At 57.2% G+C, this 57,671-nt stretch carries 45 protein-coding genes and 1 pseudogene (2 of these 46 only partly in view); 17 read left to right on the top strand and 29 right to left on the bottom strand.

Annotated elements, in window-relative coordinates; genetic code table 11:
* The 3 genes from ACN1C3_RS05985 to ACN1C3_RS05975 all read right to left on the bottom strand — a co-directional run.
* On the bottom strand, positions 1 to 38 hold the beginning of the coding sequence (locus tag ACN1C3_RS05985; RefSeq protein ID WP_419114873.1) for an AraC family transcriptional regulator. Its footprint begins 868 nt before the window's first position; only the first 38 of its 906 coding nucleotides appear in the window; the start codon lies at positions 36 to 38; the stop codon falls past the left edge of the window.
* 72 nt (positions 39 to 110) lie between these two features.
* Positions 111 to 1,403, bottom strand: coding sequence for a glycosyltransferase (locus ACN1C3_RS05980; protein WP_419114872.1), 1,293 nt, complete (start codon positions 1,401 to 1,403; stop codon positions 111 to 113).
* 132 nt (positions 1,404 to 1,535) lie between these two features.
* Positions 1,536 to 1,907 carry a response regulator gene (locus ACN1C3_RS05975; RefSeq protein ID WP_419114871.1) on the bottom strand — a complete coding sequence of 124 codons (372 nt, stop codon included), beginning with the start codon at positions 1,905 to 1,907 and terminating at the stop codon, positions 1,536 to 1,538.
* 263 nt (positions 1,908 to 2,170) lie between these two features.
* Here ACN1C3_RS05975 and ACN1C3_RS05970 point away from each other — a divergent pair, with 263 nt between their 5' ends.
* The 4 genes from ACN1C3_RS05970 (at position 2,171) to ACN1C3_RS05955 (ending at position 8,220) form a co-directional block, all read left to right on the top strand.
* Positions 2,171 to 5,662, top strand: coding sequence for a response regulator (locus ACN1C3_RS05970; protein WP_419114870.1), 3,492 nt, complete (start codon positions 2,171 to 2,173; stop codon positions 5,660 to 5,662).
* A complete protein-coding gene (locus ACN1C3_RS05965) occupies positions 5,663 to 6,478 on the top strand; it encodes a CheR family methyltransferase (RefSeq protein WP_419114869.1) in 816 nt (271 codons plus the stop codon). It abuts the gene before it with no gap.
* Between the two features lie 103 nt (positions 6,479 to 6,581).
* Positions 6,582 to 7,763, top strand: a complete 1,182-nt coding sequence (locus ACN1C3_RS05960; RefSeq protein ID WP_419114868.1) for a hybrid sensor histidine kinase/response regulator — start codon at positions 6,582 to 6,584, stop codon at positions 7,761 to 7,763.
* Between the two features lie 79 nt (positions 7,764 to 7,842).
* Positions 7,843 to 8,220: a response regulator gene (locus ACN1C3_RS05955; RefSeq protein ID WP_419114867.1), complete on the top strand. Its 378-nt coding sequence runs from the start codon at positions 7,843 to 7,845 to the stop codon at positions 8,218 to 8,220.
* A 36-nt stretch (positions 8,221 to 8,256) separates the two neighbouring features.
* Here the strand turns inward: ACN1C3_RS05955 and ACN1C3_RS05950 are convergent, their stop codons facing one another.
* From ACN1C3_RS05950 to ACN1C3_RS05935, 4 genes are all read right to left on the bottom strand, one after another.
* Positions 8,257 to 9,927: an ATP-binding protein gene (locus ACN1C3_RS05950; RefSeq protein WP_419114866.1), complete on the bottom strand. Its 1,671-nt coding sequence runs from the start codon at positions 9,925 to 9,927 to the stop codon at positions 8,257 to 8,259.
* Positions 9,924 to 11,426, bottom strand: a complete 1,503-nt coding sequence (locus ACN1C3_RS05945; RefSeq protein ID WP_419114865.1) for an ATPase domain-containing protein — start codon at positions 11,424 to 11,426, stop codon at positions 9,924 to 9,926. The genes ACN1C3_RS05950 and ACN1C3_RS05945 overlap by 4 nt, the downstream gene beginning before the upstream one ends.
* Before the next feature lie 885 nt (positions 11,427 to 12,311).
* Positions 12,312 to 13,367 (bottom strand): tetratricopeptide repeat protein, encoded by a 1,056-nt coding sequence (locus ACN1C3_RS05940; protein WP_419114864.1) that lies wholly within the window; start codon positions 13,365 to 13,367, stop codon positions 12,312 to 12,314.
* 75 nt (positions 13,368 to 13,442) lie between these two features.
* Entirely contained in the window at positions 13,443 to 14,342 is a 900-nt protein-coding gene (locus tag ACN1C3_RS05935) for a bestrophin family protein (protein WP_419114863.1), read from the bottom strand.
* A gap of 206 nt (positions 14,343 to 14,548) precedes the next feature.
* Here ACN1C3_RS05935 and ACN1C3_RS05930 point away from each other — a divergent pair, with 206 nt between their 5' ends.
* From ACN1C3_RS05930 to ACN1C3_RS05920, 3 genes are read left to right on the top strand one after another with little or no spacing between them, the layout of a single operon-like run.
* Entirely contained in the window at positions 14,549 to 16,696 is a 2,148-nt protein-coding gene (locus ACN1C3_RS05930; RefSeq protein WP_419114862.1) for an FUSC family protein, read from the top strand.
* Entirely contained in the window at positions 16,686 to 16,886 is a 201-nt protein-coding gene (locus ACN1C3_RS05925; protein ID WP_419114860.1) for a DUF1656 domain-containing protein, read from the top strand. Before ACN1C3_RS05930 ends, ACN1C3_RS05925 begins: the two co-directional genes overlap by 11 nt.
* Positions 16,887 to 16,890: 4 nt before the next feature.
* A complete protein-coding gene (locus tag ACN1C3_RS05920; protein ID WP_419114859.1) occupies positions 16,891 to 17,856 on the top strand; it encodes a biotin/lipoyl-binding protein in 966 nt (321 codons plus the stop codon).
* 206 nt (positions 17,857 to 18,062) lie between these two features.
* Here the strand turns inward: ACN1C3_RS05920 and ACN1C3_RS05915 are convergent, their stop codons facing one another.
* The 9 genes from ACN1C3_RS05915 to ACN1C3_RS05875 all read right to left on the bottom strand — a co-directional run bounded on the left by ACN1C3_RS05915 (position 18,063) and on the right by ACN1C3_RS05875 (position 30,757).
* Complete coding sequence (locus ACN1C3_RS05915) at positions 18,063 to 19,487, bottom strand: efflux transporter outer membrane subunit (protein ID WP_419114858.1); 1,425 nt, start codon at positions 19,485 to 19,487, stop codon at positions 18,063 to 18,065.
* Complete coding sequence (locus ACN1C3_RS05910) at positions 19,484 to 22,663, bottom strand: efflux RND transporter permease subunit (protein WP_419114857.1); 3,180 nt, start codon at positions 22,661 to 22,663, stop codon at positions 19,484 to 19,486. The genes ACN1C3_RS05915 and ACN1C3_RS05910 overlap by 4 nt, the downstream gene beginning before the upstream one ends.
* 15 nt (positions 22,664 to 22,678) lie before the next feature.
* Complete coding sequence (gene mexE, locus ACN1C3_RS05905; RefSeq protein WP_419114856.1) at positions 22,679 to 23,935, bottom strand: multidrug efflux RND transporter periplasmic adaptor subunit MexE; 1,257 nt, start codon at positions 23,933 to 23,935, stop codon at positions 22,679 to 22,681.
* 413 nt (positions 23,936 to 24,348) lie between these two features.
* On the bottom strand, positions 24,349 to 25,572 hold the full coding sequence (locus ACN1C3_RS05900) for a GTP-binding protein (RefSeq protein ID WP_419114855.1): 1,224 nt from the start codon (positions 25,570 to 25,572) through the stop codon (positions 24,349 to 24,351).
* Positions 25,569 to 26,231, bottom strand: a complete 663-nt coding sequence (gene nthB, locus ACN1C3_RS05895) for a nitrile hydratase subunit beta (RefSeq protein ID WP_419114854.1) — start codon at positions 26,229 to 26,231, stop codon at positions 25,569 to 25,571. The genes ACN1C3_RS05900 and nthB overlap by 4 nt, the downstream gene beginning before the upstream one ends.
* Before the next feature lie 42 nt (positions 26,232 to 26,273).
* A complete protein-coding gene (nthA, locus tag ACN1C3_RS05890; protein ID WP_419114853.1) occupies positions 26,274 to 26,873 on the bottom strand; it encodes a nitrile hydratase subunit alpha in 600 nt (199 codons plus the stop codon).
* 94 nt (positions 26,874 to 26,967) lie between these two features.
* Positions 26,968 to 28,482, bottom strand: a complete 1,515-nt coding sequence (locus tag ACN1C3_RS05885) for an amidase (RefSeq protein WP_419114852.1) — start codon at positions 28,480 to 28,482, stop codon at positions 26,968 to 26,970.
* 238 nt (positions 28,483 to 28,720) lie between these two features.
* The gene (locus tag ACN1C3_RS05880; protein WP_419114851.1) at positions 28,721 to 29,563 is read right to left on the bottom strand and encodes a transporter; all 843 of its coding nucleotides are present in this window, start codon (positions 29,561 to 29,563) and stop codon (positions 28,721 to 28,723) included.
* Between the two features lie 135 nt (positions 29,564 to 29,698).
* The gene (locus ACN1C3_RS05875; RefSeq protein WP_419114850.1) at positions 29,699 to 30,757 is read right to left on the bottom strand and encodes a phenylacetaldoxime dehydratase family protein; all 1,059 of its coding nucleotides are present in this window, start codon (positions 30,755 to 30,757) and stop codon (positions 29,699 to 29,701) included.
* A gap of 562 nt (positions 30,758 to 31,319) precedes the next feature.
* Here ACN1C3_RS05875 and ACN1C3_RS05870 point away from each other — a divergent pair.
* Positions 31,320 to 32,255, top strand: coding sequence for a helix-turn-helix domain-containing protein (locus ACN1C3_RS05870; RefSeq protein ID WP_419114849.1), 936 nt, complete (start codon positions 31,320 to 31,322; stop codon positions 32,253 to 32,255).
* A gap of 164 nt (positions 32,256 to 32,419) precedes the next feature.
* Here ACN1C3_RS05870 and phnX read toward each other — a convergent pair whose 3' ends face one another.
* From phnX to phnD, 7 genes and pseudogenes are all read right to left on the bottom strand, one after another.
* A complete protein-coding gene (gene phnX / locus ACN1C3_RS05865; protein ID WP_419114848.1) occupies positions 32,420 to 33,247 on the bottom strand; it encodes a phosphonoacetaldehyde hydrolase in 828 nt (275 codons plus the stop codon).
* Between the two features lie 87 nt (positions 33,248 to 33,334).
* Positions 33,335 to 34,207 carry a LysR substrate-binding domain-containing protein gene (locus ACN1C3_RS05860; RefSeq protein WP_419114847.1) on the bottom strand — a complete coding sequence of 291 codons (873 nt, stop codon included), beginning with the start codon at positions 34,205 to 34,207 and terminating at the stop codon, positions 33,335 to 33,337.
* Positions 34,208 to 34,261: 54 nt separating this feature from the next.
* On the bottom strand, positions 34,262 to 35,557 hold the full coding sequence (locus ACN1C3_RS05855) for an MFS transporter (RefSeq protein ID WP_419114846.1): 1,296 nt from the start codon (positions 35,555 to 35,557) through the stop codon (positions 34,262 to 34,264).
* A gap of 125 nt (positions 35,558 to 35,682) precedes the next feature.
* Positions 35,683 to 36,774: an iron-containing alcohol dehydrogenase PsrA gene (gene psrA / locus ACN1C3_RS05850; RefSeq protein WP_419114845.1), complete on the bottom strand. Its 1,092-nt coding sequence runs from the start codon at positions 36,772 to 36,774 to the stop codon at positions 35,683 to 35,685.
* 136 nt (positions 36,775 to 36,910) lie between these two features.
* A complete protein-coding gene (gene phnE / locus ACN1C3_RS05845; protein WP_419114844.1) occupies positions 36,911 to 37,729 on the bottom strand; it encodes a phosphonate ABC transporter, permease protein PhnE in 819 nt (272 codons plus the stop codon).
* A gap of 2 nt (positions 37,730 to 37,731) precedes the next feature.
* Positions 37,732 to 38,529 carry a phosphonate ABC transporter ATP-binding protein gene (gene phnC / locus ACN1C3_RS05840; protein ID WP_419114843.1) on the bottom strand — a complete coding sequence of 266 codons (798 nt, stop codon included), beginning with the start codon at positions 38,527 to 38,529 and terminating at the stop codon, positions 37,732 to 37,734.
* A pseudogene (gene phnD / locus ACN1C3_RS05835) lies at positions 38,526 to 39,395 on the bottom strand (phosphonate ABC transporter substrate-binding protein). The gene phnC and the pseudogene phnD overlap by 4 nt, the downstream one beginning before the upstream one ends.
* A 109-nt stretch (positions 39,396 to 39,504) precedes the next feature.
* Here phnD and ACN1C3_RS05830 point away from each other — a divergent pair.
* Complete coding sequence (locus ACN1C3_RS05830; RefSeq protein WP_419114842.1) at positions 39,505 to 40,425, top strand: LysR substrate-binding domain-containing protein; 921 nt, start codon at positions 39,505 to 39,507, stop codon at positions 40,423 to 40,425.
* 116 nt (positions 40,426 to 40,541) lie between these two features.
* Here the strand turns inward: ACN1C3_RS05830 and ACN1C3_RS05825 are convergent, their stop codons facing one another.
* The 5 genes from ACN1C3_RS05825 to ACN1C3_RS05805 all read right to left on the bottom strand — a co-directional run bounded on the left by ACN1C3_RS05825 (position 40,542) and on the right by ACN1C3_RS05805 (position 45,967).
* On the bottom strand, positions 40,542 to 41,480 hold the full coding sequence (locus ACN1C3_RS05825; RefSeq protein WP_419114841.1) for a carbohydrate kinase family protein: 939 nt from the start codon (positions 41,478 to 41,480) through the stop codon (positions 40,542 to 40,544).
* A 131-nt stretch (positions 41,481 to 41,611) separates the two neighbouring features.
* Positions 41,612 to 42,250, bottom strand: a complete 639-nt coding sequence (locus ACN1C3_RS05820; protein WP_419114840.1) for a nucleoside/nucleotide kinase family protein — start codon at positions 42,248 to 42,250, stop codon at positions 41,612 to 41,614.
* Positions 42,251 to 42,411: 161 nt separating this feature from the next.
* Positions 42,412 to 43,338, bottom strand: a complete 927-nt coding sequence (locus ACN1C3_RS05815; RefSeq protein WP_419114839.1) for an ABC transporter substrate-binding protein — start codon at positions 43,336 to 43,338, stop codon at positions 42,412 to 42,414.
* 50 nt (positions 43,339 to 43,388) lie between these two features.
* Positions 43,389 to 44,411, bottom strand: a complete 1,023-nt coding sequence (locus ACN1C3_RS05810) for an ABC transporter permease subunit (protein WP_419114838.1) — start codon at positions 44,409 to 44,411, stop codon at positions 43,389 to 43,391.
* Complete coding sequence (locus ACN1C3_RS05805; protein WP_419114918.1) at positions 44,408 to 45,967, bottom strand: sugar ABC transporter ATP-binding protein; 1,560 nt, start codon at positions 45,965 to 45,967, stop codon at positions 44,408 to 44,410. Before ACN1C3_RS05805 ends, ACN1C3_RS05810 begins: the two co-directional genes overlap by 4 nt.
* A gap of 145 nt (positions 45,968 to 46,112) precedes the next feature.
* Between ACN1C3_RS05805 and ACN1C3_RS05800 the strand changes: the two genes are divergently transcribed.
* The 4 genes from ACN1C3_RS05800 (at position 46,113) to ACN1C3_RS05785 (ending at position 50,989) form a co-directional block, all read left to right on the top strand.
* Entirely contained in the window at positions 46,113 to 46,448 is a 336-nt protein-coding gene (locus ACN1C3_RS05800) for a hypothetical protein (protein WP_419114837.1), read from the top strand.
* Complete coding sequence (locus ACN1C3_RS05795) at positions 46,429 to 47,439, top strand: LacI family DNA-binding transcriptional regulator (RefSeq protein WP_419114836.1); 1,011 nt, start codon at positions 46,429 to 46,431, stop codon at positions 47,437 to 47,439. The genes ACN1C3_RS05800 and ACN1C3_RS05795 overlap by 20 nt, the downstream gene beginning before the upstream one ends.
* A 413-nt stretch (positions 47,440 to 47,852) precedes the next feature.
* Complete coding sequence (gene pgi, locus ACN1C3_RS05790) at positions 47,853 to 49,517, top strand: glucose-6-phosphate isomerase (RefSeq protein WP_419114835.1); 1,665 nt, start codon at positions 47,853 to 47,855, stop codon at positions 49,515 to 49,517.
* 245 nt (positions 49,518 to 49,762) lie between these two features.
* Positions 49,763 to 50,989 carry a maltoporin gene (locus ACN1C3_RS05785; RefSeq protein ID WP_419114834.1) on the top strand — a complete coding sequence of 409 codons (1,227 nt, stop codon included), beginning with the start codon at positions 49,763 to 49,765 and terminating at the stop codon, positions 50,987 to 50,989.
* A gap of 209 nt (positions 50,990 to 51,198) precedes the next feature.
* On the opposite strand, the gene ACN1C3_RS05780 is transcribed toward ACN1C3_RS05785, so the two are convergent.
* Positions 51,199 to 52,113, bottom strand: a complete 915-nt coding sequence (locus ACN1C3_RS05780; RefSeq protein WP_419114833.1) for a LysR substrate-binding domain-containing protein — start codon at positions 52,111 to 52,113, stop codon at positions 51,199 to 51,201.
* Positions 52,114 to 52,394: 281 nt separating this feature from the next.
* On the opposite strand from ACN1C3_RS05780, the gene ACN1C3_RS05775 reads away from it, so the two are divergent.
* From ACN1C3_RS05775 to pgm, 4 genes are all read left to right on the top strand, one after another.
* The gene (locus tag ACN1C3_RS05775) at positions 52,395 to 53,417 is read left to right on the top strand and encodes a zinc-dependent alcohol dehydrogenase family protein (protein ID WP_419114832.1); all 1,023 of its coding nucleotides are present in this window, start codon (positions 52,395 to 52,397) and stop codon (positions 53,415 to 53,417) included.
* 691 nt (positions 53,418 to 54,108) lie between these two features.
* A complete protein-coding gene (locus ACN1C3_RS05770; protein WP_419114831.1) occupies positions 54,109 to 55,590 on the top strand; it encodes a hypothetical protein in 1,482 nt (493 codons plus the stop codon).
* Positions 55,591 to 55,708: 118 nt separating this feature from the next.
* Complete coding sequence (locus tag ACN1C3_RS05765; protein WP_419114830.1) at positions 55,709 to 57,112, top strand: PLP-dependent aminotransferase family protein; 1,404 nt, start codon at positions 55,709 to 55,711, stop codon at positions 57,110 to 57,112.
* 137 nt (positions 57,113 to 57,249) lie between these two features.
* A protein-coding gene (gene pgm, locus ACN1C3_RS05760; RefSeq protein WP_419114829.1) for a phosphoglucomutase (alpha-D-glucose-1,6-bisphosphate-dependent) crosses the window boundary here: on the top strand, positions 57,250 to 57,671 show its beginning. The gene runs 1,225 nt beyond the window's last position; 422 of the gene's 1,647 nt are visible here — the first part of the coding sequence; it begins with the start codon at positions 57,250 to 57,252; its stop codon lies beyond the right edge, outside the window.

The raw sequence follows: 57,671 nt of genomic DNA, 5'->3' as shown, positions 1-57,671 counted from the left end.
TCGTAGGAAGGGTCGGTGATTCTGGCTGCTCGGGTCATGCTGGGGCCGTTTTATTGTTATCGCTGAAACGATAATGCCTCCTTGCAGCGAACCTCGCCAGCTCAGGGCTTTCAACTGCTGCGGTTTTTCGCCTCAATCCACTGCGCCATGTATTGGGTGCTTTTGTGGTGATGGTGACGCAACATGCTGCCGGTGAAGTTGTTTCGCCGCGCTTGCGCAAGATTCGTCCGGCATAGCGTGATGCGCTCGATCAGCGCAGGGCCGTGGACCTGTTGCTGGTATCGGGCGGCCAACAGTTCACGTCCGCGATCCTGGGCTTGAGTCCATAGCGCCTGGTCCTTGTACAACTGCACTGCGGCATCGGCGAATGTACTTGCGGTTTCGGCAATTGCTCCGGGCCAAGGCATGTCACCGTTCATTCCTTCAGCGCCAATCGGCGTGGTGACATTGGGCGTGCCACAGAGCATGGCATCGACAATCTTGCCTTTGATCCCGGCACCGAAGCGCAGCGGAGCGAGACAGATCCGCGCGCTGGACATGACTTGCAAAGCGTCTTCGGCCCAGTTCATGACATGGAAGCCTTGCGCCGCGTTGTGTAAAGCGGTGGCCTTGGGTGGTGTGTAAGCACCATAGATGTGCAACTGCGCGCCGGGCAGTTGCTGACGGATCAGCGGCCAGAGGGTGGTTTTCATCCAGAGCACCGCGTCCCAGTTCGGCGCATGGCGGAAGTTGCCGATACTCAGAAAGTGCGCGCGGTCTTCGAAGGGGGAAAACTCCGGTAGCGGGTTGTCGAGCATTAACGGGCACCAATGCAGCAAAGCGCGCGGAACCTCGAACTGCTCGACCAGCAGATCGATTTCGACTTCGGAGATCATCAAGCTCAGATCGCAGCGGTAGAGCGCGGCAATTTCCCGTTTGGCCAGATCCGTGTCGGCCATGTGCTCGAACTCTTCACGTAAGGCAGGGGCAAACAGTGCACTGAAGTCGTTCTGGTCATCGCTGGTTTTGAGACGTTCCTTGAGTCGCTGGTGACGAGCATGGCGCAGACTCTGCAGGTCGGATGTCTCCAGTACGCGCAGGGCGTCAGGGCATTGTTTTTCTACACGCCAGCCAAATTGCTCTTCCATCATGAACTGATCGAACAGCACGATATTCGGGGCAAGCTCGGCGACAAAGGTGTCGAAACTGCTGTTGTTCAATTCGATCGGGCATTCACGAATACCCAGCGCGAGCAGATCAGCCTTGTGCTCGCCAATGCCCGCAGGACTGCTGAAGGTGACGTCCCAGCCTTGCTGCAAAAAAGTCTCGAGGATCTGCATCACGTGGCCACTGGCGGCGGAGGAACGCGGCTCGGGCCAGACGTAACCAATGACCAGGACTTTGGTTGCGACAGTCTGACTCATGAGCGGGAATTCCTTGAAGCGGGCAGGGGGAGGAGGGGGTCGCGAGGGGCGCAATTAAATCACAGGTGAAGCGAATACTCGCGGCCGATATGGCTCCGTAGCCCTGCCAAGCATCAAAAAATGTGTGGATACCTATGCCTGAGGGGTAGGGAGCATGCCGCGAACCTTGTCCCGCAGTTGATCGATAGAGAAGGGCTTGCCGATGACCGACATGCCGACAGGGACTTCGATGCTTTCGGCGTAGCCACTGGCAAACAGGATGGGCAACGCGGGTCGAAGATCACGAGCGCGCGAGGCCAATTCTTTACCGTCCATGCCAGGTAGCCCGACATCGGTCATCAACAGGTCGATGGTCTGCACGCTGTCTTCAAGAAAACTCAAGGCCGCCTCGCTGCCATCGGCTTCGAGCACCTTAAACTCCAGCTCTTCGAGCACGTCAACGATCAGCATGCGCACGATGGCGTCGTCTTCGACTACTAGGATGGTGGAGGCGGTGGCGGACATGAGGGTCTCTCAAGAATATGAAGTCATGGATGCCGGGCGGTGAAACTGCCGACCTTTAGCATCAGTAAATGGCAGACCCCGACAAGTTCCCGAAGCTGTACAAAAAAGCATAGCTGTACAACGGCCTTCAAGAATAACCGGTCTGTTGGACCCTGGGCAGGTACGACATAGGAAATTGCGCACTAAGCTGTCAGAAAAATAGTTCTTTCTCCCGACTTTGGGGGCAAACTCCGTGGTTTTTAACACCTCACCAAGGCCTTCAAATGACCCCTCCGTCTTCGGTTGATGAGCAGAGTTTTCGCAAGCTCCTGAGCCGCAACGTCAGTCTGCCGTTGGGTGTGGGGGTGCTCAGTGCAGTCTTTTTTGTTTCATTGATCACCTATTTGTTGTCGGTGATCCAGTGGGTCGAGCACACCGGCCGGGTGATCAATAACGCCAACGAAGCCGTGAAGCTGACCATCGATCTGGAAACCGGGATGCGCGGTTTTCTGATCACCGGCGACGAGCATTTCCTTGACCCCTATGAAACGGCCAAGCCGCGGATCATTTCCGAGCTGCGCGGCTTGCAGGACCTGGTGGCCGATAATCCCCAACAGGTCGATCGCCTCAAGCGTCTGGAATCCTTGCAAAGTGAATGGAACAACTATGCGCAGATGATGATTGATCTGCGTCGACAAAACGGTGATTACCGCGGCGTTGTTCAAGCGGGACGGGGCAAGCGACTGACAGACGAGGCGCGTAAGGAATATGACGAGTTCATCGCCACGGAACAGCAATTACGGGTCAATCGTAATGAGGACGTCAGCCGTACCACGGTCCTGAGCATCACTCTGTATCTGCTGTTCGTATTCGGTATAAGCGCCTTGCTGGCCTACATCGGTCGGCGAGATTTACTAGGTATTTCAAATAGTTATAAATACAACCTCGAGTCACAACGCAAGAGTGCGCGACGTCTTGAGCAACAAGCCTGGCTGCGCAATGGTCAGACCGAGCTGGCCGAACAGGTACTGGGTCAACTGACGTTGAATGTGCTGGGACGCAATATTCTGCAGTTTTGCGCGCAATACCTGGGAACCGTCGTCGCCGCTATGTATGTGCGTGAAGAACACGGTGGCCTACGACGCATAGCGTCGTATGGTTTCTCCCGTGAACAGGAAGAGCGCGATCAGACCATTTTTAGCGGTGAAGGCATTGTCGGCCAGGTGGCGCAGCAAGATCGTTTGATTCGCCTGGATGATGTGCCTGCCGATTACTTCAAAGTCAGCTCTGGATTGGGTGAAGGCGTGCCGCGCAGTGTGTTGGTGGTGCCAATCAATAACGACGACCATGTCAACGGTGTCATTGAACTGGGTTTCCTGCGCGCGTTGACCGACCGCGATGTCGAGTTGCTGGAGTTGATTGCCGACAATATCGGCACCTCCATCGAAGCCGCACGCTATCGTCAGCGTTTGCAGGAAGTGCTCGCCCAATCGCAACAACTCAATGAAGAGCTGCAAGTGCAGCAGGAAGAACTCAAGACGGCCAACGAGGAGCTTGAAGAACAGTCGCGGATCCTTAAGCAATCCCAGACTCATCTGGAGATCCAACAGGCTGAGCTGGAACAGACCAACGAGCAGTTGGCCGAACAGGCCCTGGCTTTGGCTGAGCAGCGCGACGCGATGGACCACAAAAATGGTGAGTTGAGTGAGGCGCAAGTACAGCTGGAGGAGCGTGCGCTAGAGCTGCAGCGCTCAAGCAAATACAAGTCTGAATTCCTGGCCAACATGTCCCACGAGCTGCGTACACCGCTGAACAGCACGTTGATTCTGGCCAGGTTGCTGGCTGAAAACCCACAAGAAAACCTCAGCGCTGAACAGGTCAAGTTCGCCGAGTCGATCTACTCGTCCGGCAACGACTTGTTGAACCTGATCAATGACATTCTCGATATTTCCAAGGTCGAGGCCGGCAAGCTGGAAGTGCGTCCGGAAAACACCCATGTGGAGCGTCTGGTGGAGGCCTTGCGCGGGATGTTCCAGCCATTGGCTGCGCAAAAACACCTGGAATTCGGAATCGAATTGCAGGCCGGCGCGCCCCAGATGATTTTTACTGACCGTCAGCGTCTGGAGCAGATTCTCAAGAACCTGCTGTCCAACGCGTTAAAGTTTACCGAGAGGGGCAACGTCAGCCTGACCGTTTCTCGCCATCCGGGCGAAGGCATTGCCTTTACCGTGCGTGACTCGGGGATTGGCATTGCCTTGGACCACCAGGAAAGTATCTTCGAAGCCTTCCGCCAGGCAGACGGGACTATCAACCGCCGTTACGGCGGCACCGGGTTGGGCTTGTCGATCTCCCGCGACCTGGCGGCGCTGCTCGGTGGTTCCATCAGCGTCACCAGTGAGCCGGGTCAGGGCAGCATTTTTACCTTGGTGCTGCCTGAGCAGTATGTCGAGCCTGGCGAAGTGCCGACTGTGCCCATGCGGGCTGCCTGGGTGGTCGCTGCACCCGCAGCGTTCAAGGTTTCTCCCTTGCCTGCGGTGAGCGAAGTCGAGATTCCGCGTTTTGCCGATGACCGCGACAAGGGGCCGTTTACCACCCGCTGTATCCTGGTGGTGGAAGATGAGCCTAACTTTGCGCACATTCTCTTCGATCTGGCCCATGAGCTGGGCTATCAGTGCCTCGTGGCCCATGGTGCCGACGAGGGCTACAGCCTCGCCACGCAGTTTATTCCGGATGCGATCCTGCTGGACATGCGCCTGCCGGATCACTCCGGGCTGACGGTGCTGCAACGCCTCAAGGAACATGCCGAAACCCGGCACATCCCGGTGCACGTGATTTCGGTCGAGGATCGCGTCGAAGCCGCCATGCACATGGGCGCCATTGGCTACGCGGTCAAACCCACCACTCGCAAAGAGCTCAAGGACGTGTTCGCACGCCTGGAAGCCAAGCTGACCCAGAAGGTCCAGCGGGTGCTGCTGGTAGAAGACGATGACGTGCAACGCGACAGCATTGCCCGGCTGATCGGCGATGATGACATCGAGATCACTGCGGTCGGCCTGGCTCAGGAGGCGCTGGACCTGCTGCGCACCAACATCTTCGACTGCATGATCATCGATCTGAAGCTGCCGGACATGCTGGGCAATGACCTGCTCAAGCGTATGTCCACCGAAGACATCTGTTCATTCCCACCCGTCATTGTCTACACCGGGCGTAATCTGACCCGCGATGAAGAGGCTGATCTGCGCAAGTATTCGCGCTCGATCATCATCAAAGGTGCGCGCTCGCCAGAGCGTCTGCTGGATGAAGTGACGCTGTTTCTGCACAAAGTCGAATCCCGGTTGTCCCATGAGCGGCAAACAATGCTCAAGACCGCCCGCAGCCGCGACAGGGTCTTCGAGGGTCGCAAGGTGCTGCTGGTGGACGACGATGTACGCAATATCTTCGCCCTCACCAGCGCCCTTGAGCAAAAGGGTGCAATCGTCGTCATTGGTCGAAACGGCCACGAGGCGATTGAGAGACTGAATGAGGTTGATGATATCGATCTGGTGCTGATGGACGTGATGATGCCGGAGATGGACGGTTTTGAAGCCACGATCGAGATTCGTAAGGATCCGCGCTGGCGCAAACTGCCGATCATTGCGGTGACGGCCAAGGCTATGAAGGACGATCAAGAGCGCTGCTTGCAGGCGGGGTCAAACGATTACCTGGCCAAGCCCATCGATCTGGATCGATTGTTCTCGCTCATTCGTGTGTGGTTACCGAAGATGGAACGAATCTAAGTGGAGCGAAATACCGAGATCGAACTGCGTCTGCTGATCGAGGCGATCTACCTCAAGTACAGCTACGACTTTCGCGATTACTCCGGCGCCTCGATCAAGCGCCGGGTCAACCACGCGCTGCATCAGTTCGAGTGCAAAACCATTTCTGCGCTTCAGGAACGGGTGCTGCACGACCCGACGGCGTTCATGCAGTTGCTGCAACTGCTGACCATTCCGGTCAGCGAGATGTTTCGTGATCCCTCGCACTTCCTGGCCATTCGTCAGGAAGTGGTGCCGCTGCTCAAGACCTATCCCTCGATCAAGATCTGGATCGCCGGTTGCAGCACCGGAGAGGAGGTCTACTCCATGGCCATTCTGTTACGTGAAGAAGGACTTTTGGAGCGCACCATCATCTACGCGACTGACATCAACCCGCACTCGCTGGAAAAGGCCAGGCAGGGCATCTTCTCGCTGGAAAATATTCGTGCCTATACCCACAACTATCAGCAGGCCGGCGGCCAGTGTTCGTTCGCCGACTACTACACTGCTGCGTATGACTATGCGATGTTCGACAAGACCTTGCGCGACAATGTGACCTTCGCCGATCACAGCCTGGCGACCGACAGCGTCTTTTCAGAAACTCAATTAATTTCATGCCGTAACGTACTGATTTACTTCAATAAAAACTTGCAGGATCGTGCCTTCGGCTTGTTTCACGAGTCGCTCTGCCATCGTGGTTTCCTGGTGTTGGGCAGTAAGGAAACCCTGGATTTTTCCACGTATGGCAAGCAATTCGAGCCTTTGGTCAAACAAGAACGGATCTACCGCAAATTATGAACAGTGGCCTCGCCAAGCGAACACACCTGCCTCGGGTCGAGACTCACTACATGCTCCCTTTGCGCGGCATCAGCCGTTTGCTTGTCGAGCTGGAACGAATCGCATGTTAAGTAATATCCAGGCCAAGCTGCTGATCGTCGATGATCTGCCGGAGAATCTGTTGGCCCTCGAAGCGCTGATCAAGCGTGAAGACCGCACGGTGTACAAAGCGCTGTCCGCTGACGAAGCCTTGTCTTTGCTTCTTCAACACGAATTCGCCATGGCCATTCTCGATGTGCAGATGCCGGGTATGAATGGGTTCGAACTGGCCGAGCTGATGCGTGGCACGGAGAAAACCAGGAATATTCCGATTGTTTTTGTCAGCGCCGCCGGCCGTGAATTGAATTACGCCTTCAAGGGGTATGAAAGCGGGGCCGTGGACTTCTTGCACAAACCGTTGGATATCCATGCAGTGAAAAGCAAGGTCAATGTGTTTGTCGATCTTTACCGGCAAAGCAAGGCCATGAAGCAACAGGTCGAAGCCCTGGAGCAAAGCCGCCGCGAACAGGAAGCACTGCTCGAGCAGTTGCAGAACACGCGAAGCGAACTCGAACAAGCGGTGCGCATGCGCGACGACTTTATGTCGATCGTCGCCCATGAAGTGCGCACGCCGCTGAACGGACTGATTCTGGAAACCCAGCTGCGCAAAATGCATCTGGCCCGAGACAATGCAGCGGCCTTTACGCTGGACAAGATGCACGCCATGGTCGATCGCGACGAGCGACAGATCAAAAGCCTGATTCGGCTGATTGAAGACATGCTCGATGTCTCGCGGATTCGCACTGGAAAGTTGTCGATCCGCCCCAGCCGCTTTGATTTGGCGCAATTGGTGCGCAATCTTCTGCAAAACTTCGCCCCGCAGGTCGATGCGGCAGAATCCTTGGTGAGCTTTGTCGCCGATCATCCGGTCGAGGGCAGCTGGGACGAGTTCCGCATTGAGCAGGTGGTGTCCAATCTACTGACCAACGCTTTACGTTATGGCGCCAAGGGCTCGATCGACGTGCGCGTGTATGCCGAAGAGGGCCAGGCACGGGTCGAAGTACGTGACCATGGTATTGGTATCAGCGAAGAGAACCAGGCGCGAATTTTTCAGCAGTTCGAGCGAGTGTCGGCGAAAACCGCAGTGGCCGGGTTGGGCCTCGGACTGTTCATTTCCGAGCAGATTGTCGCCGCCCATGGTGGCTCCATCGCTGTTGAAAGCAAGATTAACGAAGGCTCTTTATTTCGCGTTTGTCTGCCGCTTTAGAAAACAGCCGCACACAACGCAACCTCTGCCTGACCGAATGGTCGTATCTGGCAGCTATTGACCGAACATAGGCTTGCCCATGAGTGAAGATGCACAAGACGTCGTATTGATCGTCGAAGATGAACCGGTAATCCTGATGCTCCTCGCCGACTACCTCTCGGGTCTGGGCTATCGGGTGTTGCAAGCTGAAAACGGCGAGCAAGCCTTTGAGATTCTGGCCAGTAAACCGCATCTGGACATGATGATTACCGACTATCGACTGCCGGGTGGCATCACGGGTGTGATGATTGCCGAACCCGCAGTCAAGTTGCGCCCGGACCTTAAAGTGATCTTTATCAGCGGCTATGCGGCTGAAATTCGCGAGTCCGGCAGTCCCATCACATTGACTGCACCGATCCTGGAAAAACCCTTCGACCTGAATACCTTGCAAGAGAAAATTCAGGAAATGCTTTCATAAAACCAGGGGGCAAACTCGTACTGCCTACCAAACCCTTCACGCACTGATCATCTCGCGCACTTTCGCCGTCAGTAGATCGAAGGTGAAGGGTTTGGTGATCATCTGCATCCCGGGATCAAGGAATCCACCGCGCACCGCGGCGTGCTCGGCATAGCCGGTGATGAACAGTACTTTGAGCCCTGGCCTGAACTGTCGGCCAATTTCCGCCAACTGACGGCCGTTCATGCCGGGTAACCCCACATCGCTGATCAGCAGGTCAATACGCTGGTCAGAGTCGAGAATCGGCATCGCGCTGCTGGCATCACCCGCTTCGACGAAGGCATACCCCAACTCGCTCAGTACCTCACTGACCAGCACGCGTACGGCGGGGTCATCCTCGACGATCAGCACGGTTTCACCTTCTCTGGCATAAGGCGCCTGCTGTTGATCAATCCGCGCGTTTTGCCCCAGGTTGCCGGTGAAACGCGGCAGGAACAGGCTCACCGTGGTGCCTTCACCGACTTCGCTCTCGATCGTGACATGGCCGTGGGACTGCTTGCTGAACCCATAGATCATCGACAATCCCAGCCCGGTACCCTGGCCGATTGGCTTGGTGGTGAAGAATGGATCGAAGGCGCGGTTGATAATGTGTTCCGGCATACCGCAACCGGAGTCCCTGACACTCAAGACCACATAGTCGCCCGGTTCGAGGTTGCTCTGGGCTTCGGTGAAACGGGCGTCCAGATGTCGGTTGGCGGTTGTTACCACCAGTTTCCCGCCGTCGGGCATGGCATCCCGGGCATTGAGTACCAGGTTGAGCAGGGCGCTTTCCAGTTGGTTGGGATCCGCTTCAGCCACCCACAGTTGCTCGTCCAGCTGCATGTCCAAATGGATGCTTTCGTTGAGACTGCGCTGCAGCAGCTCGCCCATGGAGGTGACCAGCGTGTTCATCTCCACCGGTTTGGAGTCCAGCGATTGCCGCCGGGAGAAGGCCAGCAGCCGGTGAGTCAGCCCGGCGGCGCGGTTGGCCGAGGTCACGCCGAGATCGATCAAACTGTCCAGATCCTCGGTACGGCCTCGGGACAGGCGCCTGCGCAGCAACTCCAGGCTACCGATGATTCCGGTCAGCATATTGTTGAAATCGTGCGCAATCCCCCCCGTGAGCTGCCCGACCGCTTCCATTTTTTGCGCTTGGCGCAGCGCTTCTTCGTTGTGACGCAATTGGGCGGTACGCTCCTCGACCTGTTGTTCGAGGGTTTCCAGGGTGTTCTGCAAACGCAGCTCACTTTCACTGAGGTCGATCAAGCGGTCCCGGGCTTCATACTGCCGACGTCGACCACGAAGCGCTGTCGTCACCACACTGATCAACGTCATCGGGTGAAAAGGTCGCTCCAGGAACGTGACGTTACCCAATAGCGCGCCCAGCTGTGAGGAGGGGTTTTGCTCCGGGCCGCCATGGTGCGTGAGCAACACGAGGGGCAAGTCCGACCAGGCCGGTTGTTGTTCAAGGTAGTGCATCAGCGGTTCAAGATTCGCGCCGCGCAAGGCTTCGGCGGCGATGATCAGCAAGCCGGCCCCCTGATCCAGCTCAGTACACAATTGGTTCAGATCCTGGACGGCGACGCCGCTGAAACCGCCCTCGTTGAGCATCATCAGCGCAAGCTGGCCGTCACGTCCCAGCGGCGCGAGAATGATCGCGCGCTCGTAAATCGCTCGATGTTGAGTCACTGGCCTTCATCCTTGAGCAGCGGGTTACTGGCGCCCAGGTAAGTCGGAACGCCGCGCAAGACACCCTGGAACGCTTCAAGCGGTTCGCCGATGGTCATGCCCTGGCCGCTGATGCGGTATTCACGAATGGTTGACTCGTGGTTGCCGGTACGTTTTTTGATGATCGAAATCGCCCGTCGGACCTTGCCCAGCGCTTCGAAGTAACGCAACAGAATCACCGTGTCAGCCAGGTAGGTGATATCGACGGGGGCCTTCATGTCCCCCACAAGACCATGCTGCGCAACGGTCATGAAGGTCGCAGCGCCTTGGCGATTGAGGTACAGCAGCAGCTCGTGCATGTGCAACACCAGGGCATTCTCTTCCGGCATGGCGGCCTGATAGCCATTGATACTGTCGATGATCACGGTTTTGATGTCGCTTTCATCAACACAGCGGCGCACGCGATAGGAGAACTCGCCGGGGGACAACTCGGCAGCATCCACTTGTTCGATCATCAGATTGCCAGTGGCTCGTAGCGCTTGCAGATCAATGCCCAGGTTCTTCATCCGCTCGAACAGCAAGCCGAGCTCTTCATCGAAGATGAACAACGCAGCTTTTTCCCCACGAGCCACCGCTGCGGCAGCGAAAATCATCGAGATCAACGATTTGCCGGTACCGGCCGGACCGAGGATCAAGGTGCTGGAGCCAGTTTCGATACCGCCACCCAACAGGGCATCCATTGCCACAATACCGCTGGTGAGCTGCTGACGGGCGTAGCCCCCGCGATGTTCGGCGGCCACCAGTCTGGGGAACACGTGCACGCCATCGCCCATGATGGTGAAGTCGTGGAAACCACCGCGGTATTTCTGTCCGCGATATTTCACCACCCGAACCCGCCGACGTTCCGCACCATAGTTGGGGGTCAGTTCTTCGAGCCGGATCACTCCGTGGGCAACACTGTGCACGGTTTTATCGAGGGATTCGGTGGTCAGGTCGTCCAGCAGCAGAACAGTGGCGTCATAGCGGACGAAATAGTGTTTGATCGCCAGAATCTGCCGTCGATAACGCAATGAGCTCTGCGCGAGCAGGCGGATCTCGGACAAGCTGTCGAGTACCACGCGGGTCGGTTTTACCCGCTCGACGATGTCGAAAATCTGCTTGGTGGCTTCGCCCAGTTCAAGGTCAGAGGAGTAAAGCAGGCTTTGCTGATGTTCGGGGTTGAGCAGGCTTTCGGGCGGCGTCAGCTCGAAAATATGGATGTTTTCGTCCAGTTCCCAACCGTGGGACAGCGCCCCCTGACGCAGTTCACGCTCGGTTTCCGACAGCGTGATATATAACGAGCGTTCGCCCGCCTGGGCGCCTGCCAACAAAAAATGCAAGGCCACGGTGGTCTTGCCGGTCCCGGGCTCACCTTCGAGCAAAAACACATGGCCGCGCGCCAATCCGCCAGAAAGAATGTCGTCCAGCCCTTCAATGCCGATGGCGGCTTTTGCAGTGCTCAACTCGTTAGATATAGACAATAAATGCCCTCTCATGACCAAGGGTAAGCGGCAGCAGGCTGGATAGCCGAAAACCACTGCCTTCTCACTTGACCTTAGCGCACGGTGGCGGTTCAACCTTTTATTCTGCGTCTGAGAAATCTGTGGATTATCAGGTGGACGCATACCCCGCAGGAGGGGTCGCCCCGTCTTCGACGCAGCGCTGTCGCGCGGAGAACACTTGTAGGAGCCGAGCTTGCTCGCGATGGCGGCCTGACAGCCGGCCTGTCTTTTGCAGATGTACATATCCATTTCTGCGGTAACGGCCGCTTATGGTTCCGCTCTTACAGCGTGTCACTTTTTCAGACGCCAAAAAGTAACCAAAAGTCTTCGCCCCGAGCGTACGGCGCGTCGCTAAGGCTCCGCGTCCCCTCGCTCCGGCGTCCATCATGGGGCGCCGCAATGCGGCGGAGTCAGCTTCGCTGACGGCGCTTCGCGCCAACCCCCTGATGAACACCTCCACTCGGCCTGCCGAAGGGGCGGGTAGATCAAGACCAAAAGCAAATCAAAAGCCAATTCACCCTTGAGATAACAGGTGTACGCAAAACCGTAGGAGGAGGGGTCGCCCCGTCTTCGACGCCGCGCTGTCGCGCATAGAACACTTGTAGGAGCACGGCTTGCCGGCGATGGCGTCCTTGAGATCGCCATCGTCGGAACGCCGCCCGGACCAATCGAGCGTCGACCGACTGCTCCTACAAAAAGCTATCTATTTCAATGAGCTATTTTTTGTTTGATAAGAGCTGCCGCAGGCTGCGATCTTTTGATCTTTACGTCAGCCAACGACACCCGATTGACCGCTGAAAAGATCGCAGGCTTCGCCAGCTCCTACGGGGATTTACATATACCCATCACACCTTGGGGTTGGGCCTACAACCCCTGCTGCAACGCCGGATCATCCGGGTTCTGTTGCTCCAGCTGTGCGAGCAGGATTTGCACGTTTTGCAGCTGTCCGGTTTCTTTCCAGTAGTTGATCAGCAGCACCCGCGCCTTGCGATTGGCTGGCTGGCGTTGAACGATCTCTTCGAGCTGCTTTTGTGCGGCCTGGAGTTCTTCTTGAGCGTGCAGCGTGGTGGCCAGGTCGTAGCGGTAATCGGTGTTGTCCGGCTCAAGCTCTACGGCTTTGGACAGGCCCAGCAGCGCGAACTCGCTTTGCCCGTGGTGCAACAGCCAGATGCCCAAGGCATGTTGCAGGTAAGCCGAGCCGGATTGGTCCTGCAGCTGTTTGGCGAGCAACTGCCGGGCGGCGTCACTCTGACCTTGTTTGTCCAACACTTCGACTTGCATCACCACGGCGCGCAGATTGCCAGGTTCCAGGCGCAACACCTGTTCAAGTGCCTGTTGCGTCTCTTTCAATTGGCCGTTGTGCAGGTGCAGGCGGGCCAGTTGGTACTGCGCCTCGACGTTCTCAGGCTGGGTGTTGAGGACTGACTCATATTCATCGAGCACCTGCTCCAGAGGGCCGAAATACAATCCCAGATCGTCCGGCGAAAGTCCCAGCAGCGCTGTCGCCGTGGCGAATCGCACGCTTTGCTCACTGTCGTCGAGCAACGGGCCGAGCAACAGGCTTCTTTGCCCGCTGGGCACCAGTGCGAGAATGCTTTGAATCGCCGCCTGACGAACCACCACCGAGGGGCTTTGCAGATCGGTGCCGGCCAGTTTCAGCGCCTGTGGGCTAGGGTAGTTGGGCAGTTCGGCAAGCAGTCTGACTCGCTGATCGTCCGAGAGATCCGGGCGGGCCAGTTGCTGATAGAGCACCCGTGCAGCTCCCGGCAGACCATTTCGTGCCTGTTCCAGTGCTTTGCTGTAACCGTGCTTCACCGCAGGCGGAACCACTGGCGCAGTGCTGCGCAGAGAAATCCAGGCGATGCCGAAGGCAAACACGATAAGCAGACTGATGAGTAGATGGCGGCGGGGCTTGGACATGCAGGAATCCGGGGCTGGCAGGCTTTTGCAGAGGCGTCAGCTTCGGTCAGGAGGGGCCGCGAGTCAAACCCTGAGTCAGGTCAGCACGTACTCGATCGGTTCCAGCATTGGCGGCAAGTCGGTTTGCCCCAAGGCCGCCAGTACTTCGCGCTCAATGGTGCGCAAAATCGCATTACACGGCAGATCGTTCTCATCAAAGCCGAACGGATCCTCGAGGTCGTCACTGATTTCGTCCAGGCCGAAAAAGGTGTAGCTGACAATCGCGGTGAAGATCGGAGCCAACCACCCCAGCGGTTGCGCCATAGCGAAGGGCAGCAGGATGCAGAACAGATAAATCGTGCGGTGCAGCAGCAAGGTGTAAGGGAAGGGCAACGGCGTGCTTTTGATGCGCTCGCAGCTGGCCTGAACCTGGCTCAGGCTGACCAGCCGGGTTTCCAGTTGGGTGTAGCGCCATTCGCTGATCTGACCGTGTTCAACAAGTTGCGAACAGCGCGCGCCAATCCGTTGCAGGAGGCTATCAGTGATGTTCGGATGATTGGCCTCAACGACGTCGCGCACCCATGGCTTGATCGCCGCCGCCTCATCTTCGAATCGTAATCGTGCAATCAGTCCATGAGCGAAACCACAGAGCTCGCGCAACAGACATTCGCGTTCTTCAACGTCTTTGAGCACTTGGGTTTCGCGAGTCAGCGAGCGCACCTCGATGATCAGCTGACCCAGCTGCTTGCGACCTTCCCACCAACGGTCATAACAGGCGTTGTTGCGAAAGCTCATGAAAATCGACAGCGACAGCCCGAGCAAGGTGAACGGCGTGGCATTGACCTTGGAGAACCAGGCGGGATGCCAGGTTTCCACCAGCACAATCACCGAGGCCAACAAGGTGACAAGCAGGCTGCGCAAGGCGATGCGCCGGGCAATCGAGCCTTTGAGGGAAAACAGGATGCCGATCAGGTTCGGCTTGGGACGCACAATCATGGGGTTGGGCTTTATCGAGTGACGCTTTCGCAGCGGTTCCAGCCTAGAAGCGCGGCTCGTTTCTGTCCAATCGCTTTGGCTGACAGGGTGATCGAGCGTATCTATCATAAGCGTCTTACCCATCGACGAGTTTGTCTGCAGCTTGTGTCGACACTCAAAGCTGTCGACGCACCGAAGCAGTGACTACGCTTGCTGGAGATGACTCGATGAGTGTTTCCATGCAACCGCTACTTCAGTACTTCAAGGCGATACTCAACCCCGGGCGAGGGGTGCTGTTGTTTGCTTTGAGAACCATCGCGGCCGGGCTATTGACGCTGTATCTGGCCTTCTTGTTCGACCTCGACCAGCCCAAGTGGTCGATCATGGCGGTGGTCATCGTCAGCCAGCCACTGGGCGGCATGGCCCTGGCCCGCAGTTTCGGCCAAGTCATCGGCACCACCTTGGGTGCGGTCGTGGCGGTGTTGATCATGGCGATCTTTCCCCAGGCGCCCCTACCTTTCATCATCACCCTGGCCCTATGGTTGGCGCTGTGTACCGCCGGTGGCACCTTGCTGCGCTACACCAGTTCCCAGGCGTTTGTTTTGAGCGGATACACGGCAGTGGTTGTTGCTCTGCTGGCGGTGCCTGACCAGGACGGCACGTTCCTGCTGGCCGTCACCCGCGTGACCGAGACGCTCTTGGCGGTTGCCTGCGTGTGCGTTGTCAGCCTTCTTACGGCGCGACCGGAAACCGTGGCCCGGGATTACTTCGCCAAGATCGATCAAGTGATAAAGCTGCTTGCAACCCACGCTGCTGCCGTGATTCGAACCGAAGAAAGCGAAGCCGATTTCCACCGGCGCCAGATGCAGCTGCTAGGCGCGATCAGCGCGCTGGAAGGCGTACGTCGACATTTGTATTTCGATGCGCCACGTTTGCGCAGCGCCAATGGGCTGGTGCAGTTGCTGGGTAATCAGCTGGTGCTGCTGACCTCGCGGCTGACGGCTTTACGCCACCAGCGGGAGCTGCTTGCCGAGCGCTGGGAGGGAGCGTTGCCGGAAGAGATACAGCGTTTGCGCGCCGAAGAACTGGTCTTTCTTGATGAATTGGCCCAGCAGGGACGCTCGTTGTCAGCCGAGGCTCGCCATCATTTCTCGGCGCTGCAACAGCGTTTCGATGACCAGGCCTACAAGGCCGAACAACTTACCGAGACGATGCCTGCCACGCTGCGTTCACTGGCCTGGGCACTGCGCTGGGAGCAGGCGCGGATGTTGGAGCAACTGGGGCAGATTCTGGAACTGAGCGACGCAATCCAGGAAGGACGTGAAGCCAGTTGCGTGTTTCGCGGCCAGGACAATCCGCTGCATCTGGACTTCACCCTGGCGGCGATGAACGCGATCCGGGCATTTACCGCGTTGCTGGTGGCCGGCTTGATCTGGATCGAGACCGCTTGGGACGGGGCTCGGGGCGGGATGATCGTGGTGGGGATTCTCTGTTCGCTGATGGCGACTTTTCCGCGGCCGTTGCTGGCCAGCCAAAGTTTTGCCAGGGGGCTGGGTCTGGCGTTGGTGGCGTCGGCGCTCTATCTGTTCCTGCTGATACCGATGATCAGTGACTTCGAGTTACTCGCTTTGTTGCTCGCTCCCTTGCTGTATGCGGTCGCGGTGGGGCTGTCCAGTCCGCCAACCACCGGCACAGGTATTGGGCTTGGACTGACGACGATGCTGTTGCTGGGCCCGCAAAACGTAGGCGTGGGCCAAAACACGGCCATTCTGTGGTTCGAGTTTGCCGCTTCGTATATCTGCGCCGCCACGCTGGCGCTCAGTGTCTACGCCTTGATCTTCCCGTTCCGGCCCGTTTTGCGGATACGCCGACTGTTCAATGAGAACTGCGAGCAGGTCTACGCTTTACTGAAGACGCCGGCCACCGATGAGCAGCAATTTACGTTTGAAAGCCGCATGGTCGATCGCCTGACCATGATGTTGGGATTATTGCCGGCTACCCACGACAAGCGTTCCAGCGAGTTGTTCGAAGTCAGTCTTGGGTGCGTGGCTCTGGGCGTGGCGTTAAACCAGCTCAGGCAACAGGGGCAAAGCAACACGTTACTCAGTACAGAACAACAAAACCGTTTGCTGGCTACGGTCCGTGAGACTGGACGATTGGTCGCCGGGCGGCCCGGGATTGACCTTGAGCAACTGCTCGGAAACCTGCGTGTGTTGGGCGATGAAATGGACGACTTGCATCTGGACGTTCATGAACACCTGTGGTCGGTCTTCAGGATGCGTGTGGCGCTGCTGATCGTGGTGTCGTTTCTGGAGCGACATCGCAAACACTTTCAACCCGTAGATGTGGAAGGAGTACCGGCCCTTGCCCATTGATTTGGAAGTAGGCGGCGTCTACTTGCCGCCAATCGCCCAGGCGCTGCTGTTGGCCTTTCCGGTGTTCCTGCTGCTGGACTGGATCTTGCGCCGCTTGGGCGTGCTGCGGTTCGTCTGGCATGAAGCCTTGTTCGAAGGCGCGTTGTACGCCTGCGTTTGCGCGACGCTGATTCTGGTGATGGGAGCTTGATGCGTTGAAGAAGATCCTTTCCCGACTCGTGACCGTGGCGGTGGTATTGCTGGCCTTTGTGCTTGGCTGGTTCGCCTGGGAGCATTACACCCGCGCGCCCTGGACGCGGGATGCCCGGGTGCGTGCCGATGTGGTGACCTTGTCGGCCGATGTCTCGGGGCGCATTGTCGGCCTGGGCGTCCAGGACAACCAGCATGTGCAGAAAGGCCAGTTGCTGCTGGAGATCGATCCGGCGCGCTACGTCCTGGCGGTGGAGCATGCCAAGCGCTCGGTTGAGGTGGCGAAAGCCTCGCTGGGGCAATCCGAAGCGACCATTGTCTCCAGTCAGGCGCTGCTCAGGCAGCGTCAGAGCGAAGAACACCGACGTCGTACCCTCAAGGAGCGCTCCGCGATCTCTGGCGAGGAGTGGGAAAAATCCAGCACGGACGTCGCCGTAGCGCAGGCGGAACTGCTGCGCAACCAGGCCAACCTGGGGTTGGCTCAAGCCAACGTGCAACTGGCAATCGCCGCATTGACCCAGGCTGAACTCGACTTGCAGCGCACCCGGGTCGAAGCGCCTGTCAGTGGTTACGTCACCAATCTGCTGACCCGCCAAGGCGACTATGCCGCGGCCGGTGGCGCGCTGTTGGCGCTGGTGGACAGTGACTCGTTTTATGTCAGCGGCTACTTCGAAGAAACCAAGCTGCCGCGAATCGAGGAGGGCGATCGTGTCAGGATCGAATTGATGAGCGGCGAAACCTTCGGCGGCACCGTGCAAAGCATTGCCTTCGCCATTGCCGACCGGGAGAACTTGCCCGGCGGTCGCTTGCTGGCCAACATCAACCCCAGTTATACCTGGGTCAAACTGGCGCAACGGGTGCCGGTGCGGATTCAGATCGACGCCGACTATATCGCCAAAAACCGCCTGCGTGCCGGGACCACTGCCACCGTGACCGTTGAGGAACACCGAGAAAACAAGGCAACACACTAACCCCCTGTGGGAGCGAGCCTGCTCGCGATAGCAGTCTGTCTGCCAACATCACGTCGTCTGTCAGTCGGTCATCGCGAGCAGGCTCGCTCCCACAAGGGATTGTGGTGTTTGTGCTATGGCGTGCAGACAAAAAAAGCCCCGCGACCGAATGCGGCGCGGGGCTGAAAAATTTGGTTGGTTGCGGCCAACCAAAAGGGGCTCTTGAATCAGTTGTTGCTGGCGACCGTCTCTGGCTGCCAGCCGCCGCCGAGGGCTTTGTAGATGGCGACGATGCCGCGGTACAGGTCAACTTCAGCCTGGGCCTGGGAGTCTTCGGCCGCCAGACGTTCGCGTTGAGCGTCGAGCAGCACGAGGAAGTCCGCGGTGCCTTCGCGGTAGCGGATTTCAGCCAGATCAGCAGCGGCGCGGCTCGATTCGCTTTGACGAATCAGCGAGATCAAGCGTTGCTGACGTTTGCCGTAATCGCTGAAAGCGTTTTCCGATTCTTCCAGTGCCAACAGCACTTGTTGCTCATAGGTCGCCAGCGCGCCTTCGGCTTGCGCATCGGCACCGCGCAGGCGAGCCCGCACGCTACCCAGATCGAACGCTGCCCAGGTGATGCTTGGGCCCAGCGCCCAGGCGTTGGCCGCTGAGGAACCGATCTGCGAACCCCGTCCGGCGGTGAAACCCAGGAAGCCGCTCAAGCTGACTTTCGGGAACAAGTCGGCCTTAGCCACGCCAATACGCGCAGTCGCCGCCGCCAGTTTGCGTTCGGCACTGCGGATGTCGGGACGGCGTTGCAGCAATTGACCTGGATCGCCAATCGGTAGCGCCTTGGCAATAGCCGGCAGGTTGGCCGGGCTGAGGTCGACGCTCAGTTTGTCCGGACGCTGACCAAGCAGGGTAGCGATGCGGTTACGCTCGCGCACTTGCTCGGCTTGCAGTTGCGGCACGCTGGCTTCGACCGCCGCGAGGCGGGCATCAGCACGCACCACATCGAGCTGATCACCGACACCGACGTCACGCAGGCTTTCGGTGATTTTGCGCGAGTCCTGCTGGTTCTTCAGGTTGGCCAGAGCGATTTTTTCCCGCAGTTGCGCGCCGCGCAGTTGCCCGTAGGCATCCACCAGTTCGGCAATCATGGTCACTTGCAGCTGGTAGAGGTCGGCTTCGGCAACCTGCTGGTCAGCATCGCTGGCTTCCAGGTTGCGCTGGATGCGCCCGAACAGGTCCAGCTCCCAGGCCATGTCCAGACCCAGGTCATAGCGTTCGGTGTGCACGCGCTTTTCAGTGATGCCAGGTTGCTGAGCTGTGCCGATATCACTACTGGCACGGCTGGTGATGGTCGGCATGGCGTCATTGCTGACGTCATCACGAATCGCCCGAGACGCTTTCAAGCGGGCGAAGGCCACACGCAACTCACGGTTGCCCTGCAAGGATTGAGTCACCAACTGGTTGAGGGTCGGATCGTCGAATTGTTGCCACCAGATGCCTTCGAAACGCGCACGGTCGAAGTTCTTCTGACCGGCGGCGCCATCGGTGGCGGCTGTGATGTTGGCCGGCTCCGTGGCAGGGGTTTTATAGTCCGGGCCTACGGCACAGGCGCTCAAGGCCAGTACCAGCAAGCTCGGCAGGAAGGCTTTCAGGCTCATTGTTGCGCCTCCAGTTTCAGGGCCTTGGCCGCTTTTCGGGCATCGCCGCGCTCTACAAAACGGCGGATCAGTACGTAGAACACTGGCGTCAGCAACAGACCGAAGAAGGTCACCCCGAGCATTCCGGAGAACACCGCGACGCCCATGGCATGACGCATTTCCGCACCGGCACCGCTGGAGAAGACCAATGGCACCACACCCATGATGAAGGCGAACGAGGTCATCAGGATCGGCCGCAGACGCAGACGGCAGGCTTCCAGTACCGCACTGAGCGGATCCAGACCTTCCTCTTGCTTATCCTTGGCGAATTCGACGATCAGAATCGCGTTCTTACAGGCAAGCCCCACCAGTACGATCAAGCCGATCTGGGTGAAGATGTTGTTGTCGCCGCCCGACGCAATCACACCGGTGATGGCCGAGAGCAGGGTCATCGGTACGATCAGAATCACCGCCAGTGGCAGGCTCCAGCTCTCGTATTGCGCGGCCAGTACCAGGAACGCCAGCAGTACGCAGAGCGGGAACACGAACAGCGCGGTGTTGCCTGACAAAATCTGCTGATAGGTCAGATCGGTCCACTCGTAAGTCATGCCGTTGGGCAATTCATCCTTGAGCAGTTTTTCGATGGCTTTCTGGGCTTGGCCGGAGCTGTAGCCGGGGGCTGCCGCACCGTTGATTTCTGCGGTAATGAAGCCGTTGTAGTGCATCACGCGGTCCGGCCCCGAGGTATCGCTGACCTTGATGAAGGTCGCCAGCGGGATCATCTCGCCTTTGTTGTTACGCACTTTCAGCTGACCAATCTGGTCCGGCTCGAGACGGAACTGCTGCTCGGCCTGAACGTTGACCTGATAGGTGCGACCAAAACGGTTGAAGTCGTTGGCATACAACGAGCCCAGGTAGATCTGCAGGGTGTCGAAGATGTCACTGACAGCGACGCCGTGAGTCTTGGCCTTTTCCCGGTCGATGGCGGCATCGACCTGCGGCACGTTCACCGTGTAGCTAGTGAACAGGCCTGCCAGTTCCGGCACGCTGCGACTTTTGCCGATGATGTTCATGGTTTCTTTGTACAGCTCGTCATAGCCCAGGTTGCCCCGGTCTTCGATCTGCAGGCGGAAACCACCGATGGTCCCCAGGCCTTGTACCGGCGGCGGCGGGAAGATCGCCATGTAGGCTTCCTGAATCCCGGCGAACTGGCCGTTCAACGCACCGGCAATGGCACCGGCCGACTGGCTTGGGTCCTTGCGTTCGTCGAAAGGTTTCAGGGTCACGAACACGATGCCGGCGTTAGGGCTGTTGGTGAAACCGTTGATCGACAGGCCAGGGAAGGCCACTGCGCTTTCCACGCCAGGCTGTTTCAGGGCCAGGTCGGACATGCGCTTGATCACGTCTTCGGTACGGTCCAGGCTCGCGGCATCCGGCAGTTGGGCGAAGGCCACCAGGTATTGCTTGTCCTGGCCGGGTACGAAACCGGTCGGAGTGTTGGCGAAACCGAAGAAGGTCAGCACCATCAGGCCTGCGTACAACAGCAGGGCGATGCCGCTGCTGCGGATGACCCGACTCACGGTGCCGACATAACCATGGCTGGCACGATCGAAGAAGCGGTTGAACGGACGGAACAACCAGCCACCGAAGATCTTGTCGAGCACCTTCGAGAAACGGTCTTTGGGCGCGTCGTGGGCTTTGAGCAGGACTGCGGCCAATGCCGGCGAAAGGGTCAGCGAGTTGAAGGCCGAGATCACGGTGGAAATCGCAATGGTCAGGGCGAACTGTTTATAGAACTGCCCGGTCAAGCCGCTGATGAACGCCGCCGGGATAAATACGGCACACAGCACCAGCGCCGTCGCGATGATCGGGCCGGTCACTTCACGCATGGCGCGTTTGGTCGCTTCGACCGGCGTGAGTCCGAGGCCGATGTTCCGTTCGACGTTCTCTACCACCACAATGGCGTCGTCCACCACGATACCGATGGCCAGTACCAATCCGAACAATGACAGGGCGTTCAGCGAGAAGCCGAACAAGTGCATCACGGCGAACGTACCGATCAGCGAAACAGGCACCGCCACCAATGGAATGATCGAGGCGCGCCAGGTTTGCAGGAACAGGATCACCACCAGCACGACAAGGATCAGTGCTTCGAAGAGGGTGTGCACGACGGCTTCGATGGAACCACGCACGAAGATCGTCGGGTCGTACACGATGCTGAAGTCCATGCCTTCAGGGAAGTTCTTCTTCAGCTCGGCCATTTTCGCCCGAACTTCGTTGGAGATTTCGATGGCGTTCGAACCCGGCCGCTGGAAGATCGGGATCGCCACCGCCGGCTGGTTGTTCAGCAATGAACGCAGAGCGTATTGACTGGAGCCCAGTTCAACGCGAGCGATGTCTTTCAGACGAGTGATTTCACCGTTGTCGCCTGCGCGAATGATGATGTTTTCGAATTCTTCCTCGGTGACCAGGCGACCTTGGGTGTTGATCGACAGTTGGAAGGCCGTCGCATTGGGTGCAGGCGGCGCACCCAGGGCACCGGCGGCGACCTGACGGTTTTGCTCGCGGATGGCAGTGACCACATCGGTTGCGGTCAGGTTACGCGAAGCGGTCTTGTTCGGATCAAGCCAGACCCGCAGCGAATAGTCGCCCATACCGAACAGTTGCACGTCGCCGACGCCACCCAGACGCGCCAGCTCATCCTTGATGTTGAGCAGGGCGTAGTTGGACAGGTAGAGCATGTCGTAGCGTTTGTCTGGCGAGGTCAAGTGCACGACCATGGTCAGGTCGGGCGATGCCTTGTCCACCGTGATACCGATCCGGGTCACTTCCTCGGGCAGCTTGGGCTCGGATCGGGTGACACGGTTCTGCACCTGGACCTGGGCGTTATCCAGATCGGTGCCCAGGGCGAAGGTGATGGTCAGGGTGATCTTGCCGTCAGCGGTGGACTGCGAGGACATGTACAGCATGTTCTCGACGCCGGTGATGGCTTGCTCCAGCGGAGCCGCCACGGTTTCACCGATGACTTTAGGGTTGGCACCCGGGAAGTTGGCGCGGACCACAACGGTCGGCGGTACCACTTCCGGGTATTCGCTGATCGGCAACTGGAACAGCGAGATGGCGCCAGCGATCAGGATCAGCAGCGAAAGCACCGCTGCGAAGATCGGCCGTGAAATGAAGAATTGGGAAAAATTCATCGGAGTTGTCGTCCCTTAACCGCGTGGAGTCGCAGCACTGGCCAGTTTCACCGCTACTCCAGTTGCGCTCTTGGCGGGCGCGACTTGAGGCAGGTTGCTGGCTTCCAGTGCTTGTCGTTGTTGCGCCAAAGCGGCGAGGGTTTCTTTGCTGGCCATCGGGATCACTTCAGGGGCGACCGGTGAACCCGGACGTACCCGCTGCAAGCCCTTGACGATGATGGTGTCGTCTTTGTTCAGGCCGCTGCGCACGATGCGCAAGCCTTCGATTTTCGGACCCAACTCGACCGCGCGATAGGCCGACTTGTTGTCAGCCTCCATCACCAGCACGAACTTTTTGCCCAGGTCAGTACCGACCGCTTCATCGTTGATCAGCACGGCGGAGTAGGTACCGCTGCCCACCAGTTTCAGGCGGGCATACAAGCCAGGGGTGAATTCGCCTTTGCTGTTGTCGAAGACGGCGCGACCACGGATGGTGCCGGTTTTCGGGTTGACCTGGTTGTCGACGAAGTTCATCTGGCCCTGGTGCGGGTTACCGTCTTCATTGGACAGACCAAGGTAGACCGGGGTGGTTTGACCGCGTTGGCCCTGGCGCGCCAGCTGGGTGTACTTGAGGTACACGCGCTCGTCGGCGTCGAAGTAGGCATAGACCTTGTCGGTGGAGACCACACTGGTCAGCGGGGTGACGTCAGCGGTAACCAGGTTGCCGGCGGTGATTTCCGCACGGCTGACGCGACCGCTGATGGGCGAGGTCACGCGGGTGAAACTCAGGTTCAGTTTGGCGACGTCCAGTTGCGCTTGAATCGCCGCGACGCCGGCGCGAGCCTCTTGAGCCGCGCTGGTGCGCGAGTCGGCGAGTTCGGCGGAAATTGCATTGCTGGTACGCAGACGTTCGCCACGTTGGGCTTCGTTCTCACTGCGGGTGGCGTTGGCGCGGGCTTGTGCGACTTGAGCTTCGAGGCGGCGGACTTCAGCCTGGAACGGCCGAGGGTCGATTTGGAACAGCAGGTCGCCTTTCTTGACCAATGCGCCCTCGGTGAAGGCCACTTCATCGATCTGACCGGACACCCGTGGACGGATCTCGACGGTTTCCGGGGCTTCAAGGCGCCCGGTGAATTCGTCCCACTCGTTGACGGGTTGTTCCAGCACCTTGGCCACGCTGACCTTGGCCGCAGGCATGGTGGCGGCAGCGTCTGGCGTCTTGCCGCAGGCGCTCATCACCAGCAAGGCCAAAACGGCCAAGGGGAAACGCAAATGTTTGAGTGACTGTTCCATGGATGCATCCGCCAATGTATTGAGATGGGCGGATAATGCTTGGCGGGGTTGTATCAAACGAATCGAATGAAGCAAAGGTAACTATCATTCGGAATGATATGAGTTCAAAGCGAGCTCTCTAGCATGCACCTTTCGATAGGTGGCTATCAAATGAAAAGATGACAATTCAGTATTGCAGGGAGTGCAAAGGATTGGCTTGAAGCTCGATCCAGTCTGTCGACGAGTGAGGCCAGCACCCGATGGGTAGTTCTGTTGAAGAACAACATACAGTACCTCTCAGTCCGTGAAGTTGAAGTCAGCGGTCATAACGAGCTTTGCGCAGACACCTTGCCGGGCATCGCTAAAGCTGGGTGCATTGATAAGATGCTCCCGTGACCGGTTGAGTACTGAATGCATTCCTGGTTGTCGAGCCGTCATGGTGACAATGCCTGGATGTCGAAGGATGTTGCGCCCGACAAGGTCGGCCATGCCTGCGGACCGGCCATGATCTCTTCCGGGGTCAGCAGGCAAGCGTCCAGCTGCCGTTTCAAAGCATCCAGGTCGATACCCTGACCGATGAAAACGATTTCCTGCCGGCAATCCCCGGCAATGTCGTCCCATTTGGCCAGGATCCCTTGCCGGCGATAGTCGTCCTGGGGCCATTGCGATCGCGAGATGAAATTCCACCAGCGCCCGACATAGTCCCAACGAAATTGCCCGCCACTTTGCACCAGCATGCCGATGTCCAGATAGCGGCTGGCGACCCAGAAGTAGCCTTTACAACGCAGCAGCCGCCCGTTTTGCCAAGGGCGCTGCAGGAACTCCAGCAGACGTTGCGGATGGAGTGGGGCACGTTCGTGGTACACCCAGGAAGAAATACCATAGGTGTCCGACTCGGGAGCACGCTCATCACTGTCCTCCATATTCTTCATCCAGCCGGGTGACTGCACCAGGCTCGGCAAGTCGAAGCGACCGGTGTCGAGGATCTTCGACAGATCGACGGCACCGTGAGCCATGGGCAGGATTTGCGCCTGCGGATTGAGGCCCGCGAGGAGGGCGCTCAGTTCCAGAAAGCCTTTCTCGCCGATCAGGTCCAACCGGCTGACAAGGATGACGTTGGCGTACTCCACCTGTTCGATCAGCAGGTCGGACAAGTGGCGTAATGGCGTGCCCGTTTCGTCCTCGCCGCCGACGGTGTCCCGCGAGGCCAGCAGCGCCTGGAAGTTGCTGCCGTCGACGACGGTGACCAAGGTATCGAGCCGCGCCAGTTCGCTCAGGCTGAAACCTTCCCGGTCGAGGAAGGCGAAGGTCTCGGCGACCGGCATGGGTTCGGAGATTCCGGTGGACTCGATAAGCAGGTAGTCGAAGCGCTGCTGGCGTGCCAGCACGCTGATCTGCTCGAGCAGGTCAGCGCGTAGCGTGCAGCAGATGCAACCGTTGCTCATCTCGATCAGTTCATCGCTGCCGCGGTGCAGCGACACATTGCGCGCCACGTCCTCGGCGTCGATGTTGACTTCGCTCATGTCGTTGACGATGACCGCCACCCTCATACCTGCGCGATTGCGCAGGATGTGGTTGAGCAGAGTCGTCTTGCCGGAGCCGAGGAAGCCCGACAGGACCGTCACCGGCAGTCGGCCCGACAGGGCTCCGTCAATCATGCGATCACCGCTTGCTCGGCGTCGGCCTTGTCCAGGTAGCTTTCGAACAGGTCGACGACCACGAAGCCATCATCGGCGGCATCGCCCCACAGATCCTTCACCCGGAATTCGACGTGATAGGTGGGCTGATGCGCCGCGCTCAAATCGCCATGGCCGATGGCATCCGGGAAAGGCCATTTTTCCGAGGTGCGGTGTCGGATGATGCCTTCCTTACCGCGTACATAGGCCGGCATACGAACGTGTCCTGCCACATACTCGTCGCGAACCACTACCCGGTCGCCCACCTCAAATGGAGGGCGATCGGTGATGGCAGGGCGGCCTTGAGAGTGAGGCGGGTTCGCCAATTTGAATGTTGAACCCAGAGCCTGATCGAGTTCGTCCTGGGTAATGACGCCGGTTTCGACCAGCAACGTGGCCGTGGCGATGACGTAGCGTTCGTAATATTGCGTGCCAACGTGCTGGCGGACATCAAGGCGTTCGACGGCGTGACGTATTTCGTCGACGCTGAACTTTTTCAACTGGTCCGCGCCTATAAACATCAGGCTATAGGCCAAGTGTTCCCAGTTTTGTTTGAATACTTTCTTGTAGTCCAGGCTATTGATGACATGGGGTACCTTGCCAAAGCCTTGAAAACCGCCGAGATCGTGAAAGCCATCCATAATAAAAACCTCCGAAAGTTAAGAGATGAAGAGTCTTTTGGGTCAACGTACGCTGGGCAGGGCAACCCCGATCAGCACATCCTTGGTCACCAGTTTCTGAAGTTCTTCTTCGTTCATGTGCTCGCAGCCTTCTGGCCTTACGGGCAGAACCAGATAGCGGCTTTCCGCGCTGGTATCCCAGACTTTGACGACCACATCGATTGGCAGCTCGGTGCCCATTTCACGCAGCACAGTGCGCCCTTCGCGAACCAGGCGTGCGCGGAACTCAAAACCCTTGTACCACTCCGGCGGCAACCCCAGGACCGGCCAGTTTGAGCAAGAGCACAGGCTGCAGACGATGACGTTCTTCAGCGTGGGCGTATCCTCCAGAGCCACGATGTACTCGCCTTGCGGGCCGGTATAACCGAACTGGGCGCACGCGGCCGTGCCGTCTCTGAGCAACAGCTCCCGGAACTGCGGATCGACCCAGGCCTTGGCGACCACCCGGGCGCCGTTTTCCGGATTCCATTGGTGTTCCATCAATTGGGTGAGCTGCTCGATATAGCCGTCGGGAATCAGATCCTTGTCCTTAAGGACTCGGAACAATGCCCATGCCCGCTCGCCGGGCGTCGAAGTAGATGCTTGGGGTACAGATGTGCTCATGGGAAAACTCCTCATCGGTCAACACGGTCAAAAAAGTGATAGATACCGTCCGGATTTTTTATTTATCTCCGCAAGGGTGGCAGTTGAAGCAGGCTCAGAGCGTGCGCCAGTCGACAGAAGCCTCGAACGCTGCTGCGGCCTGGTAGAGGGTGCCTTCGGCATAGTGCTTACCGACCAGCATCAGCCCCACCGGCAGACCGTCCACCAGACCGCAAGGGATCGACATGGCCGGGTGACCGGTGATGTCCTGGGGCGCGGTGTTGCCGATCATTTCCAGTGCCCGGGTGATGTACTCGGTGATCGAGCAACCCTGTTCCGGGTGGGGTTGAGCGATGATCGGCACAGTCGGCATCACCAGCAGGTCATAGGTCTCCAGTGCCTTGTCGTAGCCGGCCCGTGCAAAGCGCGCGATGTTCTGCGCCTTGGCGTAGAAACGGCCGTTGTAGCGCTCCAGGCCGTACTGGCCGACGAACATGCACAGCTTGAGCGACGCGGACAATGCGTCCGCCTGCTCGCGCCAACCGACCTGTTTATCCAGCAGGCCGACGTCGTAAAGCCCCTTCCAGTTAAAGCCCGCGCCATTGCCGTGCATCATCTGCATGGTCAGGCCTTCGCAGCCGATGGGGTGCCACAGAGAACCCGCCAGGTTGTGCTCGGGTACGGACACTTCCTCGACGTGCGCGCCCAACGCCTCGAGTCGGGCAATGGCGCTACGCACCTTGTCGGCGACACGTGGGTCCTGGTTGGCCAGTTGGAAGCCTTCCTGCAGGATGCCGATCCTGAGCCCGCTAACGCCTCGCTCCAGATAATCGCAGTAGGCATCGACCTGAGGCGCAGCCTGACGTGGATCGAGCCCGTCGGCACCGGCCATGACTTGCAGCATCAGCGCGTTATCACGCACGTTGCGGGTGATGGGGCCGGCATGGTCGATGGTGGCCTCGATCGCCATGATCCCGGTGTAGGGCACCAGGCCGTGGGTCGGCTTCATGCCGTAGGTGCCGCAGAACGCCGAAGGGATGCGGATGGAGCCGCCTTGATCACCGCCAACCGCCAGGTCCACCTCACCGGCTGCCACCAAAGCAGCGCTGCCGGAGGAGGATCCGCCAGAGGAAAAACCGTGGCGATGGGGATTATGTACAGGCGCGGGATCAGAGGTGTGGCTGCCGCCAGAAAGGCAGTAGTGTTCACAAGTGGCTTTGCCCAGGATGGTAGCCCCGGCGTCCAGCAAACGGGTCACCACGGTAGCATCGAACGACGGCACGAAGCCTGCCAGCGGCGCAGCGCCGTTCATCATCGGGACGCCAGCCAAGGAGATGTTGTCCTTGAGCGCAACAGTCTTGCCAGCAAGCTTGCCCTCACGGGCGCCATTCATCTCAGTCCTGTAGTACCAGGCGTTAAGCGGGTTTTGCGTGTCGGATGGGCGGTAGCCCGAACTGCGCTCGTAACGCACCGGCGGAACGAAATCGGGCAGCTCGTCGACCAGGTCGTACGCGTCGAAACTCGACTGCATGAGTGCCAGGTATTCCGCTGCCTGCTCGTTCGTCAGCTGCATATTCAGGCGGCCGGCGATTTCCATAAGTTGATCGAGGGTGGGGCGAACAATGGCCATGGGTTTCCTATTCTTTCGTTGTCTGTAATCGACACCGGGCGAGCCGGTACGCGATTGCTCGATGGAGGTTCGAAACGGCCTTGGGCCGAGCACCTGAAGCGACATCGATTCGGTTGATGACAGGGGTTAAGTTAGGCGTCCGTCCCTGCGCTTACTTGGCTGAGAGGGACAGTCATTTGGCTGAAAAGGACAACCTTCTGCGCGTGGCGCGCTCAGAACACTTTTAAGAGGCGCAGGTTCAAGCGTGCGCCTTCCTTGAAGCCTTGTTCGACCTCGATATCCTTGCCGATTTGGGCCTGAATCTGCAGCGTGGGCTCGATGAAGTGCGTGACAGTAAAACGCCCATAAGAGGTGGAGACGCCGTCGTGCTGATCGACACCGTCCACTGTGGTCGCCGAGCCAGTGATGTAGCCCCCCCGACCGCGAAGGTGGTGCTCGGCGTCCAGTTGTAGCGCAGGGCCGTCTGGTACTCGTAGCGGGTGTTTTCTTCGAGCTTGGCTCCTGTCGAGCCGAAGTCGTTGTTGGCTGACACCCAAGAAGCCTCGGCCACGGTATCCAGTGCCCACTGCTCTGAGAAATGGTGGATGTAGGCCGCTTGCAGCGTGGCGCGCCAGCGGTTTTCGCCAAGGTTCAGGGCATCGTTCTTGTCGTAGCTACCTACCGGGAAATACAGGTATGGCGCCAAGGCGAACACGTCCTTGTTAGCGGTGGGCAATGTCCACTTCAGTGGTGCGGTGATGATTGGGTCGCCAATGCCGCGAGTATCGCCTAAGGAACCGATATCCCCAGAGGCATTGATCTGACCGAAGGGCACCAATAGCTGCGGCTCCCACGAGAGGTTTTCCGAGAGACCAATAGCGTGCACATAACGCAGGATGCCGATGTCTGTGCTGAGTTTGGAGTTGTCGGAGACCTTGTGGCCGTTCTGGTACAGGTCGGAGCGATCGGCGTGCTGGTAGTAGATCAGCAAGGCATTGGCGCCCGCGGGCAACGGCTCGAAGTCGCCTGGCGCCACTTCGATGGCCTGGCTTTTGACAAAGGGCAGCATGCCCAGCACGAGTAAAAAGCGACTCAACTTCATGATCGATTTCCTGGCAAAAGGGCCCCCAACCCCCATGCGCTAGAGATGAGGGGCCAAAAAATGTTTGGGGTGAGTTCAGTGTCAGGGCGGAATCTGGATCAAGACCTCCCGTGGCACGCCTGGTAGCGTCGGACGTCAGGCTGTCGGGGTCACCGCGTCACGCAACATGCCGGTTTGCGGGTGGCAGTTGATGTACTCAAACACCTGGTCCTTGGCGTCGGATACCGAGACTTCGTGGTAGAGCCGTAGCTTCGACAGGCTGGTGGCGACCCGAAAGAAGGTCACGAAGATCCGCAGATGGGTCGGATGGGATTCGGCCCAGCGCTCGAGTTTTTCCAGGGAGCGCCAGTGGCCAATGTTGTAGCTCAGGTTCAGGAAGTTACCGTCCAGATCGATGTAGCGCACGAAGCGGTTGCTGTAGCAACCCTGGTCCTTGCCACTGTCGCGCAGGAAGTCCATGCCCGCCTGCAGCGTCGGCAGAATCTCGTTGAGATAGAGCGAGCGTTCTTCTTCGCCAGCATCAGCCCAGTCCTGCCCGGAGCGGATCAGCGCGACATTGTCGTGGCCTTGCACTACCACGCGCCCGCCTTTGGTCGGGTCGCCAGCGATCACAGTCAGTTCACCGGAAGGTGCCATCCAGTCGGTCTGGGAAATCGGGAAGCGGTCACGCATTGATCCCCAGTAACCGTGCTCTTCGATGTCGTCACTGATGGTGTTCATCAGGGCGCCGATACCGGGCAACTCCTCGCGAAAGCCATACAGCGTCTCGAACTGCTCGGCCCGCGGCGCGACAATTTCCCGAAAGTAACCGAGACCGTCGCTCAGGCGATCCTGCGACGACCACCATTCGCGCACTTCGGGCGATCGCAGCCAACGACAATGGGCGGCCGGATCTTTCCAGTATCCGACGATCATCAGGTTGTCGTAACCGCTGTTGTCAGTGTGGTGAGTCAGGTCATGGCTCAGGGGACCGTCGGGCAGGCTTAGACTGACGACAATGTGGCGCATGGCTTGCAGGGCTGCGGCACGCTGGTCCTCCCCGCGATACTGCACACCCAGATACCCCATCACCACCTGCTTTAGTTGTTCGTCGGCGCGTCCAACCCACATGGGGAAGGGCGGTTGGTATTCGTCGGGGACGCGACGAGACAACGTCCGAGGGCATTTGAGGTGCTTGTCAATCGCAGATTCCATGGGTGCTCCTTGGTTTTCGGGTTCAGGCGTACGGTTGGCTGTTCAACGTCCTGACGGGCGCTGGCGTTTTGCGGTTGTGCAACTCAGTCGGCGCTGCAGCGCCAGAGTCCCCAGTTCTAATAGGTAGGTGGCGAACTCCTCAGGAGCCAAGTCGCGCATTTGCAAAAGCCAGGATGAATCGGACAGTCGCTGCTGTTTTTGCGGATGCATGTGACGCCTCATCAGTCGTGGATGGAGGGACGTTGTGTGGGGTAAAAGTTAATCGGGGGCGGCGCGATGCGCTTGGCTCTTACGGACAACCGTTTGGTTGGAAAGGACAGTCCCCAAAAGCGTGGTCACGATGATGAGCCGCATTGGTGCGCAGGCTCCGTGAGGAGGCGAAGGTGTGTCTCGAGAATCAACCCGTGTGAAGTGCTAGCGGGATCCCGGGCGTGCAGGGCGCTTGCCTTTTCAGGTGCACGTACAGTCAGTAGCACAAAGGAGAGTGGCCTGCTAATTGCTAAGCTGAGAACCAACGTTACCGCCACCGTTGTTGTTCAGCCGCCACCGCGAAGTGAATGCCATGAGTCACACCAGTCAGTACTCGACCCTTGCCGTTGCGGCATCACGTCGCTTTGATTACTGGAAAGAAGTGGTATGCCGTCATTGCCTAGAGGCCGACAGCAAACCGTTGACGCAGAGCGATTTCGACGGGGCGCTGGAAGTGCACGGCATGGGGGCGTTGGACATCTGCACGTTGTCCTCGCCACTGCACTATTGGGAACGCTCCCCCCGGCACTTGCGCAGTGGTCCCGATGAAGATCTGTGGCTGGGTTTCACCCGGCGCGGCTATGGTGAACTTGAGCAGGGAGGGCGCAAGGCGACGCTGGCGGCGGACAATTTGTTTCTTTATGACGCATCCCAGACGTTCCGATTCAGCCTGGGTGGTACCGAAAACCACTTGGTCCGCATTCCACGACAGTTGCTCAGCCAGCGGCTGCCAGGCGTAGCAGATTGCACAGCAGTGGTTCTGGACGATCGCCGTCCAGGGGTGATCCCGTTACGCGAGATGTTGCATCAAGCGGCGAGCATTTCTTCAAGCTTTCAAGATGGAGGAATATCCAGCCGCTTTTCCAGTACGTTGCTTGACCTTCTGGTGATTAGCCTGGAACTCCAGGACTTGAAGACCACCCATGACGAGCTGGATCTTTATGGCCGGATCATGAACTACATCCACCGGCATCTGATTGATCCGGACCTGTCAATTGAGCGCATCGCTCAAGCGCATCATGTGTCCACGCGAACCGTCACGCGCGCTTTCGCTCGTTACCAGAAAACTCCAGTCGCGGAGATCTGGAAAGAACGCCTGCTCGCCAGCCGCGAGGCGATTGAACGCGGCCAGGTACGCAGCATTTCCCAAGCTGCGCTGGATTTCGGTTTCTCCGACTTCTCCCATTTCAGTCATGCTTTTCGCAAGGCCTTTGGTGTTGCTCCTCATACGCTCCTGCGCCGAAGTTGAGCAAGGAAAGACTGGGTGCGCGGCCCTACGCAAATTTCTGGTCTGCTAATTAACCAAATGCTGAGTACCGGGGTGGGAGTAGATCATGATCGGTCTCTCTCTTGTTGTTATCGGATGCGGCGGTCCGTGGGACAGCCGCTGTCAGCTTAAGAAACTGTATCGCGTCACGAACCCTGTGGGGTTTCTCCGCGCGCTAGCCGGGCATTGATGTCTTCGATGACCGCCGGCAACTCGACGAGGGTATCGATCAAATAGTGTGGGCGTGAGCCTTCGAACATCTTGATGATGCGGGCGCGTTCTTCGGCCAGTTTGTCAGAGGGCAGGGCCTTGTACTGATCGTAGGTCAACCCCAATGCATTACCGGAGCAGGTCAATGCAACCGTCCACATTCCGGCGCTACGGCCTTCGAGAATGCCGGGCCAGGTGTCGTCAACCTTCACGCAAGCGGCGACATCGCTGATCCCCAATGCAATCACGTTGGCCAACGCCTGAGCAGGGTGCGGGCGACCATTCGGGACTTCGTCGGTGGCGACCACATGGTCGGCGACGTAACCGTTCTTCCGAGCCAGTTCCACTACTTTTTCCATGACGACTGCCGGGTAACCGGAGCACGAACCAATTTTCAGGCCCTTGTCGCGTAACGTAGCGATGGCGTCCAGAGCACCGGGAATCAGCGCCGAGTGCAGAGCGATTTTCTCGATCTGAAGTGGCATGAAACGTTCGTACAGCGCAGTGACATCGTCATCAGTCGGCAGGCGATCAAACACTGCACGGTAGCGTTCGGCGATCTGTGGCTGGTTGCACAACGTACGGATGTGATCCCACTTGCCCATGCCCATGGGGCCACGTGCCTCTTCCAGCGAAACGGCAACGCCAAACTCGGCGAACGCTTCGACAAAAATTTGCGTGGGGGCGAAGGAACCAAAATCAACGACGGTGCCCGCCCAGTCCAGGACCACGGCTTGCAGTTGAGTAGGTTGTTTGTAATGCATGGTGAATCTCCACTTTTTGGGTAGGGGTAGGCCGTCCCTCTCGTCAGCGAGAAGTAGGCCTTTTGATTGTTAAAGCGCGTTACTGGGTTAGGTCGTCGGCGTAGGACTTGAGTCGAACAACTCCGCGATCATCGGCCGGTTTCTGCGAATACCGAGGCAGCACAGGTGGTAGTCGATGGAAAACGGATGATTAACAAATGTGATCGGCTTGGTGCCTGGCGTTTCGGCGTACTCGACGGCAGAAACGAAACCGATGCCGATGCCCTTGGCGATGGCGTGGACGATGGCTTCGCGACTGTTCAACTGCATGACGCAGTTCAGCGACACGTTGAGCCGCTTACAGCTTTCTTCCACCAGCTGACGGGTTCGTGAGCTTTTTTCACGAAGGACCCACTTTTCCTCGCTGATTTGCTCGACGTACACCTCTTTCTGCCGGGCCCAGGGATGGTCGTCGCGGACCACGGCAATGATCGGATAGCGTCGGTAAAGCTGTGTATCAAAGCGTTGGTCGAATTCGGAGAGCGCTAGAATTGCCACATCGATATCGAAGTTGAACAGGCGATCCAGGGTTTCTTTTTCAGGAGAAAACGACGTTTCCAATTCTATGTCTGGGTGCCGCTGCATCAATTCGTACGTCAGGTTCATGGCTATGGGAGGCGAGACCGCACCCAAGCGCAACATGCCGGTTTTACGTTGCTTGAAACTTTGCAGAAGTTGCACGGCTTCATCCTCTTGGCCGAACAGGCCCTGGGTGATCGCATAGAGCGTGTGTCCCGCCGAACTCATTTCGATAAAGCGGCCCCGACGGTGGAAGAGTTCTACTGAGAACTTCTTCTCCAACGCGTTGACTTGTTCGCTGACCGTCGGCTGGCCGACGCTCAGGTATTCAGCGGCGAGGGTGAAACTGCCGGTCTTCGCCACCGCATGAAAGGAACGTAGCCACTTGTGGTACTGGTACATAGAAGATCCTGTTCCTGAGCCGCTGCCTTTGATTCAAACCGTTGTAACGAGCAATCACCGCCTGATGAACAGCGCGACCACCGCACTGCACAGGCACGCAGTAGTCACCACGATGAAGATCAAAGATGTATTGCCGGTACTGTCGAGCATACTGCCGATCAGCGGTTCCGCCAGGCCAGCGAACAGATAGGACGAAAAGTTCATGACGCCGGTTGCGGTGCCAGCACGCTTTGCCCCGACCAAGTCCGGGCACAGCGCCCAGAAGCTGGAGGCAGGGCCGTAAACGAAGAAACCGCAAAGGAACAACGCCACAAGACCGGTCGCGCTGTGAGGCGCAAGCGTCCACATCCACAGGCTGGTGCCTGCACCGAGGAACATGTAAAGCATGATCGCCAGGTAGCGTTTGGAACCGAACAGCTTGTCCGATATCCAGCCATTACTGAGTGCGCCGATGGCCATGCCCACCGGTAGGGCGACCGTGATCCATTTCGGATCGATCATGCTGTCGCCGCTTTTCCAGTTGGCACCCAGAAAGTGCACCGGCACCCAGACGATCAAGCCATAGCGAGCGGCGTTCTGGAACCCCAGGGACACGGCGGCGATGATCAGGCGAAAGTTCTTCAGGACGGCTTTGTAGCGTTGCGCAGAGGTTTCGACTTCGCCGTGTGCCACCTCGTGATTTTTGTCATCGGCGTTGGCGACGCCTGTATCCGCGAGCGGTTCGAAGCCCAGGTCCTGCGGACGTTCACGGGCCACCAGATAGAAGATGATGCCGCCCGCCAGCATCAGCAAAACGGGCAAACGGAAGATCCAGCGCCACTCCAGATGCATCACCTCAAGCACAACGATTGAGGTCACGTAAGAAAGGACCGAGGCGCAACCGGCGGCGAACACGTAAAAGCCATACACCTTGCCGCGCTCGCCGGCGCTCCACCAATTAGAGATCAGTCGACTACCGGGCGCCCAACCCAATGCCTGGAAGTAACCGTTGATGCCCCACGGCAGGATTAGGCCAGCAAAGCCACTGGCGAAACTCGTCACCCAGTTGGCCGCACAGGACAGCACAGCACCGAGGGTCATGATGCGGCGGCCGCCGAATTTGTCGGCGAGGTTGCCGTTGATTGCCTGGCCAATGGCGTAGGACCAGAGCATGGCTGCCGATGCCCAGCCGAGTGTTTCCTTGGTCAGACCGAACTCGGCCTGAATGCCCGGAATGGCGAAACCGAATGTTTGCCTTCCGGTGTAGAAAAACAAATAACAGAACATCGCCGCCAGCAGCATGCGCCATTGAGCGACTCGAAATGAGGCAGTGTGTACGGCCAGAGCAGGCATAGTTTGGGCACGATTCATGATCTTTTCCTTATTATTGTTCGGTCCCACCGATTGGCGTCGGCGGGTGCACTCTTTTGTGGGTGCAGCAGGAAATCGTCGCGGCTCGTCACGTCGCTGACAGTGCTTGGTTGGGCTGGCAGGCTCTAGGCAGCTTGTGAGCCGATGAAGTTTTTGCCTCTCGCGCCCTGCATGGCGAAATTGATCATTTCCTCGGCTTGCGATGCCGTTACACCGTAGTCGGAGAACTCCGTTTTCACGTCCAGGCTATGCAGGAATTCACGCAACTGACCTTGGGCTTTGTGCAGGTCGTTGCCGAATATTCGCTGAAGGGTGCGGTCGCGCGTTTCGTCGTGACCCCAGGCTAGGCCCAGCACCAGCGGCAAGGTGAAGGAGCAGGCAATACCGTGCGCCAGGCCATAGTGCAGGGTCATTTCGTAGGAGATGGAATGGGCCAGCGCGGTTTTGGTATTGGAGAACGCCAAACCCGCTTTGAGCGCGGCCAATGCCATGCGCGAGCGCAGTTCCCTGTTGGACAAGTCACGACGCAGCAACGGCAGGCATTCCAGAATGTCCGCAATGGCGGAGATGGCGAAGGTGTCCGAAATCGGGTTGGCGTTGATGTTCCAGACCGACTCCAGCGCATGCGACAGCGCGTCCAGCCCAGTTGAGACGGTGACGCCGCCCGGAACTGTCAGCATCAATTCGGGGTCGACGATGGCGACCTTGGGCCAGGTGCATTCCAGGTGCAGGGAATATTTCTTGTGGCTGGCCGAGTCCCAGATCGTCGCCCAAGGCGTGACTTCACTGCCGGTACCCGCCGTGGTCGGGGCCGCAATCAGCAACTTGCTACGCGCGGGAACGAAGGGTTTACCCGTTGCCAGCAAGGCAAGCAATTCATCGAAGCGACCGGATTCAGTGCCCACGATCAGCGCCTTGGCCGTATCGATGGCGCTGCCACCGCCCACAGCGATGACCGCATGACACTCGCCGGCCTCCTGCCAAAAGCGTTCATACGTACTGCGCAATTGAGCCACGTCCGGATTGGGTTGGACATCCTCGATGACGTACACCAAGCGGTCGCCCAGCAGGTCTTGAATGCGATCGACCAATCCCAGCCCACGAGCTTCGGGAAAGGTGACAAGTGCAACTTTTTGATTTTCGGTGATAGAGGCAAGCTCAAGAAGGCTGCCCCAGCCGAAACGTGTATCAACTGGATTGTGGAATTGGGCAGTCATGGCGGGTCCTTTGTTTTTGTTGTTGGAGGTGGCCCCATACTCGGGGCCCTTCAACAACAGCTCAAATCGATAATTCGCAGGCTTCAATCGGCTGAACCGATACCGAGTCCAAAGAGAGGGATCTCTCGTAACGTGTTTAGTGGTGTGGACCGCGCTGGATGGCGTTGCGCAACCTGCCGGACACCGCATCGGCAACGATCACCATGAGGGTGATGACGATGATGCAGGTGGCAGTTTCCTGATATTTGAAAAGTTTGAGGCTGCTCACCAGCTCAAATCCAAGCCCTCCGGCTCCAACCATGCCGAGCACCGTGGCCGAGCGCAGATTGACTTCGAAGCGGTACAGGACCACAGCAATCCAGGCGGTAATGACTTGTGGCAACACGCCAAATACGATGACCTGCAACGGCCGTGCACCGGTCGCCTGTAGCGCCTCGATCGGGCCTTGGTCAATCTCCTCAATGCTCTCGGCAAAGAATTTGCCAAGCATGCCCAAGCCATGCAGTGCCAACGCCAGTACGCCGGGGAAGGGGCCCAGGCCGACCGCCGAGACAAATATCAGCGCCAGGATCAGCTCGTTGATGCTGCGGGTGAAATTGAGGAACTGCCGAGTCGCGTGGAAGACCAGGCGATTTCGGCTTAGGTTGCGTGCCGCGAGAAATGACAGCGGGATGGCCAGCAACACACCGAGCAGTGTTCCCCAGATAGCGATTTGCAGTGTTTCGACGGCGGGTGCCAGCAGTCTAGGGAGGATGCTCAGGTCGGGTGGAACCGTGCGTGCGAGGAAGTCACCAATTTGCGGCAAGCCGGCCGCCAGTTCACCCGCGCTTAGCTGCGCGCCTGTAGCGCTCCAGTGAAGTGTCAGAATTACCGCCAAAACAATCGCGCTGGTGGACAGCCAGCCGCGGGCTCCGCGAGGCAGATCCACCGTCCAGAGATAGCTTTGCTGTTTCATGCTCAAACCCTCAGCTCCGTGGCATGGATCATCGGTTTGACCGCTGTCGCAGGCGCGCCATCTGCTTGCGTTGCGTGGCCGGGGTAGATGCGCTGCAAGTCGGCTTCGGTCATGCTTGAAGCGTCACCGTCGTACACCAGCCTTCCGTGGGCCAAGCCGACAATTCGATCTCCAAACTCGCGGGCGTAATCAACCTGGTGCAGGTTGCACAACACCGTGATACCCAATTCACGCGTGGCATCGCGCAGATATTGCAGCACGAGGCGCGCAGTCTTGGGGTCGAGACTGGCGACCGGTTCGTCCGCCAGGATCACCTTTGGCCGCTGCGCCAGGGCACGTGCAATGCCCACGCGTTGCATCTGCCCACCGGAAAGCGCGTCGGTCCGTTCGCGGGCTTTATGTGCAAGCTCTACGCGCTCCAGGCATTGCATGGCCAATGCCACGTCCTCGCGACGAAACAGCTGCATGATCGAGGTGAGTGTTGAAACAGCGCCCAGGCAACCGGTGAGTACATTCTTCAGTACGCTGAGTCGTGGCACTACGTTGTGGTGCTGGAAGATCATTGCCGCCTGACGTCGCAGAACGCTGGTGTCGCGGCAGGCACGTGCATCAATGCCAGCCACTGTGAGTGTCCCTGAGTCGGCCTGGACCAGTCGGTTGATACAGCGCAGTAAGGTGGATTTGCCAGCGCCGGATTGGCCCAGCACCACCACAAATTCTCCCGCTGCAACCTGCAGGTCAATGCCGCGCAAAACCGGGTTTGATCCGTATTGCTTAGTCAGTTGGCTGATGCTGATCATTTCAGTCTCCGCAAGTCGAGATCGAGCACCTTGGCGGTTTCGCGCACGACGTCGTAAGCAGCATCGGTAGTGGGCTGGAAGCCGTCCAGTTGGCCCTGGTCACCCCAAGGCACATCCTTGATCGAAGCGAGAGCGGCGGCCACTTTTTGCTTCAGTGCCGGGTCCAGGTTTTTACGCCAGACCATCGGCGACTCCGGGATCGGGCGAGAACTCCAAACCACCTGGAAGTCTTCCTGCTTCACCAGGCCCCTGGCCACTGCGTTGGCAAGAATGCGGTCGGCGACTGCGGCGGCGTCAACCTTCTGGTTCGCCACCGCGAGGATGCTTGCATCATGGGAGCCGGAGAAGATCACTCGCGAAAACAATGTTCCCGGATCAAAGCCAGCCTGTTCCAGCCCAGCCTTGGGGAACAGGTGACCAGATGCAGAACTGGGGTCGACAAAGGCGAAGGTATGGCCCTTGAGATCGGACAATTCACGAATGCCGCTGTCCTTGCGCGCCAGGATCAAGCTCTTGTAGGCGCTCTGACCGGTTTTTTGGGTGACCGCTACCGCGAAGGCTTCGACATCGGCCACCGAGGTTGCCAGAACATAGGAGAAAGGGCCGAGATAGGCCACGTCCAGCTTGCCTGCCCGTAATGCTTCGATGATGCCGTTGTAATCGGTCGCGACAAAGGGCTCGACAGGCATACCCAGTTTGTTTTAGAGGCTGCTGAGCACTTGCTTGCTGGACTCGATCATCGCCTGGGAATCTTCTGACGGGATCAGGCCAATCCTCAGTTTGTCGTTCGCCGCCGCTTGGCAGGCAGCGCTTATTGAGAGGCAGGCAATAGCGGCGACACGCAGAAATCTGGAGAAGTAATTCATGGCATTCCAGGAGGTTGGTTGGAGTTGCCTCAGGCTAGGATTGTCACGTGACAGTCATACGATCAATTCAATATGGGTTTAAGCAGCTAACTATTGATGGAGTCTATGGATGTCGACCGCCAAGATGCGTGCCTTCCTCGCCGTGGCGCGCCACGGGAGTTTCAGCGCAGGAGCGCGGGCGCTTGGGCTCAGCCAACCCACGCTGACCACTCAAGTGCAAAGCATGGAGCGGCAATACAATCTCGAGCTGTTTCACCGTCGCGGGCGGCGCATTGAGTTATCCGATGTCGGCCGGCAGTTACTGCCGATTGCCCAAGCGATGGCTGCGCTGGATCTGGACGCGCACAACCTGCTGCGCGACTCCGGTCGGCTTGACAGTGGCCAGCTCAAGCTAGGGGCAGTGGGGCCCTTTCATGTGATCGAGATGGTAGACAGCTACCTTCAGCACCATCCTCGCATCGACGTTTCGATACGGGTTGGCAACTCGGCGCAGGTCCTGGCCGACCTTGAGAGTTATGTGACGGATATTGCGGTACTTGCCGGACGGCATGATGATCCGGGACTCTGTGCCGTGCATTATGCGCGTCACGCAATCATCCTGTTTGCGCACCATGAACACCCCTTTGCTGGACGGGGTTCAGTGCGATTAGAGGAACTGGAGGGCCAGCGGCTGCTTCAAAGAGAGCCCGGTTCTACAACTCGCCTGGTCCTGGAGCAGGCCTTGATTGCGGCGCAGATCGTCCCACGCATCGCCATGGAGATCGGCAGCCGCGAGGCACTGCGCGAAGCCGTGGTGCGTGGCATTGGGCTGGGAGTTGTCTCCGAGGCGGAGTTCATCCCCGATCCTCGCATCCGAACGATCCGCATCGAAGGCGATCCGCTCTACACAGAAACCTATCTCTATTGCCTGAGCGAGCGCCGCTCCAGTCGACTTATCACATCGTTCTTTGATGTAGTCCTTTCTGAGGACGTAAATTGCTCACTCGCACCGTTGCATAACCGGCATCGCGGCCGCTCTACAGCTCGATAGGTTGCCCAGCAGCATAGATCTCCCACAGTAGATGTGCGTACTCCTGTGGGAGCGGTGCGGCGACTCGACTTGCCCGCGAAGACTGCAATGCCCGCGACACAGATCCTGACCAGATATCAATCCAACTGATGCCGATAAGGCAAGTCCGGCCCGGTCTTGCCGCAGGTCAGGGCGGCGGCGCTGACGGCGAAGGTGAGCATCGCGTCGATCTGTTCGCGACTCAAGCGCTGCAAGCCCTCCACCGAATCCAGCTGCTGTTCGGTCAGCCAGGCGATCAATGCCGCCTGGAAGGTGTCGCCGGCGCCCACGGTATCAGCCATCACCACGGCACGGGCCGGCACCGACCAGGTGCCATGGCGGCGGCTGAACACTGTCGCGCCCTGGCCGCCACGGGTGAGGAATACCAACTGACAGCGGTGTTCCAGCCAGCTTTCGATCACGTTCTGCGGGTTACGCTCGGGGTAGAGCAGGCTCAGGTCTTCGTCGCTGACCTTGATCAGGTCGGCATGCTCCACCAGAGTGCCAATGCGTTCGCGCCACCGTTCGATATTTGGCTCAGGGTTGAGTCGCACGTTGGGGTCGAGGCTGATAAGGCGTTTGCCGCTTTCCCGGCGGACCAGGGCCAGCAGGGTGTCGGCAATCGGCTGCACCACCAGCGAGAATGAGCCGATATGCAGGCCACGAACCTCTGGCCCCAGTTCAGGCAAGTGTTCGACCTGTAGCTGACGGTCGGCACAGCCTTCACCGCGGAAGCTGTAATGCGGCGAGCCTTCGGCGCCGACGGCGACCATCGCTAATGTGGTGGGCGCGTCGAAGTCCAGCAGGTAGTCCGGGTGCACGCCTTCCTCCTGCAGCACTTGCTGCAAACGTCGGCCCAGGTAGTCGCTGGACAGACCGGCGAACAGCGCAACGTCAATGCCCAGACGCCGCAAGCCGACAGCGACGTTGAACGGCGAACCACCGGCAATTGCCTTGAAATTCACTTTTGAAGCCTGACCGCTGGCGTCGTTTTCACTAAAGAAATCGAACAGCGCTTCGCCACATACCAGATACATAGTCGTTCGCTCTTTAAAGGTTCGCTACAAGTTGTTGATAGCGTTCGTAGGCCTCTTAGCGTTAAAAAGCTAGCTAAGCGAGGCTCTTGGTTAACGGCGTGATTGTTTCTCAAAGGAGAGAAAGTGGGTTCTTAACGTGTGATCGTGAAATCAGCGATATTGCTGGCCGACATCACAATGTCGGCATTCGGAAGGTCGTTGCGACGAACTTTTTCATAGGAAGTAGACTCATCGAAACCCAATGATCGCCATCGATCAAGCAGTCGCGCTTCCAGGGTTTCACGGTCAACCTGCAGCATAATGGTGGCGGCAAAACAGTCTCTTAAGGACGACCATGGGGCGAGCTCTAATAGAAGGTAGTTTCCTTCCACGATGAGATATTTCACGTCAGAGGAAATCAATCGTCCTGCAGCACGGGATATCTCCAGGGTTCGATCGAATACCGGAACGGCAACCGCTGGTTCGTTGTTCGCACGAAGCCGCAGCAGCAGACTCCTGAAGCCGCCCACATCGAATGTATCGGGTGAGCCCTTACGATCTAAAAGGTTCAAGGATCCAAGAACCGCGTCATCGTAATGAAAGCCATCCCCGGGAACGACAGCCGCGCTCCCCGGCATAACGCTATTAAGGGCCTCTACCAAGGCCTCAGAGACAGTGGACTTACCGGCACCAGGCGGCCCCGCTAGCGCAACGACAATTCGATGACCAGGCAGAGCCTTAACGTAGTTGAGTAACTCTGTGCTTACTATTATGTCTGTTTTGGTAAACATGCCAAATCTCTCGTCAGCAGCCGTCGCTCAGGCTTCCCGTAGGTTCGCCCCTCTAGGAATTTTCATGCCGTTCGGCTGCTGCGAGCACTTCGCAGCAGCCATTCCCCGCATTACAGAGGTGGCTAGAGACCCCTATGTCATTTGACTCAACCGCTCAGTGGTTAGTGGTCAGCTTGCCAGCCTTTGTACTCCATGACATTGGTTCGTGTTACAAGTGAGGGTTGAAGCAATACCGTTGTGCTTTCCAGGGATTTGCCATTCAGCAGGTCGTTACCCATCGTTACGGCCTGTTGTGCCTGGCCCCAAGGGGACTGAGAGGCAGATGCCTGGATCTGTGTATCGCTTTTGAGCGCAGTCTCTATATCGGGAGCCCCATCCACCGATGCGATAATGATGCCTTTGCGCTTGAGTTGTTTTGCTGCCAGGTCTGCACCTATGGCCTGGGGATCATTGATCGCGAACACCGCGTCGACTTTTGCAAAGCGAGTCAGGTCGCCTTGCATTACGCTGTAGCCACCTTCGCGCGAGCCTTTGGCATCCTGATTATCGGACAGTACCTTGATATCGGGTGCCTGTGCGAAAACACTCTTACAACCATTGACGCGATCTAAGACTGCTGAAGTCTGCGTACCATTCTGGATAATAACGTTACCCTTGCCACCCAGCTTCTCAGAAATGTACTGACATACAATCCTGCCGGCTTCGACGTTATCTGTCTGTACCGTGGCGTTGGCACCTTGCACCATAACATCTACACCCACAACCACTATGCCTGCCTTTCTCGCTTTCGCAATCGCAGGCGCGATTGCTACAGGGTCGACGGCGTTTACAAGAATCAAGTCTACGCCCGAAGAAATGAAGTTATCGATTTGAGTGAACTGCTTATTTAAATCGTAATCGGCCGAGACTGAGGTAAATTTTGCTGCTGGATTGATATTCAGTGCCTCCGCTTTGGCACCATTTACCATCGCTACGAAATAAGGATTTCCCAGCGAGCCAACAGTTATCCCGACGGATTTCAACTCTCGCGCTTGAGCGGTGCTAAATGCCAGTAGTGTACAAACAGCGGTAAGTATTATTTTTTTCATGAGGGCTGTCTCTTGTTATTGGAGTGTGGGGGGGTAATTTTATAGATGATTCAGGTTCGTGCGCCTGACTGCCGAAAGCGATCGAGGGCTACCGCTCCGATGATGACGACACCTTTGATGATGTATTGCCAGATATCCGAAACTCCCAGCAATATCAGGCCATTGGAAAGTGTAGCGATAATCAGGGCGCCAATTAGCGTACCGACGATGGTGCCGACGCCTCCTGTAAAGCGCGTGCCTCCCAGGATAACGGCGGCGATAGCGTCGAGCTCATAAGACTGACCCATTTGCAGTCCGTTAGCAGCCATCAGTCGAGCGGAAGTCATGATGGCCCCCACACCCGCCAATAAACCGGATAGGGCATAAACAAATAACAGGACTTTCCAGACCTTGATTCCCGACAACCGTGCGGCCTCAGGATTGCCGCCCACTGCGTAAATCTGTACGCCTAAAACCGTCCGTCGAAGAATAACCCACGAAAGAGTAACCACTACCAGCGCGATTACAACCAGCCATGGCACCCCGAACAACGTTTCGTTTCCAATGTAAGCAAAGGATAGGTCGGGATTGAAAACCGTTTTGTCTTCGCCGATGAGGCGTGCGATTCCACGCATCGCAGTCAATCCGCCTAGCGTGACTATAAACGCCGGTAGCTTCCCAAAAGCGACCAATGCACCATTGACGAGCCCTAGCAGCAGTCCGACTCCAAGCCCCGCAGCGATGGCCAGGGGAGCAAACCCCGGAACTTGCGATACCAATAGCGCCACTACTGCGGAAACAGCCAGAATCGAACCAACCGAAAGGTCGATGCCACCTGTCAAAATCACGAAAGTCAGACCTGACGCCAATACCACATTGATAGAGGCTTGCTGACTGATGATTGAGAAATTCTGGACCGAGAAAAAACTCTCGCTCATCAGGCTAAAGCCCACACAAAGGAGTAACAACACGGGCAGCATGCCCGCCACCCTCATCAGTTGGCGCATTTTATCCTGCGGGGTAGCTCCGGCGATGCTTCGTACACCAGGCGTGGTGAAGTCACTTACTACTTTGCTTTGCAGTGGGGAAGTCATTGGACTAAGTCTCCGTTGGCTAGAGTCAACCTGTCGCTGCCTGTGGCAAACGCGATAATCGCTTCAGGTGTGATATCAAGACCGCTGTGGCCACCGAGTTCGGTGACAAGTTTACCTTCACACATGACCAATACACGGTCAGCGATTCCAACGATCTCTGGTAGTTCACTTGAAATCATCACTACACAAACGCCGGATGCGGCTAATGCATTAATAATTTTATATATTTCTGTCTTAGCCCCAATGTCGACACCCGATGTAGGCTCATCGAGGAACAACACTCTGGGCTTCATCTCAAGCAGGCGAGCCAGCAAAACTTTTTGCTGGTTGCCTCCAGACAGCGCTCCGACATTGATATCTGAGGACGCTTTGATGTTGAGTGCCTGGATTGCTTGTTCGGTACGTCCAGTTCCGGCCGTTCGGTCCACAAAACCCGCACATCGAGCATCACTTCCCAACACACAGACATTGATATTGTCGTGGACACTCATGTCGAGAAAAAGGCCCAGTGCTTTGCGGTCTTCTGTCAGATAGACGATGCCTGCATTACCTGCATCGCGAGGAGAACGTATGACTACAACTTCGCCGTCCATTTCAATCTTGCCGCCTGAGCACGCATCGACACCTGCGATTAATCGGGCAAGTTCGGTTCTTCCAGAACCCACCAGTCCTGCAATCCCGAGAATTTCGCCGGCATACAGATCGAAACTGCAATCTTGAATCTTGAAGCCATCTGTAAGGTTACGAATACGTAGTATCGGTTTCTCATAAGAGCACAAAGGACGCTCATGGGCGTAGAAGCCGGAAACATCGCGGCCAACCATCATCCGGACCAGGGTTTCAGCTGACAGCGTGACGCGATCCAGCGAACCAACGTAATGACCGTCTCGGAGCACCGAAACAAAATCGGACAATGCGTATATCTCAGCCATTCGATGGCTGATATAGATGATCGCGACGCCATCATTACGTAGCTGGCGAATCAACGTAAAAAGACTTTCGGTCTCTTTTGAAGAGAGCGGCGTTGTAGGCTCGTCCATCACCAGGATTCGCGTATCGGCATGAAGTGCACGGGCGATTTCAACAAGTTGTTGGTCCGCAATCGACAAGGTACCGACCAGCGCGTGCGGATCAAAGGTGACGCCAAGTCGCTTTAGTACAAGGTGCGCGCCTTCGGTCATTGCCTTGCGGTTTATAACCCCACATCGTCGAATCTCTCTACCCAGGTAGATGTTCTCCACCACGCTCATATTCGCGCACAAGCTGAGCTCTTGATAGATGACGGATATGCCATGGCGCTTCGCATCGTTCACGCCATAGTTTCGAATATCACATCCGTCGATTCGGATAGTGCCACTGTCGGCTATATAGGCCCCCGACAGTATTTTCATCAGAGTGGATTTTCCGGCGCCGTTTTCGCCCATTAGCGCGTGGATTTGTCCAGGGAAAATACTGAGGTCAATGTCATGCAGGACGCGCACCCCATTGAATGACTTCGAGATGGAACGCATTTCCAATAGGGCAGGAGGGGGGCTTTCAGATCCAGTGCTCAGCATAGCGGTTAACTCCTTATCTACCGATTTGAGAAGCAGTTGAAACCTCTCATCGGTGTTCTTGTTTGAGAAACATAGCCGAAAGGAAAGCGCTTGCGCAAGCGCTTTCCTTTGCGTGCCGGGAGATGCATTGAGGTTGGAAAAGCGCTTGCGCAAGCGCTTTCGTCTCGGCTATGCTTTTTTCAACAAGCGCTGCTGCGTCCCGTTAATCGGTTCGCAGGACGATCGCTACGATAATAAAAAGGAGTGCCCGGCTATGCTGCATAGCGGATTCCACCATCTCGATTCACCCACTTCAGATGCGCTGCGCACCTCGCTGGGACTTTCACGAAATTGCGGGCCCGTCACGACGTCAATTCCTGGAGCCTCCAACACATTTTCTCGCCGTGAGCTTTACAATGGCTGGCCGCTGGGCATGAGTTCAGCGCTATCCATAAAGTCACGTGAGAAAGGAGTGGTGCACATTGAGCGCAAAGATGAGTGATGTCGCGCGAGCCGCGAACGTATCAATGTCTACGGTATCCCATGTACTCAACGGTACTCGTAAAGTACATCCTGACACCGTCCGTAACGTGAATCAGGCTGTAGAGTCCGTAGGTTATATTCGGAACTCACTCGCGCGATCTCTGGCTCGTTCCTCTTCGGGTTCGGGTGCCATCGGTGTGGCGATTGCTACACTTTCAAACTATTATTTCAGTGAAACAGTACGTGCCATCGAAGCGGCATGCGCGAAAAGCGGTTTGATGATGATACTGGTCAATACGCAAAGAGATCCGGAACAGGAACTCAAAGCGGTCAAAGCACTGCATGAGCGACGTGTTGACGGGATTGTTCTCGCCTCGGAATATGATCCGGAAAATCGAGTATTTAATTACTTAAAAGCCAACAAGATACCCACGGTTCTCATCGATCGACTGCTCTCGACGTCTTTCGATCAGGTGGGGGTAGAGAATAAGCACTCCTCTCAAGAGTTGATTGCACACTTGATTAAACGTGGTCATCGGCGCATCGGGATGGTATCCGGACGATTGACTCAGTCATCTTCTCTTGAGCGAATTGATGGCTACCGCGCGGCCTTGGCTGACGCCGGAATTCAGTACGAAGATCAATTAGTTTGCTGTGGTGAATCGGCGATTAAGCCGGCAATGGAAGCCACTCGCCGTTTGCTATCGCTAGAGCACCCGCCCACCGCAATAATGACTGCAAACAACTTGATGACCATTGGTGCAATGCAGGCCCTTCGTGAAGCGGGGCTTGAGGTGCCAAAGGATATCGCGCTGGTTGGCTTTGACGATTTCGACTGGGCGGATGCTTTTAGCCCAAGACTGACAGTTGTAGCGCAACCTCTCGAGGAACTCGGAGCCCAGGCTGTGAAGCTTTTATTGAAGCGTATCAAGCAACCTGAGGGGAGACGTCAGACTATTCGATTGAAACCCTCTTTAATCCAGCGAGATTCTTGTGGCGGTCCCAAATGACTGTACTCAGGGTTTCGTCCTGAAGATCTAGCGGTTGCAGACGTGAATTATTTGACTCTTGTCCACGTCTCGCCGCCTGGATAACTTTGTAACTACATGACTGGCACCTGGTTTCCATTCGTCGTACATGCATATGTATGTTTGCAGTATTTTTTTCTTGAGCGACCGGCTTACGGTTTTGTTTTCTTCAGGTTTCAATGATTTCGTTAAAGAGATAGAGATTTATTTTGATCGCGATGGAGAATACTGACCTCGCGGAACGAAGTCCGATAATTGGTTGTAACTACACACCGCAGAACGTATTTCTGTGATGGCGCTTCTGCGTGTGCAGAATTACAAAACGCCCAAATTTGAATGGCAAGACAAAAGTCGATTGAGACGGCAGAAGCCGTATTGGCGAAGAGGGGCTGAGCTTGAATAACTACAACAAAACGAATGATGTAACTGCACTGCCGGCATGGCGCAATCTGCTCGACCATCGGGAGAGTATGAAGAATTTTAGTATGCGCGATGCCTTTCGAGATGACAGTAAACGCTTTCAAGACTTTTCCTTGGCGGGCTGCGGGCTTTTTCTGGATTACTCCAAAAACCTGATCACTCACGAGACGCGCTCATTGCTTGTAAACCTTGCTCGCGAGGCTGGCGTGGAACAGGCAGCGCACGCCATGTTCAGGGGAGAGAAAATCAACGGTTCCGAGGGGCGTCCTGTGCTGCATACCGCGTTGCGGCGACCAGTGGGGGAACCTTTGATGGTCGATGGTCGCAACTTGATGCGCGATGTGCATGGAGCCCTGGCACAGATGACTGACGTTGTGGGTCGTATCCATAGCCATCTGTGGCGTGGTTACAACGATAAGGTCATCACGGATGTCGTAAACATTGGTATTGGTGGCTCATTTCTGGGCCCGGAGCTTGTCTCTGAGGCACTCACGCCTTTCGCTCGGCATGGGGTGCGTTGCCATTATCTAGCTAACATCGACGGCAATGAATTCCGAGAGATTACAGCCAAGCTCAACGTAGAAACAACGCTGTTCATCATCTCCAGCAAAACTTTCGGCACTCTTGAAACCTTGAAGAACGCGCAAGCTGCTCGTAGCTGGTACTTGGCGAAGGGCGGGACGGAAGAGAAGCTATATCGCCACTTCATTGCAGTGACAAGTAATCGCCAAGCTGCGTTGGATTTCGGCATCCGAGAAGTAAATATTTTTCCTATGTGGGACTGGGTCGGGGGCCGTTACTCACTATGGTCTGCCATTGGCCTGCCGATTGCTCTGGCCATTGGCATAGCTAACTTCAAGGAACTACTATCCGGCGCGTACGCTATGGATCAACATTTCCTGAACGAACCATTGGAACAGAACCTTCCTGTTCTTTTAGCGGTACTCGGCGTTTGGTATCACAACTTTTGGGGTGCGCAAAGCTATGCGTTCTTGCCCTATGACCATAACCTGCGCAACTTCGTGAAGCATCTGCAGCAGATGGACATGGAGTCCAATGGCAAAAGTGTTCGTCATGACGGCACGTCAGTTTCCTACACCACTGGCCCAGTAATCTGGGGCGGCGTGGGGTGTAACGGACAGCACGCTTACCACCAGTTGCTGCATCAGGGGACACCTCTGATTCCAGCTGACTTTATTGTGCCTGTGGTCAGCCACAACCCAGTGGCTGATCATCAGGAATGGCTGTACGCCAATTGCTTGTCTCAAAGCCAAGCGCTGATGCGAGGCAAAACCCGCAGTGAAGCTGAGGCAGAGCTAGAAGCCAAAGGCCTTTCATCCAGTGAGATTGAACGACTGGCGCCGCATAAGGTGATCCCGGGTAACCGGCCAAGCAATACAGTTGCTCTTGAGATCATCAATCCACATAGCCTTGGTGCGCTGATCGCCCTTTATGAGCACAAGGTCTTTGTCCAGGGCGTAATTTGGGGAGTCAATTCGTTTGATCAATGGGGCGTGGAGTTGGGCAAGGAGCTAGGCAACAGCGTCTATAGCCTCCTGACTCGCTATGACGCGCAACCGGCTGATGATTCCTCGACGCAGGGTCTTATAGATTTCTTCCGAGGACGTCATCGGGGTTAGAGCCTCATAAGATTGGGCGGGACTAACGCCTTATCGTTAGCTCACCGTGGTCACTTTGCACTGGCAATGCCTGGATTTTTCTCATGCTTTTGGTTCAGGTAATACGGCGCCTTTTTTATTCGATTTAACTGGGTATTTCCCTTCGGGGGACCGGTGCGTGGAGTTAGCTGCGTACTTGGATCAAAAGCGTGCTGTTCGCGTTATCGGCCTTGTCCAATAAATATAACAAACCAAAGGTGTTATGAATGAACGTTAAAACTCTCAGCGCAGTTCTGGGTGCGTCCTTTGCTGTCGGCTTTCTGCCCGTTGACGCGTATTCAACAGACTTCAGTGGTTATTTCAGAACCGGAGTAGGGGATTCGACTCAAGGAGGGAAGCAGTCGTGTTTTCAGCTACCTGGCGCGCAATCCAAATACCGCCTTGGCAACGAATGTGAGCAGTATCTGGAGCTGGATTTGCGTCAGGATCTGCTTTCACTAGACGACGGTTCGGTGGTCAGCGTGGAAGGCATGGCACAGTTTTATAACGAGTATGGCCATGACCCAAAATTTGACGGGGAGCACGGCTATACGCGGATGAGTCAGCTCTACGCAGAGTGGAGCAAGATGCCGGCATTGAATGGTGGCTCGTTCTGGGCGGGCCGTCGTTACTACAACCGAAACGACATCAATATTTCCGACTACTTCTACTGGAACCAAAGCTCAACAGGCTTTGGGTTCGACCAGGTCGCGTTGGGAGATCTAAAATACAGCTACGTGCTCTCACGCAAGGACAACGTCTTCCAAAAGGATTTTGTCACCCGTCATGATGTGACTGTCAGCGGATTCAACACAAATCCCGGTGGCGAGGTGCAGTTGGGCGTCAGCTATCTGGACAAGCCAAGCCGCGAGGATGCTCATCAGGGCTGGTCGGTGATTGCCCAGCACAAGCAGGTCGCATTTCTGGGCGGAGTCAACAAGTTCGCTGTTCAATACGGCCGAGGGCCGGGCACCGCATTGGGCTACACCGGTGATCCCACGTTGGATGAGAGCAACAAGAGCTGGCGGCTTGTGGAGTTTTTCGACTGGCAAGTGACCCACGCTTTCAGCGGTCAGGTTGACCTGGTCTATCAAAAAGACACGCGCCCTGAAGGTGATAATCAGAACTGGTTGTCCATTGGTGTTCGGCCAATTTATGCGTTCACGGATCAGTTCAAGTTGATCACCGAAGTTGGGCGCGACCAGGTTGAAGCTGCAGACGGTACCCGAAAACTCACTAAGTACACCATCGCGCCTACCTGGTCACCGAAGGGCCCGGGATTCTGGGACAGGCCGGACGTTCGTCTGTATTACACCTACGCAACCTGGAACAAGGCTGCGCAACGCGCCGCCAGCTTGCAATCTCCGGGATCGGCCCTGTCTGATACCGGTGCGTTTGGTACAGACCTGCAAGGCTCCAACGTAGGGGTTCAGGTCGAGTATTGGTGGAAATAAACTCCTGAAATGCCAGTGCCTGACAATCAGCCTGGATCTGCTTCAACAACTGTCGGATAGCGAGGGCAATCTACCGCTTCTTCTCAAACAGGATGGGAGCGGTGAACCGCGAGAGGGAGTGAGCGAGTCAGCCTTCCGTTGTTAGCGGAAATTGCCGCTGTCACCGGTGATGTACCCATGAGGGGCTCGCCGGAGCAGGCGACAACTTCTCAGAGACTGTCCGGATCCCCAAAAAACATCTGAATCCTGGACCGCAACCAACGCTCGCCCGGATCATTATCCTGAGAGCCGCGCCAGGCCATGTGCAGTTCGAAACTGCGCACCGGCAGCGGCGGTTCTTCGGCGCGTACACCGCCAGCGGCGGTCAGGGCATCGGCCGTATAGTCCGGCACCATGGCGACGATGTCGGTGCCCGCCAGTAGCGTGCCCAAGCCGTTGAACTGTGGAACGGCGAGCACCACATGGCGCTTGCGGCCGAGGGTCTCCAGCTCTTCATCGATAAACCCGCTCAGGTCACCGGCAAATGACACCAGTGCATGGGGGCGGGCGCAGAAGTCATCCAGGCTCAGGGCACCGGGCATGCTGTCTGCACGCAGTAATTTCGGCAGGCTGCGGCGCAAGACTTTGCGCTTGGCATTGGCCGGCAGATCAGTGGTGTAGCTGACGCCAATCGAGATCTCGCCAGATGCCAGCAGCCCCGGCATTAATATGTAGTTGACTCGCCGCACCACGAGCACGATGCCCGGCGCTTCGGCGCGCAGGCGTTTGAGCAACATCGGCAGCAGGGCGAACTCGACATCGTCCGACAGACCGATACGGAACACCGCCGTGCTGGTCGCCGGGTCGAACTCCGAGGCGCGGCTCACCGCAGTGGAAATCGAGTCCAGAGCGGGCGAGAGCAGGGCGAAGATTTCCACTGCCCGGGCTGAAGGTTCCATACTGCGGCCAGTGCGCACGAACAACGGGTCGTCGAACAGCCCGCGCAGGCGTGACAACGCTGCGCTAATGGCCGGTTGGCCGAGGAACAGTTTTTCCGCGGCACGGGTTACGCTGCGTTCATGCATCAATGTTTCGAACACGATCAACAGGTTCAGGTCGACACGACGCAGGTCATTACGGTTCATCTTGTGTCCTGGCAAAATCAGCAAGGAGAGTCAGCAAGCTTGACGATGGCGGCCATATGAGAACAATGGCCGGCATGAATCTTACGGGGAAAGGCTGGTACTCTGCACCGGCTAATTCAGTTTTCCTACAACGCTGGTTCGGTTTTTTACGGATTTTGACGTTGTAGCAGGAGTTGCGGAATCAATGACAGGCATGTCGACTATTAATAGCCACTGATGGTCTTGGCTTGAAAGCCCAGATAGAGTTCATGGCATTAGAGGTTACTTTGACGAGGTTTGCGATGTCCCGCACGATCCGTTTTCACAAGTTTGGTCCAGCCGAGGTGCTCAAATGCGAAGAGCATGCGGCAACGTTGCCTGCACCGGGCGAAGTGCAGGTGCGTGTCGAGGCGATCGGCATCAGTTGGTACGACGTTCTCTGGCGTCAGAACCTGGCGTCGTCCCATGCTCGTCTGCCTTCGGGTCTTGGCCATGAAATGGCCGGCGTGGTGACGGCAGTCGGAGAAGGCGTGGATGACCTGGTGGTGGGTGACAAGGTCGCCAGCTTCCCGGCGCAAAGCCCGAATGAATACCCGGTCTACGGCGAGCAGATCGTTCTGCCACGCTCGGCGTTGACCCATTACCCTGACGTACTTAGCCCGATCGAAGCCAGCGTGCATTACACGCCGCTGCTGGTCGCCTACTTTGGCTACGTCGATCTGGCGCGGGTCAAGCCGGGTCAATTTGCCTTGGTGACCGATGCCAGCCACTGTGCCGGGCCATCCTTTGTGCAGTTGGGTAAAGCGCTGGGCGTGCGGGTGATTGCCGCGACCAAAACCGCCGATGAGCGTGATTACCTGCTGTCGCTTGGTGCCGAGAAGGTCATCGTTACCGAAGAACAGGATCTGCTGATGCAGATCAACAAGTACACCGACAATCGCGGTGTAGACGTGGTATTCGATGGTCTCGGCGGGCCGCAAATGTCGCTGCTCGGGGATGTGCTGGCGCCTCGCGGTAGCCTGGTGTTGTATGGCCTGCAAGGCGGCAACCAGACACCGTTCCCAGCGTGTGCGGCGTTCCAGAAGAACATTCAGTTCTTTGTGCATTGCATCGGTAACTTCACCGGTAAACCGGAGCTGGGCATCATTCAGGATCAGGTGGCGTTGCAACGAGCGTTGCGCGACATCAATCAGCTGACCGCCGATCGTGTTCTGCTGCCGCTCAAGACCCGGGTCTTCCCGTTCAATCAATTTGTCGAGGCCCACCGTTACATGGACGAATGCCCATGTCGCGAGCGGGTTGCCCTCCAGATCGAACCTGCTTGATCGTTTTCGCCAGAGTCAGTTTCAATGGGCTCTGGCGTTTTGGCCAACATGAATGACCCCGCACTCACTAAACTTCGCTGAAGTCTGTACTCTTTCTCTCTCCTGTTAGTTCTCACGCGCCCCGTCATATTTATTGAGAGGTTCCTATTCTCATGCGCTGGAGTAAACCGGTGTTCGTCGCTAATCCGGTCTGCGCGCTGTTGAACTTATATGCCCCGCAAGACCCGATAATCCAAGCGTTCAGCAACTGAACTGGTTTTTTGTCCGGATCTGTATCTTCCAATCGTTATATAAGCCTTGATAATTGGATGATTACTTTCATCTCAAGGAATGAGTCATGGTTGAAGTTAATGGGGTGCTCAATCCCTGCATTGTAATCCTCCATAGAGCCCCTGCTGTGCAGGGCGGTGCGCGCCATTTGCGAGAAAAGGGGTGCGTTCGATTAGTTGTGACCAATACTGCTTGTGTGCACCTTCTTTGTTTCGTGTACTCATTGTTTGTGGGACGTCGTAGGAACAGTCCTAGGCAGTTTTCGTCTTGCGCGGAATAATTCTGATACTTCATCAGGGTGTTAATATTTGGTAACTGATGCCTGCGATGATGGGCGATATTACTTCTCCAAAAATAGCAGGTGGGGCAGGGCCCGCGATGGCCTGCCTAATACTGACTCTACATTTCAGGTGTGACGACGATGAGCGCTATTCACGATCAAGCAATGAACTATGTTTATCAGCAAGTATTGCATCGCTTGCTGGGGTATTTCTCCCGGGCAGAGCGGACGGCATTGCAACTTTTTATCCAGCGCCTCGTCATTGCTGCCGGGGGAATTGAGCGCATCGGTGAGTACAAGGTGCTGGTGGTCCATGCGGGCAGCAGAGACAGCAGCTATACGTTGGCGTTCTTGCGCGCCGCTCAGTTGAGCATCGCCAGCAGAGCCCCGGCGACGTTCAACCTGCGGATCGCTACCCCGCGCCATGCCTGGATGAGCCCGGCAGCCATGGCCAATGTCCATCGCAGTTACGGTGCTTTGTTTGTTTATGACGATCCACGGGTGGAGGTATTGATGCTCGATGAACGTAATGTTCTGCCCTTTGATCATCTGAAGCCAATCTCCCCCGTGGGGCGTGAGCGTAATCGCCGAAACCTGCTGATGAGCGGCCACCTTTCGCAGAGCAAAAAGCGCTCAGCGTTTCGCGATGACTTTCATCTATCGATGGGTGACTTCTACGGGGTGATCACTCGCTGGGACGGTGGCGTCGATACGCTGGTCAACAGCGACTCCCCCCGCGAGCAAAGACAGTACCTGTCTTGTTTCATAAGTGCCGCGCGAAGGATCGGGTTGTCGGCGCAGGGAACCCGCTCACTCGACGTCGAGGACCTGTTCAGGACGCTGGACGAATTCGGGCAGGATTATTATCGCGAGCTATGTGCTGACGATGACCAGGAAAACCTCGGCATCGCGGGTTGGGAAGCGCGCAGGCCGGTGTCATACGTTGGCCTGCATGATTTGGTCGGTAGCCACCAGGAGGAGCGTTGGCCATTGCTCAGCGAGTTTCTCGGGTTCCAGCTCGATCAATTCACTTCTTGCGTCGGCGAAAGCGAATACGCCAGTCCTTTGTTACTGGCTCATATGCAGGGCTTGCAAGCTCAGTTTGTACGCGGCCTGAGTTATAGCGAGGGGGTTGCAGAATACTTGCAATGGGTCTCGGTCATGATGCGCAAGAAGAGCCTGCCCGAGAAATGTGTAGAGCAAGCGCTTCATGCCTACATCAGCCCGCAAAGGGTTGAGGAACGTCGCGCTCTGGCGAACGCGTACGCCCAGCAAACCCTGGGCCTGACCGAGACACAACTGGTTTGTCTGCTGTTCGCGCCCTTTGTCAACGAGGGTGCTGGTCTTGAGTGCTTCCTGCGTCGTTGTCACCCCGGCATGCTGGTGGCCATGCCCGAGTTGCATAAAGCGCTGCAGACACAGTCGGCACCGGAGCAGGTCATGCAATGGATGGTCGACGTCAGCGGCCTGTCCATCAGCTTGCTTGGCAAGCTTTACAGCAGGCGTCAGGTGGATGTTGATGACGACGCATCGTTTGACGTTGACGATTCTGATCAACGCCGTGAAGGACTCCTCATCCACGATAGCGGTGGCGTGGTGAGCGAAGAATCAGCGGGACGCTGAAGGGGTTTGAGTTGATAGGTTCGAAGAAAGTGTTTCCACGTTCGCACGTGCAGGGTATCGAAAGGCGCCGGTGGGTGTCCGGTGACTCTATACGGGCCACACGGGCCGGTCATCCCTCATGAAAGGAGTCAGACAAACCGATTTCGCGTATCAGGCGGTGTACCGTTATCTGACCAGCCTGATCAGCGAGGTGGGGACCGACGATGCCCGCGTCAAGCTGCCTTCTTTGCGACAGTTGGCGGACCGGCTGAATGTCTCTATCTCGACGATTCAGTATGCCTATTCACTGCTGGAGAAGGAGGGACGGGTCTATTCGGTCGCCAAGTCTGGCTACTATGCATTGCCGGTGTCTTCCAGCAGTTTCTACAGCAGTGGCAATGATCTGCTTGAAACCGTCTACGTCAGTGCCAGACGCCCGGACATGCTGGTCTTGAGCAGCGACGAACCGGCGCTGTTACTGTCTCTGGATAGTCCTCTATTGCTGCTGGAGCGGGAATTGGTACGCCAATATCCGCGTCAGCTTCAGTCGCTGTCGCAGCCTTGCGGCGAGCTGGAACTGCGCACCGCGCTGGCGGCCCGCTACACCTCTTCACCTGTACGCTACTGGCATGCCGATGATGTCTACATTGGCGCGGACCTGCGTGGTGTCCTGGAAATCCTCATCACGGTACTGGGACTCAAGGGTGCTACGGTGTTGGTGGAATCGCCCTGTGATTGGGGCATTCTGCGCTTGCTCCAGGCAGCCGGCGTACAGGTGATCGAGTTGCCACTGCAAGACAGCGGCTGCCTGGACCTTGATGCGCTTGCAGATTTGCTCGCGACCGAAACGGTGCAGCTTGTCTTGCTGTCCTCCGGTATCAGCATGCCGATGGGCAGCCTGATGCCAGCCAGCGAAAAACGATGTGTGGCGCAATTGCTGGAGCAGCACGATTGCTGGGTGCTGGAGAACGACATTTACGGCGAGCTGGCTTTTGAGCCCGGCGAATGGCGCTTTCGTGATCTGGTCAACGCTGACCGGTTGATTGTGTTTTCTACCTTCGAAAAAGTCATCGGCCCGGAAGCGCCGTATGGGTATGTGCTTTCACGTCACTTGAGTGCCGAACTGCAGCGGCATTTTCTCTTGCGCTCTTTTCGTTTGTCGCCGATCCGCCAGAAGGCCATTGCCCGTTTGTATACCAGTGGCCGCCTCGATCAGCATCTACAGGTGCTGCGCCGCCTGCTGAAAGAGCGCATGCAGCACATGACGCAGCTGCTGCAGGAGCGTCTGGGTGACACACTGCAATTCATCGTGCCCGTCGGTGGCGCCACTGTCTGGATGCGCTCGTTACGACCGGTGGATTTACGTCGTGTGTTCCAGCGCCTGCTTAAACAACGGATCGTCGTCGCCCCTGGCGAACTGTTCAGTATTCACGGGCTTCACCCTCAGAGCCTGAGATTGAGTCATACCTTCAGCGGTCATCACGATCTGGAGGCAGCGCTGTGCTGTCTGGCGGATGCCTTGAGGCTGGAACTGCTCGACTAGGGTGCTGACAAACATCTTCGGGCGACGGGATAGATAAGTTTTGCCGCGGTCAAGATAGGATAGATAACGTCGCACAGTGGCCAAACTGCCAGTAAACTGCGTTTCTATCCCTGAATCATCCTTTCCAGAGGTTATGCATGACAATCAGTCCTTTTGCGGGCAAACCGGCACCGGCAGAACTCTTGGTCGATATCCCGCGACTGGTAACGGCCTATTACACCGGCCAACCTGATGCAGCAGTCTCCACCCAGCGTGTGGCTTTTGGCACGTCGGGACACCGTGGCAGCTCCTTCGAGCTGAGCTTCAATGAATGGCATGTTCTGGCTATCAGCCAGGCCATTTGCCTGTATCGCGAAGCTCAAGGCATCGACGGTCCGCTGTTTGTCGGCATCGACACCCATGCGCTGTCGACTCCTGCCGGAGCCAGCGCGCTGGAAGTGCTCGCGGCAAACGGCGTGACGGTGATGATCGCTGAAGGCGACGAATACACCCCGACGCCGGCGATTTCCCACGCCATTCTTTGCTATAACCGCGGCCGCACCTCGGGCCTTGCAGATGG

It is taken from the genome of Pseudomonas sp. H11T01 (assembly GCF_048515765.1).
Lineage (GTDB): Bacteria > Pseudomonadota > Gammaproteobacteria > Pseudomonadales > Pseudomonadaceae > Aquipseudomonas.
The sequence above is the reverse complement of the archived record's forward strand: the minus strand, read 5'-3'. Positions and strand labels throughout refer to the sequence as shown.

Coding starts and splice junctions, on each gene's coding strand:
- ACN1C3_RS05980 (WP_419114872.1), bottom strand. CDS start 1,403: ATGAGTCAGACTGTCGCAACCAAAGTCCTGGTCATTGGTTACGTCTGG.
- ACN1C3_RS05975 (WP_419114871.1), bottom strand. CDS start 1,907: ATGTCCGCCACCGCCTCCACCATCCTAGTAGTCGAAGACGACGCCATC.
- ACN1C3_RS05970 (WP_419114870.1), top strand. CDS start 2,171: ATGACCCCTCCGTCTTCGGTTGATGAGCAGAGTTTTCGCAAGCTCCTG.
- ACN1C3_RS05960 (WP_419114868.1), top strand. CDS start 6,582: ATGTTAAGTAATATCCAGGCCAAGCTGCTGATCGTCGATGATCTGCCG.
- ACN1C3_RS05955 (WP_419114867.1), top strand. CDS start 7,843: ATGAGTGAAGATGCACAAGACGTCGTATTGATCGTCGAAGATGAACCG.
- ACN1C3_RS05940 (WP_419114864.1), bottom strand. CDS start 13,367: ATGTCCAAGCCCCGCCGCCATCTACTCATCAGTCTGCTTATCGTGTTT.
- ACN1C3_RS05935 (WP_419114863.1), bottom strand. CDS start 14,342: ATGATTGTGCGTCCCAAGCCGAACCTGATCGGCATCCTGTTTTCCCTC.
- ACN1C3_RS05930 (WP_419114862.1), top strand. CDS start 14,549: ATGAGTGTTTCCATGCAACCGCTACTTCAGTACTTCAAGGCGATACTC.
- ACN1C3_RS05915 (WP_419114858.1), bottom strand. CDS start 19,487: ATGAGCCTGAAAGCCTTCCTGCCGAGCTTGCTGGTACTGGCCTTGAGC.
- ACN1C3_RS05910 (WP_419114857.1), bottom strand. CDS start 22,663: ATGAATTTTTCCCAATTCTTCATTTCACGGCCGATCTTCGCAGCGGTG.
- mexE (WP_419114856.1), bottom strand. CDS start 23,935: ATGGAACAGTCACTCAAACATTTGCGTTTCCCCTTGGCCGTTTTGGCC.
- ACN1C3_RS05900 (WP_419114855.1), bottom strand. CDS start 25,572: ATGATTGACGGAGCCCTGTCGGGCCGACTGCCGGTGACGGTCCTGTCG.
- nthB (WP_419114854.1), bottom strand. CDS start 26,231: ATGGATGGCTTTCACGATCTCGGCGGTTTTCAAGGCTTTGGCAAGGTA.
- nthA (WP_419114853.1), bottom strand. CDS start 26,873: ATGAGCACATCTGTACCCCAAGCATCTACTTCGACGCCCGGCGAGCGG.
- ACN1C3_RS05885 (WP_419114852.1), bottom strand. CDS start 28,482: ATGGCCATTGTTCGCCCCACCCTCGATCAACTTATGGAAATCGCCGGC.
- ACN1C3_RS05880 (WP_419114851.1), bottom strand. CDS start 29,563: ATGAAGTTGAGTCGCTTTTTACTCGTGCTGGGCATGCTGCCCTTTGTC.
- ACN1C3_RS05875 (WP_419114850.1), bottom strand. CDS start 30,757: ATGGAATCTGCGATTGACAAGCACCTCAAATGCCCTCGGACGTTGTCT.
- ACN1C3_RS05870 (WP_419114849.1), top strand. CDS start 31,320: ATGAGTCACACCAGTCAGTACTCGACCCTTGCCGTTGCGGCATCACGT.
- phnX (WP_419114848.1), bottom strand. CDS start 33,247: ATGCATTACAAACAACCTACTCAACTGCAAGCCGTGGTCCTGGACTGG.
- ACN1C3_RS05860 (WP_419114847.1), bottom strand. CDS start 34,207: ATGTACCAGTACCACAAGTGGCTACGTTCCTTTCATGCGGTGGCGAAG.
- ACN1C3_RS05855 (WP_419114846.1), bottom strand. CDS start 35,557: ATGAATCGTGCCCAAACTATGCCTGCTCTGGCCGTACACACTGCCTCA.
- psrA (WP_419114845.1), bottom strand. CDS start 36,774: ATGACTGCCCAATTCCACAATCCAGTTGATACACGTTTCGGCTGGGGC.
- phnE (WP_419114844.1), bottom strand. CDS start 37,729: ATGAAACAGCAAAGCTATCTCTGGACGGTGGATCTGCCTCGCGGAGCC.
- phnC (WP_419114843.1), bottom strand. CDS start 38,529: ATGATCAGCATCAGCCAACTGACTAAGCAATACGGATCAAACCCGGTT.
- ACN1C3_RS05830 (WP_419114842.1), top strand. CDS start 39,505: ATGTCGACCGCCAAGATGCGTGCCTTCCTCGCCGTGGCGCGCCACGGG.
- ACN1C3_RS05825 (WP_419114841.1), bottom strand. CDS start 41,480: ATGTATCTGGTATGTGGCGAAGCGCTGTTCGATTTCTTTAGTGAAAAC.
- ACN1C3_RS05820 (WP_419114840.1), bottom strand. CDS start 42,250: ATGTTTACCAAAACAGACATAATAGTAAGCACAGAGTTACTCAACTAC.
- ACN1C3_RS05815 (WP_419114839.1), bottom strand. CDS start 43,338: ATGAAAAAAATAATACTTACCGCTGTTTGTACACTACTGGCATTTAGC.
- ACN1C3_RS05810 (WP_419114838.1), bottom strand. CDS start 44,411: ATGACTTCCCCACTGCAAAGCAAAGTAGTAAGTGACTTCACCACGCCT.
- ACN1C3_RS05805 (WP_419114918.1), bottom strand. CDS start 45,967: ATGCTGAGCACTGGATCTGAAAGCCCCCCTCCTGCCCTATTGGAAATG.
- ACN1C3_RS05785 (WP_419114834.1), top strand. CDS start 49,763: ATGAACGTTAAAACTCTCAGCGCAGTTCTGGGTGCGTCCTTTGCTGTC.
- ACN1C3_RS05780 (WP_419114833.1), bottom strand. CDS start 52,113: ATGAACCGTAATGACCTGCGTCGTGTCGACCTGAACCTGTTGATCGTG.
- ACN1C3_RS05775 (WP_419114832.1), top strand. CDS start 52,395: ATGTCCCGCACGATCCGTTTTCACAAGTTTGGTCCAGCCGAGGTGCTC.
- ACN1C3_RS05770 (WP_419114831.1), top strand. CDS start 54,109: ATGAGCGCTATTCACGATCAAGCAATGAACTATGTTTATCAGCAAGTA.
- ACN1C3_RS05765 (WP_419114830.1), top strand. CDS start 55,709: ATGAAAGGAGTCAGACAAACCGATTTCGCGTATCAGGCGGTGTACCGT.